This window comes from Kocuria sp. CPCC 205297 (assembly GCF_040981035.1).
Classification (GTDB): Bacteria; Actinomycetota; Actinomycetes; order Actinomycetales; family Micrococcaceae; genus Kocuria; species Kocuria marina.
Genome location: NZ_JAVKPY010000003.1, coordinates 1 through 57,671, shown reverse-complemented (window position 1 = coordinate 57,671; position 57,671 = coordinate 1). Strand labels below are relative to the sequence as shown.

Below are 57,671 nucleotides of genomic sequence, written 5' to 3'. Positions count from 1 at the left end.
GCCCGAGTACCGCAACGCTTCCGTGCTCGTGGCCGGCGCGGACTTCGGTACGGGGTCGTCGCGCGAGCACGCCGTGTGGGCGCTGCGCGACTACGGGTTCAAGGCCGTGATCTCCTCCCGTTTCGCGGACATCTTCCGCGGCAACTCGGGCAAACAGGGATTGCTTGCGGCGCAGGTGGACCAGTCGGACGTAGAGCTGCTGTGGAAGCTCATGGAGGAGCAGCCCGGCGTGGAGATCCAGGTGGACCTGGAGTCGCGCACCGTCACGTGCGGGCCCGTGACGGTGCCCTTCCAGATCGACGACTACACCCGCTGGCGGCTCATGGAGGGTCTCGACGACATCGGGTTGACCCTGCAGCATGAGGCGGACATCGATGCGTACGAGTGCACCCGCCCCGCGTTCAAGCCCACCACGCTGCCCGCCCGAACCTGAGTGGCGGCTGGACCGATCAGCGGTTCGAGCCGGTAGAATGTCGAGGTCCCGTGCGTGTTCCGCGCCCGGGAGATCCCTTCCCGCAGATCGGTAGGTCATGACTTCTTTGCGCATCACCGGCGGCGTTCCGCTGTCGGGTCAGGTGACGGTACGCGGCGCCAAGAACCTGGTTCCCAAGGCCATGGTGGCCGCGCTGCTCGGCTCCACTCCTTCCACGCTGGGCAACGTGCCGGAGATCAAGGACGTCAAGGTCGTCACGGACCTGCTGAGCCTGCACGGTGTGGAGGTCACGCGCGACGACGCGCGGGGTGAGTTGACGCTCGACCCCACCAACGTGACTCGTGCCCGCCATGCGGACATCGACGCCCACGCCGGCGACTCGCGGATCCCGATTCTGCTGTGCGGCCCGCTGTTGCACGCACTGGGAGAGGCGTTCATCCCGGACCTGGGCGGGTGCCGGATCGGTGACCGACCCATCAACTACCACCTCGAGGTGCTGCGCAATTTCGGCGCCAAGGTGGAGAAGCTCGATTCGGGGATCCGGATGAGTGCACCGCACGGGTTGCAGGGCGCCAAGATCGACTTGCCGTACCCGTCCGTGGGGGCCACGGAACAGGTGCTGCTCTCCGCCACGCGTGCCGAGGGCCATACCGAGCTGCGCGGTGCCGCGACCGAGCCCGAGATCATGGACCTGATCGCGATCCTGCAGAAGATGGGCGCGCTCATCACCGTGCAGACGGACCGTGTGATCCGCATCGAGGGCGTTCCTGAACTCACGGGGTACGTGCACAGCGCGCTGCCCGACCGCATGGAAGCGGCGTCGTGGGGTTCCGCGGCACTGGCCACCGGTGGTGACATCTTCGTGGCCGGCGCCAAGCAGGCGGACATGATGACCTTCCTCAACACCTTCCGCAAGGTGGGCGGTGGGCTGGACATCCGCGAGGACGGCATCCGCTTCTACCACCCGGGCGGGGACCTCAACCCCCTGATCGTGGAGACGGACGTGCACCCCGGATTCATGACCGACTGGCAGCAACCGCTCGTGGTCGTGTTGACCCAGGCCAAGGGCGTGTCGATCGTGCACGAGACCGTGTACGAGAACCGTTTCGGCTTCACGCGCGCGCTCAACCGCATGGGCGCCGTGATCCAGTTGCACCGCGAGTGCCTGGGCTCGGTGCCGTGCCGCTTCGGGCAGCGCAACTTCCTGCACTCCGCCGTGATCTCCGGCCCCACGCCGTTGCACGCCACCGACATCCACATCCCGGACCTGCGCGGCGGGTTCTCCCACCTGATCGCGGCGCTGTCCGCGGAGGGCGTCTCGCACGTGACCGGTGTGGAACTGATCAAGCGCGGCTACGAGCACTTCACCGACAAACTGGGTGGGCTGGGCGCGAACTTCACCGTCGACGAGCGGTGAGCCCCCGCCCGCACCGCACGGCTCACCCGATCGAGGGAACTGCAATCCGTCCAGCAAGGAGTGACAGCCCGGATGAGTAGGACCTCGCAGCGTTCAACGTTCCGCGTCCTTGCGGGGATGGTGATCCCCGTCTACCGACTGTTCGCCAGATCCCACTGGCGTGGCCGGGAGAACTTCCCGGACTCCGGCGGTTTCGTGGTGGTGGCCAACCACCTCACGGAGCTCGATCCGATCACCGTGGCCTACCCGGTCTACGCGTCCGGGATCATGCCGCGGTTCCTGGCTAAGGAGTCGTTGTTCCGGGTCCCGGTGGTGGGCACCATCATCGCGAAGATCGGGCAGGTCCCCGTGTACCGCGGAACCTCGCGCGCCAAGGACTCCCTGGTGGCCGCCCTGGCCGAACTCGACAGCGGCGGCGCCGTAATCGTGTATCCGGAGGGCACCATCACGCTGGACACCGAGATGTGGCCCATGCGCGGGCGCACGGGAGCCGCTCGTCTCGCGCTCAAGGCCGGCGTCCCGGTGGTGCCCATGGCGCACTGGGGGGACCAGGAGATCCTGTACCGGGACCCCAGCGGTCACCGCACGGTGAGCCTGTGGCCCCGTAAGCGCGTGGACGTGCTCGTGGGAGAGCCGATGCACCCGGAGGACCTCGTCCCCGGCGGTCTCCAGCGCCCTGGTCATCCGTCCTCCGACGAGCTCACGAAGGCCACCGAATCCATCATGGGTGCGATCACCGATCTGCTGGGTGAGTTGCGGCAAGAAGAAGCACCGCGCGAGCTCTTCGACCCGCGAGCCGGGAAGGTGGCCCCGTGACGCCGGATCCGAACGGTCCCCGTAAGGTCACCGTGCTGGGAGCGGGTTCGTGGGGCACCACGTTCGCCAAGGTCCTCGCGGACGCCGCCGCGGATGCCGGCGCCCAGCACACCGTGTGTCTGTGGGGCCGCGATTCCGAGTCGATGCAGCGGATCGCCCGCGAGCACCGCAACGACCGCTACGTCCCGGAGATCGAGCTACCGGAAACCCTCGAGTACTCGAGCGACCTGCGCTCGGCGCTCGCGGGAGCGGACCTCGTGGTCGCCGCGATCCCCGCCCAATCGCTGCGCGCGCAACTGGGCGCGGCGGCGTCGTACGTGGAACCGGAGGCCGTGATCCTGTCCCTGGCCAAGGGACTCGAATCCGGGACCGGGCTGCGGATGACCCAGGTGATCGCTCAGGTGCTCGCCGAACACACGCAGCGCACCGCGGAGGAGTGGGCCCGGCGCACGTGCGTGCTCTCGGGGCCCAACCTGGCCATGGAGATCGCGCGGGAGGAACCCACGGCGTCCGTGGTCGCGGCCACCGATCACGACACCGCCGCGTGGGTTGCGCGCTGCTGTGCCGCACCCTATTTCCGGCCCTACACGAACACGGACGTGATCGGCACCGAGATCGGCGGTCTCGTGAAGAACGTGATCGCCCTGTGCGTGGGGATCTGCGACGGCCGCGGCTACGGGGACAACTCCAAGGCCTCGGTCATGACGCGCGGCCTGGCCGAGACCACACGGCTGGCCCTGGCGCTGGGCGGCGACCTGACCACCTTGTCGGGGTTGTCCGGGATGGGCGACCTCGTGGCCACGTGCTCGTCCTCCCTGTCCCGCAACCACACGGCCGGTAGGCTCCTGGGGGCCGGACTGAGCCTCGAGCAGGTGCAGGACGCCATGACCCAGACCGCGGAGGGGATCAAGTCCGCCCCCGCGGTCCTCGCCCTCGCGCGCCGCCACGGCGTGGACATGCCCATCACGGAGGCCGTGGTGAGCGTACTGCGCAACGACGTTCCGGTCCACGAACTGGCGCCCAGGCTGTTGGGCCGCGATCTGAAATCCGAAGGGAACAGCGCATGAGCACCACCCACGAGAACCCCGAGTCCACCGCCGCGGGCAGTAAGCCGTGTGTCGCGGTCGTGTTCGGCGGGCGCTCGTCGGAACATTCCGTCTCCCTCATCACGGCGCGCTCGGTACTGCGGGCCATCGACCGTGACACGTGGGACGTGGTGAGTGTGGGGATCTCCACGGACGGCGCATGGTTCCTGTACTCCCAGGAGGAACTCGAGGCGCTGCTGGACGAGCAGCCCATGGCGCAGCTGCCCGTGGGGCGACGACGAGTGAGCCTGCCCCTGCAGACGGGGGACAGCCGGCTGCTGATCCACGATTCGGACGAGCACGGTGCCGCCCTGACCCGCGGCCGTCACGTGGACATCGTCTTCCCGTTGCTGCACGGTCCGTTCGGTGAGGACGGGACCCTGCAGGGGCTGCTCGAGCTCGCGGACCTGCCGTACGTGGGGTGCGGCGTGGCGGCCTCGGCGATCGGGATGGACAAGCACTTCATGAAGCTCGCGTTCCAGGCCGCCGGACTCGAGGTGGGTCCGTACACCGTGGTCCACGACCGCACGTGGCGCACCGACCCGCAGGGCGTGCACCGCGCCGTCGCCGAGCTGGGCTTCCCGGTCTTCGTCAAGCCCGCGCGCGCCGGGTCGTCCTTCGGGATCACCCGGGTGGACGACCCCTCGGGACTGGACGCGGCCATCGAGACCGCGCGCGAACACGACCGCAAGCTCGTGATCGAGGCGGGCATCGACGGCCGTGAGATCGAGTGCGCCGTCCTGGGTGGCCACGGCACCGACGATGCCCGCGCGTCCCTGCCCGGGGAGATCGAGGTGCAGGGTCACGCGTTCTACGACTTCGAGGCCAAGTACCTTGAGGACGACGGCGCTGCACTTTCGTGCCCCGCGAAGCTCCCGGAGGACGTGATCGACACGCTGCGCCGCGAGGCGGTGCGCGCGTTCCACGCCGTGGACGGTGAGGGGCTTGCACGCTGCGACTTCTTCGTGACGCCCGATCACCGCGTGATCATCAACGAGATCAACACCATGCCCGGGTTCACCCCCATCTCCATGTACCCGCGCATGTGGGACGCGAGCGGGCTGCAGTATAGTGCACTGATCGACGAGTTGATCACCCTGGCGCTCGAACGGCCCGTGGGGCTGCGCTGAATCCGCCCACGCACGCCGCGTGAGGGTTGCGTGAACGCCGGGATCGGAAGGGGCACCCCGTGTGGCACAAACGCGATGACATGATCGTCCACGAGACCCACCCGTACAACGCGGAACCACCCCGGTCGGGACTCCACGATCCGATCACGACCCCCGATTCCTTCTACGTGCGCAATCACGGCCCGGTGCCCGAGAACGACCCCGGGGACTGGGCGGTCACGGTCGACGGGCTCGTCGACGAGCCCGCGAGCTTCACGCCGGAACGGTTGCGGGAGGAGTTCACGCACCACACGCTCACGGCCACGATGCAGTGCGCGGGCAATCGCCGTGCCGGTTTCCTGCCCGTGCGTGACATCCCGGGGGAGGACCCGTGGGGACCCGGGGCCACCTCCACCGCGCCGTGGACCGGGGCTCGATTGTGCGACGTCCTGCGGTCGGTCGGTGTCGCGGACGGCGCCCGGCACGTGGAGTTCACGGCCTCGGACGTCTCCGACCTCGCGGATCCCCCGCAGGCCTACGGCGGGTCGATCCCGCTCGCCAAGGCGTTGTCGTCCGAGGTGCTGCTCGCGTGGGCGATGAACGGCGAACCCCTGCCCGTGGTGCACGGGGCGCCCGTGCGCGTCGTCGTCCCCGGGTACGTGGGGGCGCGCAGCGTCAAGTGGTTGCGCGGGATCACGGTGCGCGCGGACCCGTCCGAGAACTACTTCCAGGCCACGGCCTATCGCGTCCTGCCGCCCGGGGCGGACCCGGATCACGCCGGGCCGGGGGACGGCATCAGTCTGGGATCCGTCGCGTTGAACTGCGACATCCTGAGCCCGGAGGAGCGCGAGCACGTTCCGGGCGGTCCGGTGCGCGTCACCGGGTACGCGTACGCGGGGGACGATCGCACGGTGGCGCGCGTGGACGTCTCCGGGGACGACGGGCGCACGTGGCACCAGGCCGAGCTGGATGCGGCGGCCTCCCCGTGGGCGTGGCAGCACTGGGAGGCACTCGTCCCGGTGACCGGGGCCGGGTCCCATGTCCTGATGGCCCGCGCGTGGGACAGCACCGGCGCGTGCCAGCCGGAGTCACCGCGAGCGCTGTGGAACCCCAAGGGTTACGTGAACAACTCGTGGGCCCGGGTGGAGGTCACGGTCGAGTGAGGCCGCCTTCTAGGGGCGGCCCTGCTGCTCCAGGGTGTCCTTGACGGACAGGCACTGCCGGGTCTGCTCGATGTTCTGCATGGCGGATCCCGTGTCCACGAGCGCGGTCGAGGACGGCACGCGGCTGCTGTCGAAGAGCACCTCCACCGCGGGGGAACGGCCGTAGGTCACCGCGCGCCACTGGTCCTTCTGATCCGGCACCTCGGAGATCAGCCAGTCCACGCCGTTGACGTTCGTGCACGGGTCCGTGGTGGGTCCCGGTTCCTCCGCGCCGCAGCGCACGATCATGGCCGACGGGTCCCCGTAGGCCGTGGTGCCCTGGCTCGAGGTCTCCCGCTGATCCATCCCGCTCACCGACTCGGGCATCGCGAGCATCACGGACGCGCAGTCGGGGTTGGCGTTGTCCGGGGCGCCGTCCACGGTCACGGTCGAACCGCACCCGGTGAGCACGAGCGCACCTACCACAGCTGCGCCGACCACGCGGCGGCGGGACGACGACGTCGGTCGCGCCCTCCCGCGCCCCGTGGCGGCGTCGTGCCCTGCGCCTCGTACGACGCCGCGCAGCCGCGGCCGAGTCCCGGGGGCCTGCGCGGCGGACGTGGGCGTGGACGGGTGCTGCGGGGCCGGGGGAATCATGGCACCCAGGATAGGTGCTGCACCCGGGAGTTCGGTGACTGTGCCCGTCGGAATCGCTCGCTAGTGTAAGGGACATGACGCACGAGCCCGCCGCCCCGCCCGGGACCACCGTGTCCCAGCTCAGCGAGACCGAGCTGCTGGACGCGTTCCTCCCGGGCGCCACCACGGACGGACCGCACGTCCTGGTGGGACCCGGGGACGACTGCGCCGTGATCGCGGCCCCCGGCGAGCGGGTGATGGTCACCACGGACACGCTGACCGTGGACCAGGACTTCGCGATCGTGTGGCCGTGCGGTTACCGCACCACCGGCGCGGACGTGGGGCACAAGTGCGCCGCGCAGAACCTCGCGGACATCGCCGCCATGGGGGCCGTGCCCACGGCCATGGTCGTGTCCCTCACCATGCCGGGGGACACCCAGGTCGCATGGGTTTCCGAGTTCGCGGGGGGACTCTCGCGGGCCTTCGGTGAACTGGGCGCGGCGGAGTGCGCGCTCGTGGGCGGGGACCTCGGGTGGGGGCGGGAACTGTCCGTCACGGCCACGGTCCTGGGCAGGCTCGAGGGTGAGCCCGTACTGCGCAGTGGGGCCGGACGGGGCGGGACTCTCGTGCACGTGGGCGTGCTCGGCCGCGCGGCGGCCGGACTGGACGCCCTGCAGACCCCCGTGCCGGGGCGCTGGGACGGCGTCCCCGAGCCCGAACGGACCGCGCTGCACCGCGCCCAACTGCGACCGGCCCCGCCCGTTTCCGTGGGGGCGGAACTCGCTCGGGCAGGGGCGATCGCCATGCTCGACATCTCGGACGGTCTGTTGCGCGATGTCCGCCGGATCGCACGAGCGAGCGGCGTGAGCATCGACCTGGACCCGCAGGCCCTGGAACCCGCGGTGCACACGCTCGCCCACGCGGGGGAAGCCGTTGGGGTGGACCCGTGGCAGTGGGTGCTCACGGGGGGTGAGGACCACGGTCTGCTCGCCGTGCTCCCTGTGGATTCCCCGCTGCCGTCCGGGGTCCGTGCGATAGGCTCGTGTGCACCCTTGCCCCGCGAGGAAGGCCCCCGGGGCGGTGGCTCGTCAGCAGGGAACGAAGCACGGCAGCGGGGCCACGAGCGCGGCACCGTGACCATTGCGGGCCGGAGCCCACGGCAGTGGTTCGGTCGCGATGTCGTCGAAGGATGGGATCACTTTGAGCCATAGAGTCGGCTCGTCCACCACCGAGATACGCAACTGGCTCGACGCCGCGCACCGCCGGCTGCGCGAGCACGCGGACGTCCTAGACGATCTCAACGTCTTCCCCGTCGCGGACGCGGACACCGGTGCGAACCTCAGCGCCACGGTGGGATTCGCGGCGGAGGCCGCGCACCTGATCGAGGGCAGGGACGTGGGCGAACTGCTCGTCTACGCGGGCCAGGCCGCCCTCGAACAGGCCCGCGGGAACTCCGGCGTACTGGCCGCGGTGGCGTTGACCGCCATGGGCCAGGCGGTGGAGGGCTGCGTGCGGCTGACCGCCGCGCAGCTCAAGGCGGCGCTCATGGCAGCCCAGGTCCGGTGCTGGTCCGCACTCACCGAGCCCGTTCCGGGGACCATGATCTCCGTCCTGCAGGCCGCCGGGGAGGTACCCGTCCCGGACACCGCCGCGGAAGGGTCCAATCAGCAGCTCGTCGAGTGGCTGGACCTCATGGTGCAGGCCGCCACGCAGGCCGTTATCGACACCGTGGACCAGATTCCGGTGCTCACTGAACGCGGCACGGTGGATTCCGGCGCGCTCGGCATGCTCGTCATCCTCGCGACGCTGCGCACCGAACTCAGCGGGGAGGACTCGGCCGCGGACCCCGTGCAGGACATCGTCCGGGACCACGCGCTGCCGCTCACGAGTGGCGAGCAGGAGCCCTCGGATGGGTACGAGGTCATGGGCACCATGGACCTCTCCGCCTTGGACGCCGCCGAACTGCGCCATGAGCTCGACGACGCCGGGGACAGTGTGATCGTCAGCGCGGTCAGTGAGAACGAGAACGGGTACACGTGGCGCGTCCACGTGCACGTCGCGGACCCGGACACCGCGCTGGACCTCATGCGCCGGCGCGGCACCGCGCGCAATGTGACAGTGACGTCCCTCGCGGCGGAGCCACGGTGACCAGCCACCAGCCGGACGGGGATGCGCCTGCCGCGCCGCAGGGGTTGCCCGCCTTCGCGGACCTGCTGGACCAGCCCCTGACCCGTTACGTCCCCGGGAAGTCCCCGCGCTCCACGGTGTCCCTGCTGGCCAAGGACCTGGGGATCACCACGGTGGGCCAACTGCTGGACCACGCGCCACGGCGTTACATCCGCCGGGGGAAGATCCAGGCGCTCACGGACCTGGTGGCGGGGGAGCGGACCTCGTTCGTCGCACGCGTCGAGAGCACAAGCACCCGGCGCATGCGCAGTGATCCTCGGCGCAGTCTCACGGACGTCACGGTCTCGGACGACTCCGGTGCCTACCTGAAGATCACGTTCTTCAACGCGTACTCCGCCCAGAAGGACCTCCCCGTGGGGGCGCTCGCCCTGTTCACGGGGAAACCGGAGTTCTACCGGGGGAACCTGTCGATGGCGGGCGCGGACTACGCCCTCGTGGACACCCCCGAATCGGTGTCCCGTGCCACCTCGGACTCCGGTGAGCTCATGCCCATCCCCGTCTACCCGGAGTCCGGCAAGCTCACCACGCCGCGGATCGGAAAGGTGGTCCAGCAAGTACTGCTCACCGCGGACCTGGACGCGATCCAGGACCCGCTGCCGCCCGACGTCGTCGCCGCGCAGGGACTGCCGGAACCGGGACAGGCCTACCGGGATCTGCACGTTCCCGAGACCGTGGCGGCCTACGAACGGGCGCGCAATCGGTTCCGGTTCCAAGAAGCGTTCGTCCTGCAGGCCGAGCTCGTGCGCCGTCGCGCTGAACACGCCGCGCATCCGGTCGCCCCACGACCCCCGCGGGAGGACGGCCTGTTGGCCCGCTTCGACGCCTCCCTGCCCTTCGCCCTGACCCCTGGCCAGCGGGCGGTCGGGGAGGAGATCTCCCGGGAGATCGCGGGCACCGCACCCATGAACCGGTTGCTGCAGGGCGATGTGGGCTCCGGTAAGACCGTGGTCGCGCTGCGGGCCATGCTCCAGGTCGTGGACCACGGCGGTCAGGCGGCCATGCTCGCCCCCACCGAGGTGCTCGCCGCGCAGCACCACGAGAAGATCACGGCCGCACTGGGCCCCCTCGCCATGGCCGGGCAGCTGGGTGGGGACCCGGAGGCCACACGGGTCACCCTGCTCACCGGCAGCATGTCCGCACCCGCCCGCCGCAAGGCCCTCCTGGACATCGCCAGCGGCGCCGCGGGCATCGTGGTGGGCACCCATGCCCTGATCCAGGACGCGGTGCAGTTCGCGGACCTCGGCTTGGCCGTCGTGGACGAGCAGCACCGCTTCGGCGTGGAACAACGCGACGCCCTCCGGGACAAGGCCGGCCAGGCCCCGCACACCCTCGTGATGACGGCCACGCCCATCCCGCGCACCGTGGCCATGACGGTCTTCGGCGACCTGGACGTGAGCACACTGCGGGAGTTGCCGGGCGGGCGCCAACCCATCGGCACGTTCGTCGTGGGCCTCGCCGAGCACGGCCCGGCCTGGGAGCGCCGCGTGTGGGCGCTCGCCGCGGAGCACGTCGCGCGCGGCCGGCAGGTCTACGTCGTCGCGCCCAAGATCGGCGATGACGCCGCGGTGCCCCCTTTCGAGAGCCTGCGCGATTCCATCGAGACGCAAGAGGAGGATCTCGAGCCCGCGACCGTCACGTGGCTCACCGAGCTCGTGGCCGCACAGCCCGAGCTTCGGGGCGCCCGCGTGGCCGTGCTGCACGGGCGCCAGGACACGCCACTCAAGGCTCGCACCATGGCGGACTTCGCGGCGGGGAACACCGACGTACTGGTTTCCACCACGGTGATCGAGGTCGGGGTGGACGTCCCCAACGCCACGCTCATGATCATCGCGGACCCGGAACGGTTCGGGATTTCCCAACTACACCAGCTGCGCGGGCGGATCGGGCGTGGTGAGCACCCGGGCACGTGCTTGCTCGTGACCCGCACGCCCCCCGATCATCCCGGGCGCGCGCGTCTCGACGCCGTGGCCGCGACCACGGACGGCTTCGATCTCGCGGAAGTCGATCTGAGCCTGCGCAAGGAGGGGGACATCCTGGGCGCGTCCCAGTCCGGGGGCCGCTCCGGCCTACGGTGGATCAGTGCACTGCGGGACGAGGCCCTCGTCGCACGTGCCAGGGCCGCCGCGGAGATCGTGGTCCACGACGACCCGCAGCTCACCGAACACCCCGCCCTGCGTGCGGCGATCACACGGGTCCTGGACGAGGACCGACAAGCATTCCTGGAGCGAGGATGACACGGATCATAGCCGGACGAGCCGGCGGCCAACGCTTGAAGTCGGTGCCCGGCTCGGCCACACGACCCACGACCGACCGGGTCAAGGAATCACTGTTCGCCCGGCTCGACGCCTGGGGCATGTGTGAGGGCGCACGCGTCCTCGACCTCTTCGCGGGCTCGGGCGCCCTGGGCCTCGAGGCGGCGAGCCGCGGAGCCGCGACCGTCACGCTCGTGGAACGAGCGGCCGTGGCGGCGGCGGTGTGCCGGGAGAACGCGACGCTCGTAGCGGCGTCGTGCCCGGACACCAAGATCACCACCGTGCAGTCCGCCGTGGCCGGGTACCTGGGCCGCGCCGCGCACCACCGCTGGGACCTCGTGCTCGCCGACCCGCCCTACCCTCTGGACAACGATGAGCTCGCCCGGACGCTCTCGCGGCTCGCGGGTCGGCTGGGGCCGGGTGGGGTGATCGCGGTCGAGCGTTCCACACACACCGAGGAGCCCGCGTGGCCCCGCGGCCTGCGCCGTTTCGAGGACGGCGAGCATGGCGAGACCCGCTTGTGGTTCCTCGAAGCGGACGACGACGCGCCCGGTGCCTCGGACGCGGACTGACCTCGGCGGTACCCCGGCCCTGGCGTCGTCGACCCGGGCCCCTGCGCGGTCGACCTGGTGAGCTGCACCGGCTCAGGTACCTCGCGAGCCGGAGCTGCGCGAGGCCGAGCGCGCCGTCGTCGGCGCCCGGTGACGGCCTGTCAGACCGCGGCGGCGAGTCCCGCCATGGCCCCGCGCAGTACGTCCGTGCGCTTGCAGAACGCCAACCGCAGCCAGTCCGCGTACAGCCCCCGGTTCGCGGGACCCGCGAACGCCGAGACCGGGATGCCCACCAGACCCGCGTTCTCGGCCCAGTGCCGGCCGAGGTCCGTGGCGTTGTCCACCCCGGCGAGCGCGTAGTGATCGCTCACGTCCGCGACCGCGAAGAACGTGCCCTCGGGAACCGGCGGGGTCAGCCCGGCCTCCCGCAGCCCGGCCACGAGCACGTCCCGGCGCTCGCGGTAGTCCTCGAGCAGCGCATCGTAGAACGCGGGCGGGAAACTCAGTGCATGGGCCACGGCGTGCTGCAGCGGGGCGGCCGCGCTGTGCGAAAGGTAGCTCTTCACGGCGATGACCCCGCGCATCGGCTCGGGCGGGCCGCTCACCCAGCCCACGCGCCAGCCCGTGGCGGAGAACGTCTTCCCCGCGGAGGACACGCTCAGGGTGCGCTCCGCAGCCCCGGGCAGGGAGGCGATGGGCTCATGGGACCCGGCGAACCGGAGGTGCTCGTACACCTCGTCGGTCACGATCACGGCGTCGAACTCCATGGCGAGCTCCACGAGCAGTTCCTTGAACTCGCGGGACGCCACCGTGCCCGTGGGGTTGTGCGGGTCGTTGAGGATCACGGCGCGGGTGCGCGGGGAGAACGCGGCGCGCACGTCGTCCGGGTCGGGCGTGAAGGTCGGGGGGAGCAGGGGGACGGGAACGGGCGTGGCGCCGGTGAATTCCACGGCCGCGCCGTAGAGGTCATAGCGCGGCTCGAACATGACCACTTCGTCCCCGGGCTGCAGCACGGACAACAGCGCCGCGGTCATGCCCTCGGTCGCGCCCGCGCTCACGGCGATCTGCGAATCGGGGTCGAGGTGCAGACCGTAGTGGTCGCGCTGGTGCTTAGCCACCGCCTGGCGCAGTGCGGGGACGCCGATGATGGGCGCGTACTGGTGGTGCCCGGTGTGCAGGGCGGCCACCGCGGCGTCGACCATGGGCTGCGGCGGCGCGAAATCCGGGAACCCCTGACCGAGGTTCACCGAGCCGGTGCGCGTGGCGAGCGCCGTCATCTCTTCGAAGACCGTGGAACGGAGGGCCCCGGAGGGATCCAGCAGCCCGCCGCCTGCGGCCATGCGCTGCCACGGCTGGGCGCGGGACAGCTCCCGGGCGGGATCGGCGCGGGGTGCGGCCGCGGGCGAGTGGTCGTGAGCGTCTGCGATCATGGGCCCAGTCTAGGAACCCCTGCCGCTAGGGTGGTGCCATGCGACGCGCCATCTGCCCGGGGTCCTTCGACCCGCTGCACCTGGGACACTGCGCGGTGATCCACCGCGCTGCCCGCCTGTTCGACGAGGTGATCGTGGCCGTGTCCACGAACCCCAACAAGACCCACCGCTTCAGCGAGGACACCCGGATCAAACTGGTGCGCGAGGTGTTCGCGGACGAACCGGCCGTGGTCGTGGAACCGCTCGCGTCGGGGCTGATCGCGGACTACGCGGAGCGCCGGGAGGCGGTGGCCCTGATCAAGGGGCTGCGCAACAGCGCGGACTACGACTACGAACTGCCCATGGCCACCATGAACCGTTCCCTCACGGGCGTGGAGACGGTGTTCCTGCCGGGGGAGCCGTCCCTGTTGCACGTGTCCTCGTCCCTCGTGATGGAGGTCGCGGCACTCGGGGGAGACGTCGCGTCGTTCGTTCCCGACCCCGTCCTGCGGGCCATCGAACGGCGCTGAGGGGCCCGGCGGAATTGCCGGGTCGGGGATGGCAAGATGTCCCCGGCGTGATGGGTGCGCCAGCTGGGTGACCCGATGCGTCCTCTGTCGTATGCCCTCCCAGAATTCGGAGCCCCGCGCCCGTGTTCCTCACGCATCCTCATTGCCAACATCGTGGGGTCGCTCGTGTCCGGGCGCCTCACCCGGTGGAACATCTCCGCCCCCATCGCCCTGATCGTGCTGGGCATGGCCGCGGGGTGGTAGAGCTCGACCCCGTTGATCGAGTCCCTGACCAGCACCTCGGTGGAACGCACCGTGGAAGTGATCCTGTCCGTGTTGCTGTTCATGGACGCTTTGGACATCCGCGACGCCCCGCGTCGCAGCCGCACCCCGGTGCTGCGCGTGCTGTTCCTGGCCCTGCCACTCAGTCTCATCGCGGTGTTCTTCGCCGCCATGTACCTGCTGCCGGACGTCCGGGGGACATCCGGACGGGGCCCGTGGGATGAACCGACGAGGGTCGGCATGCTAAGGTGGTCTGTCGGCCAGTGTCGTTAGCCAGGAGTTTCGTGAATCACCGCAACAGTTCAGCCCTCACGTTCAACGTCAGGGATCTCGAACACCGACCGGGGACCATGGAAACCCTGGATGTCGAGGCACCCGCACCGAAGGACTTCGGTACGGCGCTCATCGGCTCGCCGGAGGGCGCGCCCATGGATCTGCAGCTGCGCCTGGAATCCGTCCACGACGGTATTCTGGTGTCCGGAACCGTGATCGTGAGCGTTCACGGGGAATGCAGTAGATGCCTCGACCCCATCGACTACGAACTACCGGTCGACGTGCAAGAACTTTTCGTCTTCGATCCGTCCCCCCAGGGTGACGAGAACGTCGAGGACGAGCAAGTGTATGAAGTGCGGGACGAGGAGATCGACCTCGAACCGATGCTTCGGGACGCAGTGATCACACAACTGCCGTTCCAACCGGTGTGCCGGGCTGACTGCCCGGGCCTGTGCGCCCAGTGCGGCGCACGGCTCGAGAACGACCCGGACCACCACCACGACGTCCTGGATCCCCGCTGGTCCGCCCTGCAGGGGCTGATGACCGAATCGGGGGATCCGCAGGCGTCGGAGCCGACAACCGACACGAGAGAAGAGAGATAGCCGTGGCTGTTCCCAAGCGGAAAATGTCCCGCGCGAATACCCGGATGCGCCGCTCCCAGTGGAAGGCGCAAGCCCCCAAACTGGTGAAGACCGTGGAGAACGGCAAGGTCAGCTACAGCCTGCCGCACCAGGCCAAGCTGGTCTCCGATTCCGCCGGCACCCCCTTGTTCTACGAGTACAAGGGTCGCAAGGTCGCTGACGCGTAAGGTGACCATTTTGCCGGACCCCGGCGAACTGCTTGAGCGTCTCGGTGTCGACCTCGACACCGAGACGCTTCGCATTGCGCTCACACATCGTTCGTACGCGTACGAGCATCCCGGGGAAGTCCACAACGAACGCCTCGAGTTCCTGGGGGACGCGGTCCTGCAGCTCGCGGTCACGGACGAGATCTTCCATCGCTATCCCGAGTGGGACGAGGGGAGCCTCGCGAAACTGCGGGCATCCGTGGTCTCCGCCCGCGCGCTCGCCGGGGTCGCCAAGACCCTCGGCCTCGGCCCCCACATCCGCCTGGGCAAGGGCGAGATCCGCACGCACGGGGCCGAGAAGGCCTCCATCCTCGCGGACACCACCGAGGCGCTGATCGGCGCCGTCTACGAGGCGTGTGGGCCGTTGCCCGCGCGCGATCTCGTGCTGCGACTGATCGTCCCCCTGCTCGAGGACACCCGCGTGCTGCACGAGGGCCGCGACTGGAAGACCCGCGTGGTGGAACTCGCCTCCCAGTACGAGCTGGGGACCGTGCGCTACGAGGTCGAGGGCACCGGCCCGGACCACGCGCGCCGCTTTGCCGCGGACGTCGTCGTACACGGTGATGTCCTGGGACACGGCGAGGGGACGTCCAAGAAGGCCGCCGAACGCGCGGCCGCCGCGGTCGCGTGCGAGGCAATCGTCGAACGTTTCGCCACCGAGAACTGAGCGCGCCGTGCCTGAGTTGCCCGAAGTGGAAGTGGTGCGCCGCGGCGTCGCCCGCTGGGTCGTGGGACGCACCGTGGAGAGCGTGGAGGTCGTGGACCCCCGGTCCCTGCGGCGTCACACCGACGGCCCGGAGGATTTCCGTCGCGAACTGACCGGGCTGACAGTTGTCAACGCGTGCCGGCGCGGCAAGTTCCTGTGGTTGCCCGTGCGCGCTGCGGATGGGTCAGAACCTTCCCGCGCACTGCTCGTGCACCTGGGGATGAGCGGGCAACTGCTCGTGTCCTCCCCGGAACACCCCAGGCCGCGCCACGAGCGCATCCGGCTGGAGCTGTCCCCGGCGCTCGACGAGTCCGGGCAGCCGTTGCCAGAGCAACTGCGGTTCGTGGACCAGCGGATCTTCGGTGGGATGCTACTGGATCGTCTGGTGCCCGCGTCGGACGGCCACGGCACGGTCCCGGAACACGCCGTGCACATTGCGCGCGATCCGCTGGACCCGCTCTTCGATGTCGCGGCCTTCCACGCGGCGCTGCGGCGTCGTCGGACCGGGCTCAAGCGCGCGCTGCTGGACCAGGGGCTGATTTCCGGGATCGGCAACATCTACGCGGACGAAGCGCTGTGGGCGGCGCGCCTGCACTGGGCCGCGCCCACCGAGACCATGACCGCGCCGCGCACATACACACTCGTGGCGGCGTGCCAGGAGGTCATGCGTCGCGCGCTGGACGCAGGCGGCACGAGCTTCGACTCGCTGTACGTCAACGTCAACGGCGAGTCCGGGTACTTCTCCCGGTCACTCAACGCCTATGGCCGTGCGGGCCAGCCGTGCCCTCGCTGCGAGGCCGGCGGGGACGACGGCGTCATCGTGCGTGAGCGCTTCGCCAACCGTTCCTCGTATCGCTGCTCGCGGTGCCAGCGGCGGCCGAGACGTTTCCGGCCCTGACGAGAGACCCCGCAGGCGGCTCGTCCGTCGGGGGTCGAGACCGGCATCGATGTCCCCACGCCGCCCAGGCCATCCGGATCACCCGCTGGCCCCGGGGCGACCCCGAGAGCCAATGACGAGAATTGTGCCCATGAATGCTCCCAGTGAACCGGACGAGAACCCGGGGAAGGCGCCCGGCGCCTTCGATGCACCCCGGGTCCGTCGAGCTGTGCTCACGGTCGCCCTCCTGAACTTCGGGTACTTCTTCGTCGAGTTCTTCGTCGCGCTCGGTTCAGGGTCGGTGTCGCTGCTGGCCGACAGTGTCGACTTCCTCGAGGACACCTCGATCAACCTGTTGATCTTCGTGGCGCTCGGCTGGGCCCTGGCCAAGCGCGCCGTCATGGGCAAGGTCATGGCCGTCGTGATCCTCGCTCCGGCCGCGTTCGCGGCATGGGAAGCAGCTCAGCGGTTCGCCGAGCCTGTGGCACCGGACGTGCTGCCCGTCGTCCTCGCCTCGCTCGGCGCCATTGTCATCAACGGGACGAGTGCTCTGGTCATCGCCCGCGTCCGCAACCACGGCGGCTCCCTCGGCCGCGCCGCGTTCCTCTCGGCCCGTAACGACGTGCTGGTGAACGTGGCGATCATCGTCATGGCCCTGATCACCGCATGGACGGGCTCGGGAGGGCCGGACCTGGTCCTCGGATGTCTGATCATCCTGCTGGCGTTGCACGCCGCCTACGAGGTGTGGGAGGTCAGTGAGGAGGAGCGCCTGGCCGCCAAGGCCCTCGCCGGCGAAGAGATCGATTGATCCGGGCATCGGTCCCGGCCCTGTCCGGACGTCGTACCCGGCCACTCACGCCAGGATGCACCGGAGGCAGATGACTCCAAGCTCGGTGGGAGTGGCACCGTCATCCTGTACCAATTGCCGACGGGAGGTCATCTCATGTCGTTGAGCGCCAGTGAATTTCGAAAGACCCTGTTCCCCCTGATCGAGCGCGTCAACGAGGACCGCGGGGCCGTGGAGATCGTGTCCCGCCAAAGCAATGCGGTACTCATGGCGGCGGACGAGTACGCGGCGTGGCAGGAAACCACATACCTCTTCCGGTCTCCGGCCAATGCTCGCAGGCTCCTCGACGCCTACGAGCGGGCCACCGCGGGAACCACCGAGGTCCACGAACTGGACCGTCAAGATGAACAGACCCCGGGGCCCGCGTGAGGTCGGTCTGGGACGCGTCCGCCTAGATGTACTGACCGGGGGCGTTAGTTGACTTGCGAGGCATCGCCCGGGCTCTGTATCCTCGGCCGCATGTACTCAGGCATCGCCTCGATGAAGCTGCGTTCCGCCCGCTGACGGCGGCGGGAACCCTTCTGACCTCTCGTCTGCCGTCTTGGCCATCTGCCGGGCGGCCGCTTTGTGGTGCCCGGCTCCATGACGAGCTGAGAGTACGCAATGCCAACCACAGAACCTTTACGGTCATGTGCGTGGATCGGGACACCCCAAGGGTCCGCTGCACACATCCGCGCTGAATCACTCCACCTGACACTCGGCGACAGGCCGCTGCTGAGTGGGACTGACGTCACCGTCTCCACCGGGTCGCGACTGGCGATCGTCGGCGACAACGGCCGGGGCAAGACCACCTTGCTCCATGTACTGGCGGGGATCCTGAAACCTGACTCGGGAGTGGTGACCCGGGTGGGTTCCCTCGTCCTGGTCAAGCAGGACATGGCCACCGAGGGCGATCGCACGGTCGGTGACCTCATTGCCGAGGCGACAGCCCTATCCAGGGCCGCTCTGCAGGCCCTCGACGTGGCTACCGCGGCGCTGGCCGCGGGCGATGACGCGGCCGACGCCTATTCCGCCGCACTCGAGGCGGCCACGCGGCTGGACGCCTGGGATGCCGACCGCCGTGTTGACATCGCCCTGGCGGGCCTGAACGCCTGTAGCGACCGCGATCGGGTCCTGTCGACCTTGTCGGTCGGTCAGCGGTACCGGGTACGGCTGGCGGTCGCCCTCGGATCGACCCCTGACCTGTTGCTGCTGGACGAGCCCACCAACCACCTGGACGCTGCAGGGCTGTCCTTCCTGACCGAGCGCCTGCGGGACCACCCCGGTGGCCTGGCCTTAGTCAGCCACGACCGCGCCCTGCTGCGCGACGTGGCGACCAGCTTCCTGGACCTCGACCCGACCCGCGATGGCCTTCCGCGCACCTACGCGGGCGGTTACGAGGGCTGGATCGAAGGGCGGCAACGAGAACGGGCCGCCTGGGAGCAAGACCATGCCGCCCAGGTCGCCCGGCATCAGGAACTGACCCGCGCCGCCGCCGACGCACGCTCCCGCCTGTCGCAAGGCGGTTGGCGACCCGGCAAGGGAACGGGCAAGCACCAACGGGCCACGCGCGCTGCCGGGGTGGTCCAGGCTTTCAACCGCCGCATCGTGGACCTGGAGCGTCATCAGATCGACGTGCCAGAGCCACCGCTGCGGTTGGCATGGCCCACATCGTCAGCGCGGACCGGTCAGAACATCGTCAACGCCTCCATGCTCACCGTGACTGACCGGTTGGCCACCCCGGTCTCGGTGGAGATCAGCGGTGGAGACCGGTTGGTGGTCACCGGGCCGAACGGTGCTGGGAAGTCCACACTGTTGGGGCTTCTCGGTCGGCGACTGGCCCCGAGTACAGGCCAGCTGCGGGTGAACCCGAGGGTGCGCGTCGCCCTGTTGTCTCAAGAGGTCCCTGACTGGGACGACGCCCTCCCCGCACACGTGGTCTACGAGACGTACCTGGCCACGCAGGGCCGCCGATCACAGGCACCCTCCCTCGGCTCACTCGGGCTGCTTGAGCCCGCGGCAACCCGCACACCCGTGGGGCACCTGTCGCAAGGGCAACAACGCCGCCTCCATCTGGCCATGTGCCTGGCGGTGGACCCGGACCTGTTGCTCCTGGACGAGCCCGCCAACCATCTGTCATCGAGCCTCGTCGACGACATCACCACCGAGCTCCTGCGGACCTCCTGCGCCGTAATCGTCGCCACGCACGACCGGCAGATGCTCGCCGACCTCACCGACTGGCCCCACCTCAGCCTTGCCCCAAAGGACCTGCCATGAACCCGCTTCGCCCCTTGTCCGTCCCCGGCTACCGACCGCTGTATGCAGCGATGGTGCTCACCGTCTTCGCCCAGGGCGCCTGGGCCCTCTACCTAGCCATGCAGACCCTCGACCTGGGCGCCACGGCGGCCACCTTGTCGGGTGTCGTGGCGTGGAGCGGCATCGGCCTGCTCGCAGGATCCTTGCCCGCCGGGGTACTTGCGGACCGCGTCGCCAAGAAGTCCGTCATCGTCGGCGTCCTCACTGTCAACCTCGCCGCCTCGACGACGACCTCCACCGCCGCCATCTTCGACGCGGCCACTTTCTGGATGCTGGCAGTGTCCGCGTTCGTCATCGGCGTCTCGACCGCCTTCTTCTTCCCGGCCTACACCGCGCTCGTGCCCGTCCTCGTGGGAAGCGACGACCTGATGGCCGTCAACGGGCTCGAAGGGGCCACCCGGCCGCTGGTCGGACAGACCCTCGCCCCCGGCGTCGTCGGTGCCGTCATCGGCGCGAGCGTGCCCGCCGCGGGCGGGTACCTCATCGCCGGCGCGCTCGGACTCGCCCTGATCGCCGCCCTGCGGCTTCCTGCCCCTTGCTCAGCCGAGACCGACGCCGAAGCTCCGGCCACCTCTGCGCTGCGGGACCTGCTCGACGGGTTCGGCTACGTCGCCCGCACGCGCTGGGTTCGCTCCAGCGTGCTGTTGGCGGCCGCCATGGGCCTGGTCGTGACCGGCCCGCTGGAAGTTCTCCTGCCCGCGCTCATGCGCTCGACCCATGACAACGGTCCGGCTGTGTACGGAGTCGTCCTCGGAGCTCTGGGCGTCGGCGGCCTGGTGGGTTCCCTCGTCGCCGGCTCATGGCCCACCCCCTCACACTTCCTGCCCGTAATGGTCGGCGCATGGGCACTCGGCTGCCTTCCACTGGCCATCCCCGCACTCACCAACAATCCGTGGATCATCGGCGCCGGACTGGCGGTCTACGGTGCGTCGATCGGAGTCGGGATGGTCATCTGGGGCACGGTCCTGCAGGAACACGTACCGCTGGAGATGCTCGGCCGAGTCGCCAGCCTCGACTTCTTCATCTCCATCGCCTTCATGCCACTGTCCATCGCACTCACCGGACTCCTCAGCCGACACATCGCCGCTGCCAGCTTGTTCATCGCCGCCGGACTCGTGCCGCTCGCCACGACGATCCTCCTTGCAGTCCTGGGGCAACTCCGAACGCCGCGGACGACGCCCGTCGCAGCAGGAGAGGAGTGATGCACGCCAACGCCACCCTGACACCTCGCCACCGGCTCAAGGTGGCCCAGCTCGTCGTCGACGACGGTTGGCCCATCAGCGAAGTCGCCGCCCGCTTCCAGGTCTCCTGGCCGACCGTGAAGAGGTGGGTCGACCGCTATCGCGCCGGCGAGTCGATGCAGGATCGCTCGTCCCGGCCGAAGACCTCACCGAACAAGACGGACAAGGCGACGACGAAGCGGTGCGTCAGCCTGCGGATACGGCTGCGTGAGGGCCCCGTGCAGCTCGCCGCCCGACTCGGCATCGCGCCCTCGACCGTCCACCGCATCTTGACCGGTGCCCGACTGAACCGGCTCTCCCACGTGGACCGTGCGACTGGCGAACCGATCCGCCGGTACGAACACCCCCACCCCGGCTCCCTGGTCCACGTAGACGTGAAAAAGCTCGGGAACATCCCCGACGGCGGCGGCTGGCGCTACATCAGCCGCCGCCAGGGCGACCACAACCGAACGACGACTCGCGTACACCGAGGTCCACGACGATGAGACCGCCGTCACCGCGGTCGGGATCCTGCATCGGGCTGTGGCGTGGTTTGCCGATCGCGGCGTCGCCGTGGAGCGGGTGCTGTCCGACAACGGTGGCGCCTATCGCTCGCACCTGTGGCGGGACACCTGCGAGGCCCTCTCGATCACGCCGAAGCGGACGCGTCCGTACCGGCCGCAGACCAACGGCAAGGTAGAGCGCTTCCACCGGACCATGGCCGACGGGTGGGCCTACGCCCGCTGCTACACCAGCGAGCAAGAACGACGCGACGCCCTGCCGGATTGGCTGCACCAGTACAACCAGCACCGCCCGCACACGGCCTGCGACAACCAGAGCCGCCGTTCTCACGATTGATCAACGTCCCCGAGCAGTACACCTAGAGGACTACACCCACTGGCAGACCGTGGACCGGAAGATCGTCACGCGGATCAACAGCCTCATTGATGCGTGCTTCCGCGAGCCCTTTCCCGGGATCGGCAAACCGGAGCAGTTGAAATACAGTGCCCCAGGCGCGTGGTCGAGGAGAATCACTGCCGAACACCGGCTGGTCTACATGGTCGTGGGTGACGATCTCATCATCCTGCAAGCGCGCTACCACTACTGAGCAACCGCACGCGGAGGCCGGGTAGCGGGGCCTGCACCCTGGTTCGCATCGTGCCCGCGGCTCCACGCCGCGGGCACGACAGGGCCTACTGTGCGCGCACGATCTGCAGGTCGTTGCTCGTTCCGCTCTCTTCTTCGGGGGCGATCGAGGCGTCCTCGGCGCGGATGCGCTGGTCGTCGGCGACCTCCACCACGCGTGACACCGCGACCGATCCCGTGTTGCGCTGCGGTCGCGGCTTGTCGGAGTAGTACGCGGTGAGCCGCGCGAAGCCCTCGTCCAGGCTCACGGACGGCGTCCAGTCCAGCAGTTCGCGGGTCTCGCGCTGGTCGAACCAGTGGGCCGTGGACAGCTGCTCGGCCAGGAACTCGGTCATGGGCGGCTCGCCGTCCCCGCCGCGGAACTTCGCGGGCAGGTACGGCCAGACCTTCTCGATGACGCGGCCGGCGAAGCGTGCCACGCCACCGGGGATCGAGCGCGTGGGCGCGGGGGCGCCCGCGGCGCGGCACATCCGTGCGATGAGTTCGCCCACGGGGCGGGGCTCACCGTTGGTGATCACCAGCGCGCGTCCGCGCACGGTGTCAATGCGCTCGAGCGCCCGCACGATGCCCTCGGACGCATTGTCGATGTAGGTGGTGTCGATCATGGCCGCACCGTTGTCCAGGTACGGCATCCGCCCGGCCGCCGCGCGATCCGCGACGCGCTCCACGAGCTGGGTGTCCCCGGGGCCCCACACGATGTGCGGACGTACCGCGGCCACCTTGAGGTCGCGCTGGCCGTCCATGCTCAGGCCGAGCAGTTCAGCGGCGGCCTTGGATCGCGCGTAGTTCCCGCGCGCCGTCTGGGGGTTCGCGGGTTCCGCGCCCGCGCCCTCGATCGACACGCCCGCGTGGGCCACGGACGGCGAGGACACGAAGACCACGTTCTGCACCCCGGCGTTCTGCGCCTGGCACAGCAGCACACGCGTCCCGGTCACGTTGACCCGCACGAAGTCCTCCCAGTCCCCGGTGAAGGAGACCTTGGCCGCGAGGTGGATCACGTCGTCCACGCCGTCGAGCGCGCGCGCCACGTCGTCGGGATCGGTCACCGAACCGAGCACCTCGTCGACGCCTTCGCGCTCGGCCACGGATGCGTGACCCCGCTGGAAGACGCGCACGCGCCAGCCGCGCGAGAGCAGGACGCGGGCGACGTCCCCGCCGAGCATCCCTGACGCGCCGGTCACCAGCACGGTGCGGCCGTCCCCGGTCAGCTCACCCTGGGTCGCGGTGGCGCCGCCACGCTCGGGATCCGCGATCTGCGCGACGCCGGGAGCGGTGTCCTGCCGGTCTCCATCCGATGCGTTTGCATCGGAATTGCTTGCGTTCCCGTCGTTCCGGGGAGCCGACGACGCCGCCCCGGCCGCGGTGGCCCCGGGAGCGGGCGCAGCGGCGTCGTGATCGTCGGCGCGGTGGCGGCCGGCGCCGGAGCGGTCGGGAGCGGGGGTCTGGTCGTGGCTCACAGGGCACTCATCTTTCCGGTGGCCAGGGCCTGCTCGGCCCAGTCACTCAATTCGGCGCGGTCGATCTTGGAGTTGTGGCGGATGTCCGTGGGCTGCTCGGGGATCACGAGCACGGCGCTCACAGCCAGCCCGGTCGCGAAATCGATCGTAGCGCGCACGCGCTCGGCCAGATCCGCGGGGGCCACGTGGGGCTTGGCGGCCGGGGGCACCGTTTCGATCACGGCCACGGGGGACTGGGAACCGCGGGGGCCCACACCCACGACGGCCACGCGGCCCACACCGGGAACCGTCTGGGCGGCGTGCTCCGCCGCGACGGAAGACACCGGCCCGTCGGACATCGTGATCACGTGGGCCAGGCGGCCCTCATACCACAGCCGCTCACGGGCGTCGAAGTGCCCCACGTCCCCGGTGCGGTGCCAGCCGGGGGTCAGGTCGGAGGCGCGCTCCGTGATCCACAACCGGTCGTAGTGGTCCTTGGCGTGCGGCGCGCGCGCCACGATCTCGCCGGTGACACCAGGGGTGGTCACGATGTCGGGGGAGACGGAGCCGTCCGCGCGCAGCGGCAATACGCCGAGCTGCGCTCCCTCGACCGGGGTGCCCACACACACGCCTCGGCCCGCACCCTCGACGCCGCTCTGGGCGTCCTCCCGTGCCGCGCGGATCACGTCCAAGCTGACGTCGGTCAGGGGCAGCGCCTCGGTCATCCCGTAGGGGGTGTGCAGCTCGGCCGCGGGCATCAGCTCCTGCAACCGGGCGAGCAGCTCCTCGGGGATCGGCGCTCCGGCGGAGAGCATGAGGTCCACCCGGGCCAGCGCATCACGCTCGGCGGGGGACAGCTCGTCCGCGGTGGCCAGGACGTTGGCGATGGCCGCGGGGGACGCGAATACCGCGGTGGCGCCGATCGCCATCGTAGCTTCGGTGAGCGCCTGTGCGGTGAGCGTCTTGGGGCTCGTGACGTCCATGTCCGGTGTGACGGAGGCGGCACCAAGGGCGGGGCCGAGCAGCGCGAACGGCGCGAACCCGGCCACGAGTCCGGTTCCGGCTCGCAGCCCGTAGGTGTCCCGGATGGTGTCGCGCATCCCGGCCATCTGGCGGTGGGTGTAGACCACGCCCTTGGCGGGCCCCGTGGAGCCGGACGTGAACAGCACGGCGGCCGCGGCGTCCGGGTCCACGGCGGGGATGTCCTCCGGGCGCACGGTGGTCACCGAGTCCATGAGCTCGGCCACGGTGTGTTCCACGCCCAGCAGCTTCTTGGACACGGGGTCCAGCCGGTCCGCGGAGATCCGGCGTCCGGGCCAGCCCAGGGCGCGCGCACCCATGAGGGCCTTGCGGATGCCGATGAACCAGTCGGGGGACGAACCGCGCAGCGCCCGGGTCAGTCCCTTACGGCCCAGCCCCTGGTCCGCGACCACGATCACCGCGCCCATGCGCAGGCACGAGTAGATCAGGGTGGTGAGCATGGAGCCCGGGGGGACCATGAGGTTCACACGGTCCCCGGGGCGCACGCCCGTGCGCAGCAGGGCCACCGCGAGCTGGTCCACGGACGTGCTCAGCTGGGCCCAGGTCACGGTGCGTTCCACGTTGAGCGCCGGTGCGGAACCGTCCACGGTTCCCATGACGGGTCCCATGTCCACGACGGCGGGGGAGGCGTCGCGGCGTCGTGCGTCGAGTTCGGCGAAGAACGGCACGAAGTCCCCGCGACCGCGCGCGCGGCGCTCACGGTGGGCCTGCACCACGGGCTCGTCCTGACCAAAACGCTCACCGAGCCACGTGAGGATCGCTGGGGCGATGTCCCGGGCCTCGGGCAGCAGGTGCTTGGCGCCTTCGAAGCGGTGGACGTCCGCGTGGGGTGCCCGCCGCATGAGGTCCTCGAGGTAACGCTGCTGGAACACGGGATCGTTGGTGCCCCACAGCAGCAGCGTGGGGACCTCGCGCGCGCTCATCCGCCCGGCGATGCGCTCGTACGCCGCGTTGGAGGGGTGGCCCGGTTCGGCGGGGATGTCGGCGACGAAGTGCGCGATGCCCTCGCGGCGCTCGCGGGAGGTGTACGGAGCCTTGTAGGCCTTCTTGAGGTCCTTGGTCGGGGCGGGATCGCACAGGGCCAGGGTGGTGTCCAGGAACGCGGTGGTCCCGGACGTGAGGGGTTCGTGCACGGCGCGGTTGAGCGCGAGCCGCAGGGCCGAGGGGATGGGCTCGGCGTTGTCGTGGTGAACGGCGGTGTTGGTCATGATGGTCGCCGCGTGGAGCTGCGGGTGTTCCTGCGCCCAGCCCTGGGAGATGAGCCCGCCCCAGTCGTGGGCCAAGGTGACCACCGGCAGTCCGGCATCGTCGATGCCCAGCGCGTGCGTGAGGTCCCCGAGGTCCCGGACGCGGTCCTCGAGCCGGCGGAACAATCCCGTGCGCTCGGAGAAGCCCATGTCCAGCTGGTCCACGGCCACCACGCGCCACGGCTGCTCGGCCGTCTGGCCGGCGCGCACCACGTCCCGCCACAGGTAGGACCACGTGGGGTTGCCGTGCACGGCCAGGATGATCCCGCGGGGGCTGCGGCCCGCTTCGGTGATCGCGTCCCCGTTGTCCAGCACGTGCCAGCGGCGCTTCCTGCCGGGCACGGGTTCCACGACCGCCGTGGTCGGGACGCTCACCGTGGTGGACCACGCAGGGTCCACACCCGGCAGCGGGGTGTCGGTGAAGGGCAGACGCACCGTGGTGGTGCGTTCCGGGGAGGGTGTGGAGAGCACGTTGCTCCTCCGTTCTGTGAGGCGGTGACCGGGGGCTACGGGTGGGCTACCAGGCGATCTCCATGAGGGTCGTGTTCAGGCCCGAGCCCACGCCCAGGCACAGCACGCGCTGGCCGGGTTCGAGCCGCTCGGCCTCGAGCGCGAGTGTCATGGGCAGGGCCGCGGCGGCCACGTTGCCCCAGTACGGGAAGGTGAGGGGGACACGGTCCGCGTCCAGGCCCATGTCCTGGATGAGCTTGTTGGTGTGCGAGTTGGAGACCTGGTGGGTCACGTAGGAGTCCATGTCCCGCCACTGCCAGCCGTCCTTCTCGGCCTCGAGCCACGCCTCGACCACGAGGCCCACCCCGTGGTTGAGCAGCCCGGTGGCGTCCGTGAACATGCCGTCGTCCCCGCCGATGCACAGGTGGTTGAACTCCGTGCCCGCGCGCGTGACGGATCCCACGATGCGGTGCCCGTTCGGGTGGCGGTCCGCGGGGCCCACCACGGCCGCGGCGGCACCGCACCCCAGCGTGAGCGTGGCGAACTCCTGCACCACCTGTTCGCGGGTGATGTCGTCCCCGCGCAACCGTTCCACCGCTGCGTGGTGCCACGGGGAGGGGTCCTCACCGGCGACCACCAGGGCGTACTCGATCGCCCCGGCGTCGATCATGGACGCCGCCACGGTGAGGGCATTGACGAAGCCCAGGCACGCGTTGGTCATGTCGAAGTTCAGCGCGGAACTCGGCAGGCCCAACCGGTCGTGGATGCCCACGGCCACGGCGGGTTCGAAGTTGTCGCGGGTCACGGACGCGTTGATGAACAACCCGATCTGCTCCGGGGCCACCCCCGATTGCCGCAGGGCCTCCTGGCCGGCCTCCGTGGCGCCGTCCGTGAAGTGGCGTCCCGGTGCCCAACCGCGGCGTTCCTTGATCCCGGCCAGTCGCTCGAGCAGCCCCTTGGGCATGCGCAGCCGCCGGAAGGTCTCTGCCAACTCCTCATCGAACCGAGTAGACGGAATGACCACGTCCGCCTCCGTCTTGGTCACGGATAGGACTGCGGCATTTCGGTTTCTGATGGTGGAGTTACCGGTCAATGTGGCGCTTTCGATCAGACGCCACCCGTACCGTCAAGGAATCGATCGTGAGAGGAGAGCCTCGGCGCTCGGGTGAACTAGCGGGTTGGACCGGCTCAGTCTAACGGTCCCGACTGACAGCTCCCTTCGGATGTACGTGGCGTTTCTCTGCGGGCGCAGGCCGTTCCGGCCCCGGTGCGCCGCGGGTGTGAGCCCCTGCATGCGCCCCGCACCGCCGCGGGGCCCGCCCCGGGTAGACTCGGGGGCTGCCCCCGCGCTCGTGATCGCCCAGGTCGGCGCGCCCGTCACCCGCCGGTGCGCGCGCCGAGGGGCGGCGTAAGCGACAACGACATTGGAGACCCCCGCGTGCATCTGAAGACCCTCACCGTGCGTGGTTTCAAGTCCTTTGCGTCCGCCACCACGTTCCACATGGAGCCCGGGGTCACCGCTGTCGTGGGGCCGAACGGGTCGGGTAAGTCCAACGTGGTGGACGCCCTCGCGTGGGTCATGGGGGAGCAGGGCGCCAAGTCCCTGCGCGGCGGGAAGATGGAGGACGTCATCTTCGCAGGCACCTCCGGTCGCTCCGCCCTGGGCCGCGCACACGTGTCCCTGACCATCGACAACGCCGACGGCGCCCTGCCGATCGAATACTCCGAGGTCACCATCTCGCGCACGCTGTTCCGCTCCGGGGGCTCCGAATACGCCATCAACGGCCGTCCGTGCCGGTTGCTGGACATCCAGGAGCTGCTCTCCGACTCCGGGCTGGGTCGGGAGATGCACGTGATCGTGGGGCAGGGGCAGCTGGACCGGATCCTGCAGGCCACCCCCGAGGACCGCCGTGGGTTTATCGAGGAGGCCTCAGGGATCCTCAAGCACCGCCGCCGCAAGGAGAAGACCCTGCGCAAGCTCGAATCGGTGCAGGCGAACCTGGACCGGCTCGAGGACCTCACCGGTGAGATCCAGCGTCAGCTCACGCCCCTGGGCCGGCAGGCGCGCACGGCTCGTCAGGCGCAGCGGATCCAGTACGACGTCCGCGATGCGCGCGCCCGTCTGCTCGCGGACGATCTCGTGGCGGCGCGCGCCGGGATGGACACGGACCAGGACGCGAGCCGGGCGGCGCGTGAACGCAAGGCCGAGCTCGAGACCGCCGCCGCGGATCTCGCCCAGCGGCTGCACGAGACCGAGACCCGCGCTGCGCGCACCACTCCGGAACTGAACGCCGCCCGCACGAGCTGGTACGAGCTGAGCACGGTGCGCGACCGCTGCCGCGCGCTGGCTGCCCTGGCCGAGGAACGCCGTCGGCTGCTGGGCAGTACCGAGGAACCCGCCGCCACGAACCGGGACGCGCAGACTCTCGAGGAACAGGCTGCCCGGACACTCGCCGAGGCCGAACAGCTGGCCGAACGGGTCGCGGGGGCGCGCGAGGACCTCGACCGTGCGCATGCGGCGCGCGAGGCCGCCGAATCGACCGCGCGGGACGCGGAAAAGGAATCGGCCGCGCTCGTGCGCCGTGCCGCGGACCGACGCGCGGGGCAGGTCCGGCTCGCCGCGGCGGTCACGGCCGCGCGGTCGGCGCTCACGGCCGCAGAAGCGGACGTGGAGCGTGTTCGCGGGGAGCTCTCCGACGTCGTGACCCGCGCCGAGAGTGCCCGCCTGGACACCGCGTCCCTGCGCGAGACGGCCGAGGCCACCGCGGTCGAGGCGCAGCGCCTCGGGGAACGGGCCCGCGAAGCCCAGGAAACGGCCGACGCCGCTCGCGCCCGCTCGCGGGAGGCGGACGACCACCGGCAGCAGACGGCGAGCGCGCTGCACGCCCACACCGTGCGCCTCGAGACCCTGCGCGAGTCCGTGCGGCAACCGGACGGCTCGTCCTCGGTGGCGGACGTCGTCCCCGTGCTGGGGGAGGTGCCGCGGGCCGTGCGCGTGAGCCCGGGGTGGGAACGTGCCGTGGCCGCCGCGCTGGGCCCGTGGTCCGACGCGCTCGCCGTGGCGTCCCACACCTCGGCCGCCCGGGTCTTCTCGCGGTTGCGCGATGCCGGGTCGGGTCGCGTGCACCTCGTGATCGCGCGGGAGGACGGCGCGGCCACCGAAGTCACCGGTCCAGCGCTGCCCGAGGGGTGCGTGCGCGCCACGGAGGTCCTCTCCTCGGCCCCGGAGGAATCCGACACCACGGGCCACGCGGCCGTCGTGGCCGCGGTGCGGGCCGCACTCGCCACCACAGTGCTCGCCCCGGACGCGACCGCCGCGCTCGCGGTCCTCGACGCCGCGGCGCAGGACGGGCGGGCCGACGCCGCGTGGCGCGTGGTCACCCGTGACGGTGACGTGTACGGCGTCCATCGGGTCCAGGGCGGAGCCACGGAAGCGGCCGGCAACCTCGAGATCCTCGCGTTGATCGACCGCGAGGTGGAAAAGACCGCGACCTTGCGGGACGGCGCAGAGACCGCGGCGGAACGGGCCCGGGAGGCCGAGGAACAGCGCGCGGGCGCGGAACGGGAAGCCCGCGAGACCGGCCGGGCCGCGCAGCGGGCCCAGCAGGAGGCCGCGGCGGCCGGGGCGGCGTCGAGCAGGGCGGAGGCCACGGCGTCGTCGGCGGATTCCGAACTGGAACGGCGCCGCGGTGTCCTGGCGACCGCACAGCAGCGTTTGACCCAGCGGGATGCGGAGCTGCGCGAGGCCGTGGAACGCGCCGAGGCCGCAGAGACCGGGGACGAGGAGGACCTCGACCGCGAGCAGCTCGCGGCCGCGTCCGCCAAGGACCGTGCCGAGGAGCAGGCCCGGACCGCCCGCGAGGTCGAGACCGAGGCGCGGCTCGCGCTGCGCGGGCTCGAGGAACAACATCGCCACGCCGAGTCCCGGGCGCAGGCCCAGGCGCGGGCGGCGCGTACCGAACGTGTCGCGCAGGCCGAGGCCGCGCGGCGTGCGGAGCGTCGCCGCGTGCAAGCGGTCGTGGCGCGGGCCGTGGGGGAGGCCGCGCGCTATCTCCGGGAACGCGCCGACGACGCCGCGGCGCGGGCGGCCGCCCAGCGCGACGCCATCGAGACCAGCAGGGCCGGGCTGGACGAGGCCGCGCAGCGATTGCGCTCCGAACGTGACGAGCTCGCCCGGCGGATCGGCGAACTCACCGAACAGCTGCATCGTGCGGAACTGGACCTCGCGCAGCGCCGGGCCCGGCTCGAGGGGCTCGAGACCACGGCCCTCGAGGAGTTGGGGATGACCCCCGACTTCCTCGTGGACTACTACGGCCCCCACCTGCCCGTCCTGGACGCGGACGCAGCGCTCGAGGCGGCCCAGCGCGCCGAGGAGGACGGCGCGCCCGTGCAGCTGGCTCTGCCCCGGATGACCGATGCCGGGACCCCGTTCCGACGCGAGGAGCAGGAGACCCGGTTGCAGCGCGCGCAGAAGCAGCTCAAGGCGCTCGGCAAGGTCAACCCGCTCGCGCTCGAGGAGTTCGCCGCGCTCGAGGAACGCCACAAGTTCTTGGTCACCCAACTCGAGGACGTCAAGAATTCCCGCACGGATCTGCGCAACATCATTCGGCAGGTGGACCAGCACGTCGAAGAGGTCTTCGCGCAGGCCTACCGGGACACCGCAGAACAGTTCGTCTCGGTGTTCGCAACCCTGTTCCCGGGCGGGGAGGGGCGGTTGCGCCTGACCGACCCGGACGACATGCTCAACTCGGGGGTCGAGGTCGAGGCCCGGCCCGCCGGGAAGAAGATCAAGAGACTCTCCCTGCTCTCCGGCGGCGAGCGCTCCCTGACGGCACTCGCGTTGCTCGTGGCCATCTTCAAGGCCCGGCCGTCCCCGTTCTACGTCATGGACGAGGTTGAGGCCGCGCTGGACGACCGGAACCTGGGTCGGTTGCTCACCATCTTCGAGCAGCTCAAGGAGAGCTCGCAGCTGATCATCGTGACGCACCAGAAACGCACCATGGAGATCGCGGACGCGCTCTACGGGGTCTCGATGCGCGGCGACGGCGTGAGCCTCGTCGTGGGCCAGCAGCTCTCGCAGTTGCGCTGAGGTCTTCCGCCGACGACGCCGCTCGCCCGCCGAGGGTGGGACGGCTCAGCTTGTCGCCGCGCGGGCGCGGCGCAACAGCGCGGCCCCGCGGGTGCGCACCTCGTCCTCGATGAATTGCTGGGGTGGGCCGGAGTCCCACCCGAAGTCGTCCCGGACCTCGCCACGGATCCGGGAGCCTCCGTTCCGGGCGTCTGTCTGGAAGGTGGCTGCCAGGGGCAGGGCCCGCCAGCCTTCGCGAGAGGCAGTGCGTCCCAGCCCTTCGCGGAACCGGCGCCACGGATCCGGTAGGTCGTGTCGGAACCGGTCAGCACGTGCACGGAGGTGTCATCCGCGGTCACCCGTGCGGCGGGGTCGGTGAACGCCTCGCGCATCCGAGCCGCAGCCTCCCGGGGCGGATACGGGCTGTGCCACGTCTCGGCCACGGTGACCCTGGGACGGTCCGGTTCCGAGCTCGACGCTCTGGGGACCCAGCAGAACCGCCAGTACACTGCGAACCCGCCCAGGAGGAACACCATGGCGAGCACGAGCACCGGCGTGGTGATGATCCCGCGGTCCCGTAGCTCCGTGAGGATCGCGTTCGCGACGAACATCGACACGAAAACGACCGTGAAGAGTACCGCCGTGGAACGGGGACGACGTCGCTCGGTTGCGGCCACGGGAGCTCACTTCCGTCGGGGGGCGGGGCCCTGGGTGCGTGACTCCGGGGGCAGGGTGTCCCTGACCGGAAGCCACGCGACGGCGGCGAGGAGCATGAGCGCTCCCGAGATCCCAAAGGCCCAGCCGAAACCGGCGGCGTCCGCGAGCGCGCCCGCGAGCACGGGGCCGGCGATCTGGCCCGCGTCCGCGCACATCTGATACCGGGACAGTACCCTGCCGCCCGCTCGATCCGGGCCGATGACATCCGCCACGGCGGCTTGCTGCCCCGGGTTGAGGGTTCCGGAGCCCACCCCGGAGAGCAGGGACAGTACGGCGAACGCCACCACGGACGTGCTCAGCCCCACCCCAATGGTCGCGAGGCCGCACACGAGCAGGCCCGTGAGCACGAGCGGTTTGCGCCCCACGCGGTCGGTGAGCCGCCCCGTGACGGTCAAGGCCGTAGCGTTGCCCACGGCGAACAGTGCCAGCGCGAGCCCGGCGACGGCCGGACCCTCACCGACCACCTGGACGGCCAGGAGAGGGACCAGGGCCACGCGTACGCCCATGGCCGTCCAGCCCGTGGAGAAGCTGGACGCGAGCGCGGCACGGTACGCTCCGGCGTCGAGCGCTTCGCGGACGCGCATGGGCGGCTGGGCCCCGCCGGTGCGCCTGGCGCCGATCGTCTCGTCCTTCAGCCGCAGGTACACCACGAGGACGGCGACCAGCAGAGCGCCGGCGTAGATCAGGAACGGGGCGTGCATCCCGAGACCCGCGAGCAGTCCGCCGAGCACGGGCCCCAGGATGCCGCCCAGCAGGAACGCGGTCGCGTAGTACCCGGAGACCCGCCCGCGCATGGTGGGCGGGGCCAACCTCACGATCAGGCCCATCGCGGACACCGTGAACATCGTGGACCCGATGCCCCCGAGACCGCGGAAGATCAGCAATTGCCCATAGGTCTGCGCGAACGCGGTCGCGGCCGAGGACAGTGCCACCACGATCAACCCGATCAGGTACGTGGGCCGCTCACCCAACTTGTTGACCACCGCACCGCTCGCGGGGGCGAAGACGAGCCGGCACAGGGCGAACGCGCTGATCACGGCGGAGGCCGCGGCCACGCCCACGCCGAAACTGGCCGCGAACTGCGGCAGCACGGGCGCCACGATCCCGTAGCCCAGGGCGATCACGAAGGCCGCAGCGATCAGGACCTTGATGGGCTCGGGGACCCTGCCGCGCGGCGCGGGTTTTCCGGCGGCGTCGTCCGATGCAGTGGACGCTGCTGCGGCGGCGTCCGACGCGGTCGCAGCAGCGCGCGCGTCGTCGGGGGAGGCGGGGACGGGATGCTCGGCGGGGTCGCGGGGATCGGGGCGGGACACGCCCTGCAGTTTATGGGACATTAGGAGGGTGATCACGACTGACCTGATGTGGATACTCATTGTCGCCGCCGCGGTGGTGGTGCTGCTCGTGGTGTTCGGCATCCTGCTGCTGCGCCGACCCAAGGCACCGCGGGGGGGTTACACGGACACCCGGGACCTGGACGACGTCCCGGAGACCGAGGGCGACACCCTCGTCGAGGACAGACCGGTCAGCACCCTCGAACGCCCGGAGTCCGCCCGCGGGCGCCTGGCCCGGTTGCGCGGACGGCTGGCCAAGTCCAACACCATGCTCGGCAAGGGTCTGCTGGTCTTGCTGTCCCGCGAACGCATCGATCAGGACACGTGGGACGAGATCGAGGACACGCTGCTCATGGCGGACCTCGGCACGGACGCGTCCCTCGAGCTCGTGGAGAACCTCAAGAAGCGCGTGCGGGTCGAAGGCACCAAGGACCCCGCGCAGTTGAAGTCCCTGTTGCGTGAAGAAATGCTCGCGCTCGTGGACCCCACCCTGGACCGTTCCCTGCGTATCGAGTCCGCCCCGGGCAAGCCCGCGGTGGTCCTGGTGGTGGGTGTCAACGGCGTGGGCAAGACCACCACGGTCGGCAAGCTCGCGCGCGTGCTCGTGGCGGAGGACAAGGACGTCCTGCTCGGTGCGGCGGACACGTTCCGCGCGGCCGCCGCTGACCAGCTCGAGACCTGGGGAGCCCGCGTGGGCGTGCCCACGGTGCGCTCCGAGCAGGAGGGCGCGGACCCCGCCTCGGTCGCGTTCGATGCCGTCAAGGCCGGCATCGACCAAGAGGCGGATGTGGTCCTCGTGGACACCGCTGGCCGGCTGCAGAACAAGGCCGGTCTGATGGACCAGCTCGGCAAGGTCAAGCGCGTGATCGAGAAGGCCGCCGAGGTGGACGAGGTGCTGCTCGTGATCGACGCGACCACCGGGCAGAACGGCATGACCCAGGCAAAGGTCTTCGCGCAGGCCGTGGACATCACGGGCATCGTGCTCACCAAGCTTGACGGCACCGCCAAGGGAGGGATCGTGGTCGCCATCCAGCGCGGCCTGGGCGTGCCCGTCAAGCTGATCGGTCTCGGCGAGGGCCCGGACGACCTCGCACCCTTCAACGCCGAGCAGTTCGTGGACGCGATCATCGACTGAGCCTGCTCCCTCTCGCGACGACGACGGCGCCCGCCCCCTTCGTGGGAGCGGGCGCCGTCGTCGGAGCACCGGCACGTGCACTGGCCCCGCCACTGCACTGGAACCGGCATCGACACCGGTACCTGAGGAGTTAACACGATCGTCACACGCGGACGTGACGTGAAACACCGGCGTCACGAACCCGCGCTGTCGCGGTAACACCCGCCCCGTTGACTGTGTGCAACAGGCGCAAAGGCTGTGCCGACACGAGACAGGGACGAGGTGATCCGGGTGGAGTTGACCGCCGGACACGTGTGGACCGTGGTGGCCGCGGGGTTGGTGTTCTTCATGACCCCCGGACTTGCACTGTTCTACGGAGGCATGACCCGCGCCAAGGGTGTGCTGAACATGATGATGATGAGCTTCGCCGCGCTCGGCGTGGTGGGCGTCGTGTGGGTGCTGTGGGGCGGTTCCATGCTCGCCGGGGACCCGGTGCTGGGCGGCCTCACCGCGGATCCGTTCGCGCACTTCGGTCTGCACGGCCTGATGGGCACCGAGGACCTGCTGTCCTCGGACTTCTCCGTGACGTTCGCAATCATCACCGTGGCCCTGATCTCCGGCGCGATCGCGGACCGCACCCGGTTCGGCACATGGGTGGTCTTCACGCTCGTGTGGGTCACCCTGGTTTACTTCCCCCTCGCGTACATGGTGTGGGGTGACGGGCTGTTCTCCGAGGACGGCGCCCTGGGCCGGATCTTCGGCGAGCCGATCGACTTCGCCGGCGGGCTCGCCGTGCACATCAACGCGGGCATCGCGGCTCTGGTGCTCATCCTGCTCATCGGCGCCCGCCGCGGCTTCGGCCGCGACTCGGGCCAGCGCCCGCACAACCTGCCGCTCGTGATGCTCGGCTCGGCCATCCTGTGGTTCGGCTGGTTCGGCTTCAACGCCGGCGCCGCAACCACCGTGGAGCAGGCCGCCCTGATCTGGACCAACACGCTCGTGGCCCCGGCTGCGGCCATGCTGGCCTGGCTGCTCACCGAGCGCATCCGGGACGGGCACGCGACGTCGCTGGGTGCGGCGTCGGGCGTCGTCGCCGGGCTCGTGGCCATCACCCCGGCGTGCGCCAACGTGACCCCGCTCGGCGCAATCCTTCTCTCCGCCGTGGCCGGTGCGTGCTCCGCGATCGCCGTGGGCCTGAAGTACCGGATCCACCTGGACGACTCGCTGGACGTGTGCGGCGTGCACCTGGTCTCCGGCATTGTCGGCACCGTGGCGCTGGGCTTCCTGGCGGTCCCCTCTGAGGGCCGGGCCGGGGTGTTCTACGGTGGTGGCTGGGGCCTGCTGGGTACCCAGCTCGCCGCGACCCTCTTCGTGACGCTCTACACCGGCGTCCTCACGCTGGTCATCGGGCTCGTCCTGAAGGCCACGATGGAGCTGCGGATCACCCGCCGGGACGAGGTCATCGGAGTGGACCTCACCCAGCACGCGGAGTCCGCGTACTCGCTGAAGGACGAGGCCACCGGCTACTTCGCCGGGCAGGCCCCCGCGCGGCCCCTGCCCGGGACCGCCGAAGCCCCCGTGCCCGTCGCCAGCAAAGGAGACAACCAGTGAAGCTGATCACCGCAGTGGTGCGACCCGAGAAGTTCAGTGACGTCAAAGACGCCCTGGAGAGCTACGGCGTGCAGGGCATGACCGTGCTGACCGTCCACGGCTACGGCCGCCAGCGCGGGCACCGCGAGGTCTACCGCGGCGCCGAGTACACGGTGGATCTCCTCGAGAAGGTGCGCATCGAGACGGTCGTGGAGGACGGCGAGGTCCAGGACCTCGTGGGCGTCATCGTCACCTCCGCACGCACGGGCGAACCTGGGGACGGCAAGGTGTGGGTCACTGCCGTGGAGAACACCGTGCGCGTGAGCACCGGCGAACTGGGTGACGTCGCGCTCTGAGGTCGCGCGCGACGTCCTCGGCACAGGCCCCGTCCGGGCGACCGGGCGGGGCTTCGCTTGCTAACCTGGGACACTGAATTCATCCGTTGTCAGACGAAAGCAGCGACCACCCCGTGTTCAATTCACTGTCCGACCGGCTCACAGCGACCTTCAAGAACCTGCGCGGCAAGGGCCGGCTCTCGGAGGCCGATGTCGATGCCACCGTCCGGGAGATCCGCCGGGCCTTGCTGGAGGCGGACGTGGCCGTGCCCGTGGTCCGGGAGTTCACGGCGATCGTCAAGGAGCGCGCGCTCGGCGCGGAGGTCTCGGAGGCGCTGAACCCCGGCCAGCAGGTCGTGAAGATCGTCAACGAGGAGCTGCAGAACGTCCTCGGCGGCGAGACCCGGCGGATCAACCTCGCGAAGACCGGGCCCACGGTGATCATGCTCGCGGGCCTGCAGGGTGCGGGCAAAACCACCCTGGCCGGCAAGCTTGGCAAGTGGCTCACGGACCAGGGCCACAAGCCCGTGCTCGTGGCCTCCGACCTGCAGCGGCCCAATGCCGTCACCCAGCTGCAGGTCGTGGGTCAGCGCGCCGGGGTACCCGTGTTCGCCCCCGAGCCCGGCGCCACCTCGGAGTTCGACGACCCCACGGGGGATCCCGTGAAGGTGGCCCGCGACGGCGTCGACTTCGCCCGCTCCAAGCTCTACGACGTCGTGATCGTCGACACCGCCGGACGCCTGGGCATCGACCAGGCGCTGATGAACCAGGCGCGCGACATCCGCGACGCCGTGGACCCGGACGAGGTCCTGTTCGTCATCGACGCAATGATCGGCCAGGACGCCGTGAACACCGCCAAGGCGTTCGACGAGGGCGTGGATTTCACCGGCGTGGTGCTCTCCAAGCTTGACGGCGACGCCCGCGGCGGCGCGGCCCTGTCCGTCCGCGCAGTGACCGGCAAGCCCATCATGTTCGCGTCCACGGGCGAGGGCGTGCGGGACTTCGAGCAGTTCCACCCGGACCGGATGGCCTCGCGCATCCTGGACATGGGTGACGTCCTCACGCTCATCGAGCAGGCCGAGCGACAGTGGGACAAGACCGAGGCCGAGCGGATGGCCAAGAAGTTCACCGATCAGGAGGACTTCACCTTCGAGGACTTCCTCGCGCAGATGCAGCAGCTGCGCAAGATGGGGTCCATGAAGAAGATGCTCGCCATGATGCCCGGCGCCGCCGGGATGCGCGAGCAGCTCGAGAACTTCGACGAGCGGGAGATCGACCGCGTGGAGGCCATCGTGCGCTCCATGACCCCGCACGAACGCGTGGCCCCCAAGATCATCAACGGCTCGCGCCGCGCGCGCATCGCGAAGGGTTCCGGCGTCTCGGTCTCCGAGGTCAACCAGCTCATGGAGCGCTTCGCCCAGGCGCAGAAGATGATGAAGCGCCTGGCGCAGGGCAAGGGCGTGCCCGGGATGCCCGGCGGCATCCCCGGGATGGGCGGCGCCGGCGGGGGTGCTGCCAAGAAGGGCAAGTCCAAGAAGAAGAGCTCGCGCTCCGGCAACCCCGCCAAGCGCGCGCAGGAGAACGCGGCCCTCGCCTCCGGTCAGAAGCCGGCGGCGCCGGGCAGCGCGTTCGGTGCCCAGGGCAAGGACCTGGGCGCCGAGTCGCTGAACCTGCCCAAGGGCTTCGAGAAATTCCTCGGAAAGTAGGCGGTCATGGGTTCATACCTCCCCGACGACGAACTGCGCAGCTTCATCGCGTCGCTGCCCACCCGGCGGCTCGCGTCCGCCGCGATCATCCGGGACGAGAGCGGTCGCGTGCTCACGGTCGAACCCAATTACAAGGACGACTGGACCCTGCCCGGCGGCACCGTGGAGGCGGGGGAGGATCCCCGCACCGGGTGCTTCCGCGAAGTGGTGGAGGAGGTCGGCCTGCACCTCGAGGGCGGGCGGCTGCTCGCGGTGAGCCACGGCGTGGGCATGGGCATGTGGGGGGACTCCGTGTCCTTCCTCTACGACGGCGGGCAAATCCCCTCCGACACCCCCATCACGGTGCAGGAGGAGGAACTGCTCTCGTACCGGTGGGTGGCCCCCGAGGAGCTCGAGACCGTGCTGAGCTCCGGCCTGGCGCAGCACATCCGCGCGGCTCTGGAGGCCTTGCACTCCGGGACTGTGGTCGAACGCGTCATGGACGGCGGTCGGCGCGCATGAGTGCCGCGCCGCGCACCGCGCTGATCGTGCACGCGGACGCCCCGCAGTTGCCGTTCATCGCCACCGCTCTGGGGACCAGGTTCACGGCGCTCGCGCGCAACGGCTGGTCAGTCGTGCTGGTCCCGGACGAGTTGGACCCCGGGGCCCTCGCTGCGGCCGCGGACCCTGACGCGATGGCCGTCCTGATCTCCTCGGACGGGGAGAGCCGCAGCCTGCGGATCTACCCACCCGTGAACTCGTTGAACGCTCGTGAGTCGTGGAGTGCCCAGTTCGCGCGGATCGCGGACGATTCCACGCTGCGCTGGGACCCCGCGGAGTCCGCGACCGACCTCGCCCTCGAAGCGCTCGGGGGGCAGGCGAGCCCGGTGCCCACGGCCCAGCCCGCGCGTGACGCGCAGGACACGAACGGCGCTCTGGATTTCAGCGGTGCCCCCGATACAGCCAGCGCCGCGGGCGCGGACGACGCCGCGTCGTCGCCCGCCGCGGGCACCGCCGAGGCTCGCATGCTGACCACGGTGGAGTTCATCGCGTCCCTGACCGAGCTGGACGCCGCCGCCACGGCCCGGCTCGAGAACTACGCGCGCACGCCCAGCTCGGGGCTGCTACTGGAATCCGTCCTGCAGCTGCTCGGCCTACCCACCGTGGCCGCGAAGCTCGTGGAGTCCCAGCGCGAGCTGCGCGAGGTCGACGGTGTCTCGGACTTCGAGCCCCGGCCCTTGGGTCTGTCCATGCTGGCCGCCGCGAGCGTGGAGCCCAGCGGCGGGGACGTGCTGTCCCGGATCCAGCGGGCCTACGTGCGCAGGCCGGGACTGCTGCTCGCGATCGGGGGAGCGGAGATCGCCCTCGGCGCAGGGCTCGCGGGTCTCGCAGCCCGCGGGGGACGCCGTGCCGCCGTGCTCGGTTCGGCGTCGGCGGCGCTGTTCACGGACGCCGCCCTCCAAGCCGCCCTGTGGGCCTCGGTGCGCGCACGCAAGAACCGCTGACGCGTTCGCCCCGACCGCCCTCGGTTTGACACGTATGGCACAATAGTCGGGTACTCGACCCGTGCGGACCCTCTCACCGCGCGTGCTGTCGCGTCCACAGGAAATCCACTCACGGCCCGCCCCACGGGCAGGTGTGTGCGATGTCCGATTCCATTCGAAACAGGAGTAACCACACAAGTGGCAGTCAAGATTCGTCTCAAGCGTATGGGCAAGATGCGTGACCCTCGTTACCGCGTGGTCGTCGTGGATTCCCGCAAGAAGCGCGACGGTCGCGTGATCGAAGAGGTCGGTGTGTACCAGCCCACCGAGCACCCCTCGTACATCAACCTGGTGTCGGATCGCGTGCAGTACTGGCTCGGTGTGGGTGCGCAGCCCTCCGAGGCCGTGCTGTCCCTCATGAAGATCACCGGTGACTGGCAGAAGTTCAAGGGTGAGCCGGGCGCCGAGGGCACCCTCAAGCAGCCCGAGGCCAAGGCCGAGTTCGTGGCCCCGGACAACGGTTCCGTGATCATCCCCGAGGCCATCACCGCCAAGGCCGACAAGGCCGAGGAAGCTCCCGCCGAGGAGACCGCGGCCACGGAGGACGACGCCGAGAAGGCAGAGTGAGCATGCTCGCCGAAGCGCTCGAGCACCTGGTCCGTGGCATCGTGGACAGCCCCGACGACGTGTCGGTGCGCTCCCGCGACGGCCGGCGCGGTCAGACGCTCGAGGTGCGAGTGCACCCGGACGATCTGGGTCGCGTGATCGGGCGATCGGGACGCACGGCCAAGGCCCTGCGCACCGTGGTCTCGGCACTGGCTTCCGGCGAGAACGTTCGCGTGGACGTGGTCGACACCGACCGGCGTCGCTGACGCGAACACACGAGACACACGTATCACGGCCCCCGTTCCTCGCACCGAGGAGCGGGGGCCGTGGTCGTTGCCCGCGCGGAAGCGTGCGGGCCCCACACAGCACGAGTCGCCACGAGGAGATGCCATGAGCGTTCGGGTAGCCCGGATCGGTAAACCGCACGGGGTGCGGGGAGAAGTCACGGTGGAGTTGTTCACGGACGACCCGCGGGCGCGGTTCGCCCCGGGCTCCGTGCTCGAGGTGCAGCCCGCCCGTGAGCGGGGCAGGGGCGAGGGCAATGCACCGGCCGGGGCCGGCTCCCCGCAGCTCGAGCACGTGACCGTGAGCGGTTCCCGGTGGAACAAGAACGTGCTGGTGGCGCGTTTCGAGGAGATCGAGGACCGCACCGCGGCGGAGGCCGCTCGGGGTCTCGAACTGTTCGCGGAGGCCGCGGACCTCGAGCTCGACGACGACGAGTGGCACCAGGACGACCTGCTGGGTCTCACGGCGGTGGACATCACACGGGACGACGCCCGGATCGGGACGGTCAAGGCGCTGATCCAGGGTGTCGCCCAGGACCTGTTGGAGATCACCCCGGACGGCGGCGGGCGGCCCGTGCTCATCCCGTTCGTGGAAGAAATCGTCCCCGAGGTGGACCTGGACGCGGGCGTCGTGCTGGTGAGCCCACCCCCGGGCCTGCTCGAGCTCGCGGAAGCGGAGTGAACCGTGCGCATCGACGTGCTGAGCATCTTCCCCGAGTACCTGCAGCCCCTCAACCTGTCCCTGATCGGTAAGGCCGTCACGGACGGGGTCCTCCACCTCGCGGTCACCGATCCCCGCGACTTCACCACCGACCGGCACCGCACCGTGGACGACACCCCCTACGGCGGGGGTGCGGGCATGGTCATGAAGCCCGAGCCATGGACGCTCGCCCTCGAGTCGGTGGTGCGCGCAGGGGGCGACGCCGCGGCGTCGTCGTCCGCTCGGACCGCACCGGAGGCCCCGGAGACCGCGGTACCGGCTGTCGTGACGAACCCTGCGCAGACCACAGAGCCGGGTGCCGCAACCTCGTCCTTCACCGTCGGGAAACACTCCGCGGCACCCGTGCTCGTGGTCCCGTCCCCGGCGGGGGAGGTGTTCACGCAGCGGATCGCGTACGAACTGGCAGCGGAGGAACACCTGATCTTCGCGTGCGGGCGCTACGAGGGGATCGACGAGCGCTTCATCGACAACGCTCGGACCGAGGTGCGGGTGCGCCCCCTGAGTCTGGGCGACTACGTGCTCAACGGGGGAGAGGTCGCCGTGCTCGCCATGGTCGAGGCCGTGACGCGGTTGATCCCCGGCGTGATCGGCAATCCGGAATCACTGGCCGAGGAGTCCCACACGGGCGGGCTGCTCGAGTACCCCGTGTACACTAAACCCGCAGTATGGCGGGAGCGGGCCGTGCCCGAGATCCTGCTGTCCGGTCACCACGGGCGGATCGAACGGTGGCGGCGGGACCAGCAACTCTCGCGCACCGCGCAGCGCCGCCCGGACATGATCCTGGCCCTGGACCCCGCACAGCTGGACAGGGCGGACCTCGCGGTGCTCGCCAAGACCGGCTTCCACGTCACGGGTGGATCGTGGCGCCGTGACGGCGGGCACGCGGCCCCGGAAGGCACGCCGGATATGGCATAATAGAGCGCTGTGTGTGCGTCGGGCACGCCCCTGCCGCAGGGGGGAGAGCGACCAACGACGCACCACCCGGCACGGCCATCCCAAGTTCCGTCCCGGATCCTGGAGCGATGCCACCCCGCGCGGGGTGACACGCGGACCACACGTGGGAGACCTGCGGCGATCACGAGGAGTTATGTCATGAACATTCTTGACCAGCTTGATGCCAAGTCGCTGCGCAACGACGTCCCGGACTTCCGTGCCGGTGACACCCTCAACGTGCACGTGAACATCGTGGAAGGCAACCGCTCCCGTGTTCAGGTGTTCAAGGGCTTCGTCGTGGGCCGTCAGGGCTCCGGCGTGCGCGAGACCTTCACCGTGCGCAAGGTCAGCTTCGGTGTGGGCGTGGAGCGTACCTTCCCGGTGCACTCCCCGATCATCGAGAAGATCGAGCTCGTGAGCCGCGGCGACGTGCGCCGTGCCAAGTTGTACTACATGCGCGATCGTCACGGTAAGGCTGCTCGCATCCGCGAGAAGCGCGACACGAGCGCATCGAGCAAGTAAGACTCACCGGGTGCCACAGCACACGGAACACGCGGAGGGCCCGGCATCTGCCGGGTCCTCCGCCGTGAGACGGCCCGTTTCCACGCGCCGGTGGTGGTTGTGGGTCGTGGCCATCGCCCTGCTCACGGCCTTCGTCCTGGCCTCGGTCGTGCGCGGTTTCGTGGCGGACGTCTACTGGGTCGGTTCCGATTCCATGGAGCCCACGCTCCAGGGCGGGGACCGGGTGCTGGTGGACAAACTCGTCTCGGGGAACGACGTCGCGCGGGGCGAGCTGGTGGTCTTCGACGGCCGCGGTTCCCTGGACCCGCTGCACTCGACGGACCCGTGGCACCAGCAGGTCGCCCACACCCTGGGCCGCTGGCTGGGCGTCACCGGTTCAGACACCGCGTACGTCAAGCGGGTCATCGGGGTCGCAGGGGACACAGTGTCCTGCTGCACCGCGGACGGACTGGTCACCGTCAACGGCCGGCCACAACACGAGGACTACGTCTTCCCCGGGGACGAGCCGTCCCGGATCCCGTTCACGGTGCACGTGCCCGAAGGGCGGGTGTGGCTCATGGGTGACCACCGCACCGTGTCCGTGGACTCCCGATCGCTGCTGGGCTCGCCGGGCGGCGGCCTGATCCGCACCGAACGCATCGTGGGCACCGCCGAGCGTGTCGTGTGGCCCCCGGAGCGTGCCCGTACACTGCGGGAGTGACGGTCTCGGTGCTCCGCCCCGCCCCGCGCACCCCCGCGCGGGCGGCATCCCGGGCGCGAGCGACGTCGCCGAGCAAACTCCCGCGCGCGAACACGCAACCGTGTCCGTGGGACCCGAGAAGAGGAATGCGTAGTGGCTGAGCAGCATGGATCAGGTGTCGAGGGCGTTCGCGGACCGGGTGAGCCCGCACCCCAGCGCGACCCCGGCGGCGCGGCGGCACCCCGGGACGCGCGGGCGAGCGAATCCGGCGCACGGCGCCGCGGCCGCCGGGACGCCAAGGAGCCCACGACCGGGTGGGGCGCGGTCAAGGAGATCCTGATCGTGGTGGCCCTCGCGCTCCTCATCGCGTTCCTGGTCAAGACCTTCCTGATCCGCGGCTTCTTCATCCCCTCCGGGTCCATGGAACAGACCCTGGAACTCAACGACCGGATCTTCGTCAACGTGCTGGACGGCCGCACGGGCAACATCGACCGCGGCGACATCGTGGTCTTCGAGGACACCCAGGGTTGGCTGCCCGAGGCGCCCCGGACCGCGGCCAACCCCGTGCGCGGCGCGCTCGAGTTCGTGGGCCTGTTCCCCGACAGCAGCCAGCAGGCCCTGGTCAAGCGCGTGATCGGCGTGGGCGGGGACCACGTGACGTGCTGCGACGCGTCCGGGCGGGTCACGGTCAACGGCGAGGCGCTCGATGAGCCCTACTTGTACCCCGGGGCAGCGCCGTCCGACATCCCGTTCGACGTCACCGTGCCCGACGGCAAGCTGTTCGTGCTGGGTGACCACCGCAACGCCTCCGCCGATTCCCGCTACCACATCGCCACCGGCACCGGGTTCGTGAGCGAGGACGACGTCGTGGGCACCGCGTTCGTGATCGCGTGGCCGCTCGATCGCTTCCAGTTCCTGCACAACCCCGCCGAGGTGTTCCAGGACGTCCCCGCGGCCGGCGGGCAGTGAGCTCCGCGACGCCGCGCACCGTGCCCACGCTCGAACTGGAAACGGAACTCGCGCGCGCCGGGCACCGCTTCGTGGCCGGAATGGACGAGGTGGGCCGGGGAGCTCTCGCGGGTCCCGCGAGCGTGGGCCTCGCGGTCCTGGACCTCGAACGGATGGCCGGGGGAGCGCCGTCTGACCCGCCGCCGTGGCACGGCGTGCGTGACTCCAAGGCCCTGAGTCCAGCGCGGCGTGCGGCCCTCGCGGGCACGATCGCGGCATGGGCCGTGGGCACCGCGGTGGGGCACGCGCAACCGCGCGAGATCGACCAGTTCGGTGTCACCGCCGCGCTGCGCTTGGCCGGGCTCCGGGCACTGGCCACCGTGGCTGCCCACGGCACGCGCGTCGATGCCTTGATCCTGGACGGTTCCCACAACTGGCTGGACGCACCCCCGGTGCTGGGGCAGGACGCCAACGACGCCGCGTTGCCGCCGGTCGTGCGCACATTCGTCCGGGCCGATGCGCACTGTGTCAGCGTGGCGGCCGCGTCGATCCTGGCGAAAGTGGAGCGCGACGAACTCATGGTCTCGCTCGGCCGCGAGTTCCCCGCGTACGCGTGGGAGTCCAACAAGGGCTACGGCAGTGCTGTGCATCGCGCGGCGCTGCTCGAACACGGCACCACGCCGCAGCACCGGCTCAGCTGGAACCTGGGCGCGCGGTAGTCCGCTGCTCACCCACCTTCCTTCGCAGGTGAGGTGGGGGCCTGGTACTCGAGGGCCCATAGCGCGTCCTGGGCGGATCCGCCCTGCACAGGCGCGCCCCGGCCATGGCCAGGAGTGTCGTCGCGCATCACAGTGGGTCCATGACGACTTCCACATCTGCCCATGTGCCACGCAATTCCGGTCGTCCGGGCACCGCTCCGCCCGACACCGCCCCGCCCGACGCCCAGGTCGCGGCCCATGTGAGCGTGGGGAGGGCGGGGGAGGAACTGATCGCGGACCTGTTGCAGCGTTCGGGCTGGCGGATCCTGGACCGGAACTGGCGCCCCGCCGTTGGGCCCGGGGCACCCCGCGGTGAGCTGGACGTCGTCGCCGAGCGACAGGGAACCGTGACCGTGTTCGAGGTCAAGACGCGCTCGGGCGGGGACTTCGGACATCCCGCGGAGGCCGTGGGGTGGGAGAAGCTGCGGCGACTGCACGTCCTCGCGCGCGCCTGGGCCAGGGAACACAGGGCTGTCGCGATCCCCGGCGTGGACGTCGTGGCGGTCCACTGGCCCCGCGGCGGTACCCCGCGCGTGGAACACATGGGCTCCCTCGGCTGGTTGTGAGGCATCCGCGCGATCCGTGCCACGGGGCCCGTTCGCCGCCGACCTCCACCGGGGAGTCACACTCCGGGTCGTCACCGAGAGCATTATGAATTTCCCCTTCCCCGTGCCACGGTATTTTGTGGGATGAGTACAAAGGCTCGGCGATCGGGGGACGCATGAAGAGTCCGGCGTGGCTTCCTCACGTGTTGTCGGCCACGGCATTGGCCGCGGCCGCCTCGCTGATGCTCGTCTCGTGCGCGGACGAGGAGCCGCCCGCCGGATCTGACGCCTCCGCGTGTGCCACCTCAGCCGCGGGTGACCGGGGTCTGCATGCCGGGATCTTCCGGGCGAACCTCCCCAACGGGGCGTCCGTGCGCATCACGCTCCCCGCGCGGGAGATCCCCGATCCTGAACTCGACGAGCTGCGCAAGGATGCCCGCGTCAAACGCGCGACGTACGCCACCGTGGAGATCGACAACGAACGGGGAGATTCCCCCGTGTCGGTGAGCCGCATGATCCTCAAGGCCTCCGACGGCGGGTCCTACCAACTGGAGAACGTCTCACGGGCCCTGGACCGGTGGCGGCCCCGGACGTCCGGGGACCAGTACCGCGCCCATGACGGGTCGCCACTGACCGAGCACGAGGCCCGGCACCTCAAGAATCGCATCGAGGAGGCGGACCGGACCGCCGCGGGGGACATCGCCGTGGGCGAGCGCGGTACGAACATCCTCGTGGGGGACATCTCCCGTGTTCCGGAGAGCTTCGAGAGCCTCGAGCTGATCCCCTCCATCGGTAACCGGGAAGTCACCCCCGTGCGTGCCCAGCCCGAGGACACCGATGACACCCCGAGCGGCAACGGGCCCGCGGGCGGCGGACAATCGGGCAGCGGGAATGGATCGGACGGCGCCAGGGAGAGTGCGGGCCCCGATGCCCCCGCGGAATCGGCTGCTCCCGGTGTTCCCGCTCCGGACGTCCCCGAACCCTCGGCACCGCCCACCGCGGACACCCCTCAGGCGCCCGGGGATCCGGGTGCGCCCGCGGTTCCGGACCCCGGAGCGCCCGTTCTCCCGGATCCGGGAGGGATCCCGCCGGTGAATCCCGATCCGGGCGGTCCCGTGCCTCCGAGCCCGGCGCCCACGATCCCGATCCCGCCGGTACCCGCGCCCGACACCTCCGTCTCGCCCCACCCGGCGGTGACCGATCCCATCGTCTCGGTGCCCACGGTGCCCACGGTGCCAGCACCGGTGATCCCGGACCCCGTGGACCCGGATCCGGGGATTCCGGGCCCGGGATCCCTGGAGCCCGCAGCCCCGGCGGAGTCGCAGGACCTACAGCTCGGTCCCATGAACCTGGAACTGCGGGCCGGAGCCCCGATCACGGAGCTTCCCGACAGCGCCGTCTCCGTGGTGCCGGGGTGGGTTCCCACCGACGTGCTGCCCGTCGAGGACACGGACCCGGCAATTGCCGTCCCCGCGCCCCTGGAGGACCCCGCGCCCGCTGCTCTCTAGTGGTCCGTTCGTTGGGATTCGCCCCGGTACACGGTTCTGTTCAGGGGCGCCTCGCGAAGTAGTCTGCTGCGCCCGGCCGGGTCACGGGTCCGCCGTGCCGGCGCTGTTAGGGGCCTCCGCGGGTGATCGTGTTCCACCGGGTCTCTCGGGTCGTGCCTCGCCCGTCTGGCCAGTTCATGTCCGCATTCGGGCCGCGGCATCTGGGCTGCACACTGCTGGGCTGTGCTAGGGCCCGGCGGCCCGGGTGGGAACACTGGACCCATGATTCGAGATTCGGTGACGTGCAGCGCCAGCCCATGGTCCGGACGTGGCTCGTGAACGGGTTCGCGCGCAGCCGCAGTGTGGCGCTGGTCGGGTTGGCGGGGCACGTGGTGGAGGTTGAGGCGGACATCGGCCAGTCACTGCCGGCGTTCACGATCATCGGCCTGCCCGATCAAGCGGTGAACGAGTCCAAGGAGCGGATCCGTTCGGCCGCGCGCCATGCCGGGGCCGCCCTCGCACCGCGCAAGATCACGGTGAACCTCTCCCCGGCCACGCTCCCCAAGCGGGGGTCGCACTTCGACGTCGCGGTCGTGATGGCGGTGCTCAGCGCCCAGGGAGTGGTGCGGGTGCCGCCGGACACGGTGTTCTACGCCGAGCTCGGTCTGGACGGTTCCCTGCGTCCGGTGCGCGGTGTCCTGCCCGCCGTGTTGGCAGCGGTGCGGGCGGGGTATCCCCGAGTGGTCGTCGCCGAAGCCAATCGGGTGGAGGCCGAGCTGGTGGCCGGCGCGGACGTGAGTTCCGCCGCCCACCTGTCGCAGCTGCTCGTCGCCCACGGAGCGGATCCTACGTTGCTGGCCCGTGCGACGTCGTCACGGGCCGAGAGCGCGCCGGACGGCGGGAACCCGCAGGAGCCGGACGGAACAGCCGTGCCAGACCTGCGGGACGTGGTGGGGCAGGTCGAAGGGCGTCAAGCGCTCGAGATCGCCGCCGCCGGTGGACATCATCTCCTGATGGTGGGTCCACCGGGGGCGGGCAAGACGATGCTCGCGGAACGGTTGCCGGGGATCCTGCCGGACCTCGCGGACGATGACTCCCTGGAGGTCACGTCCGTGCATTCGCTGCGAGGCGACGACGTGTGTTCGTCCCTCATACGGCGGCCCCCGTTCCAGGCCCCACACCACAGCATCACCATGCCCGCGCTGTGTGGCGGGGGCAGCGGGATGCCACGGCCCGGGGCCATTTCCCTGGCGCATCGGGGCGTATTGTTCCTGGACGAGGCCCCTGAGTTCGACCGCCGGGTGCTGGACGCCCTGCGGCAACCGCTCGAATCGGGAACGGTCACGATCGCCCGGGCACAATCCGTGGCCCACTATCCCGCGCATTTCCAATTGGTCCTGGCGGCGAATCCGTGTGCGTGTGGCAACGCGGGCGGCACGGACCAGGCATGCACATGCACGGCGGTGCAGCGCCGCAGGTATTTCGGCAAACTGTCCGGGCCCCTGCTCGACCGTGTGGATCTGCAATTGCGGGTCCCCGCCGTGACCTACCACGAGCTCAGCGGGGGCCACGGCCGGACCCCCGAGGACAGCGCAGCCGTCGCGGAGCGGGTTGCGACCGCCCGGGCCGCCCAGGAGGAGCGGCTGCGCCGCTGGGGGTGCCGACTGAACAGCGCGGTTCCGGGTTCACTGTTGCATCGCACCCTGTCACCGGGCACTCGATCCGTGCTACCGCTCAAGGCCGCCATGGACAACAAGACCCTGACGGCCCGTGGATTCGTGAAGGTGTTGCGTGTTGCCTGGACCCTGGCGGATCTGGCCGGGGCCACGGTTCCCAGCCCCGAGCACGTGCAGCTGGCCCTCTACTTCAAGACGACGGTGACGACATGACGGAACACCACCCCGCCGGGTCTGAAAGCTACGGCAGCTCGACAGAGCACCACCCCGCCGGGTCGGACCGCCGCGGCAACATGACGGATCCAGGGGCAACCGCGGGGGACACCGCCGCGGTCGGCACCCCTGGCGATCCATACCACGCCGTCCGGGCGTGCCGCGTGCGCTTATCGCGCATCCTCGAACCCGGCGACACCGCGGGCTTGATCCTGCTGACAGCCCTAGGCCCTGAACTGTTGTGGCGCAGCATCGTGGAATTGCAGGCCCCCAGTCCCGCTCTGTGTTCCGTTTATCGCAAGGCCACCGAGGAGCTGGCCCCGGACTCGTCGGTCCCGAATCTCCTCAAACGGTTCGCGGCCTGGCGCTCGCGGCTGCCCGTCCCGGAGCCCCGCGTGGATGCCCGGCACGCCGAACAGATCGGTGCGTGGACACTCATCCCGGAGGATCCGGAGTGGCCCGCGCAGCTCGACGACCTGGGCCTGCAGCGCCCGGTGGTCCTGTGGGGCCGGGGTCATCGTGATGCGCTGTCCCGGCTGGATCGCAGCGTGGCCGTGGTGGGCGCGCGCAACGCGAGCGGTTACGGGGCCGCGGTGACCCGTCAGATGGCCCATGAACTGGCCGCTGCCCATTGGTGTGTGGTCTCGGGCGGCGCGTACGGGATCGACGCCGTGGCGCACACGGCCGCCCTTGAGGCAGGCACCGAGGACGGGGCCACGATCGCCGTTCTGGCGTGCGGTGTGGATCGGTTCTACCCGGCGGGCAACGCGGACCTGCTGCATCACATCACGCAGCGTTCAGTGGTGCTGAGTGAGGTCCCCCTGGGCTGTGCTCCCGCGCGCTACCGGTTCCTGCAGCGCAACCGCATCATCGCGGCCCTCACGCGAGCCACGGTGGTCACGGAGGCGGCGTGGCGTTCCGGATCGCTCAACACCGCACGCCACGCAGCGGGGCTCTCGCGGGAGGTCGCCGCGGTCCCGGGGGACGTGCTCGTGGGAGGATCGGCGGGCTGCCATCGCCTCATCCGCGACGATCACGCGGTGCTCGTGAGCAATGCCGCCGAGCTCCTGGAACTCGTGGAGCCCCTGGGCAATGCGGTGGCCCAGGATGCACACCGGGCGGCGAGTACCCGTGACGAGCGCCCCGAGGACGGCCTGGATCCCACGTTGTTGCGCTTGTTCGACGCGCTGCCCCTGCGCACCGACGCGGACCCGTCCCACCTGTGCGCGGTGTCCGGGTTGAGCCCGGGGGAGGTGCTCACGGGTCTCGTAAGGCTCCGTGACGCCGGACTGGCCGCGGACTCGCTGCTCGGATGGCGGCGGGTAAGCTCGCCGCATGGGCGCAGTAAAAGACCGGACGGTCGAACGGGAACCTGAGCACGCGGCGTCGTCGGGCGCGCAGGGGACACCGGCAGCAGGGGCGAAGGATACCCCGCCCGGGCCGCTCGAGGCCTACCTCCCGCAGTTCCGGGCGTACCTGAGCCTTGAGCGGTCCCGCAGCGACCACACCGTGCGCTCCTACGTCAACGACGTCTCGGACCTGTCGCACTGGATGCGGGACCACGGGATCGACGCCATGGACCTGCTGGACCGGGACACCCTGCGCGGCTGGCTCGCCCAGCGCCACCACCGAGGACTCGCCCGCAGTTCCCTGTCCCGGGGGATCGCGGCCGTGCACACGTTCTTCCGCTGGGCCGTGGACACCCAGGGGCTGCGTCACGACCCGGCCGCGGGATTGCGCGGGCCGCGCCCCGCCAAGCACCTCCCGGACGTCGTGGGCGCCACGGCACTCAACGACATGCTCGACGACCTCGGGGACGTCGCCCTCGGTGAGCACGACGACGCTCACGCGGCAGCGCTCGCGGCGCGCGACTGGGCACTGCTCGAACTGCTCTACGCCACGGGCGCTCGGATCAGCGAGCTCGTGTCCCTCGACGGGTTCCACGTGGACGCCGTGAACCACGTCCTCACGGTCACGGGCAAGGGCAACAAACAACGCCGGGTCCCGTACGGGGAGAGCGCGGGGGAGGCGCTGGCCCTGTGGGGACATCGGCGCGCGGAGCTCGCGGCACCCGACGCGGGTGACGCCGTCTTCGTCGGGGCCCGCGGTGCCCGGATCGACGCCCGGGTGGCCCGCAGGGTCGTGGCCCGTGCGTTGGAGACCATTCCGAACACCACCGCCCGTGGGCCGCACAGCCTGCGGCACAGCGCTGCGACCCACTTGCTGGATGGGGGAGCGGACCTGCGCACCGTGCAGGAAGTGCTGGGGCACGCGAGCGTGGCCACCACCCAGATCTACACCCATGTGTCCGTGGAGCGGCTCAAACGTGCCTACTCCCAAGCGCATCCGCGAGCTTGACATTTCAGCGCGAGCAGTGATTCGGGTTGACCGGTGAGTAGCCCTGCTGGACAATGAAACGGAATGAGCCACCCCCGCGGCCTCGAATCCGCGAGGGTGTGTACATCAGGTCGCCGAACACCGACCAGACAACTTCATACGGGCGCCGAAACACATAGGCCGGGGCCTCCGAGCAGGACGTTGGGGAAGACGTACCTACACAACGGAGGAACAGGCTATGTCTTCACCTACCACGCGGGGTGTGCTGTACGTGCACTCCGCGCCGCAGGCGCTGTGCCCCCACATCCAGTGGGCTCTGGAATCCGTCTCGCGACAGCGCACGGATCTACAGTGGACACCGCAGAACGCCGAGCCCGGTTGCGTGCGCACCGAACTCGAGTGGTCCGGCCGCGCAGGCACGGGGGCGCTGCTCGCCTCCGCGCTCCGGACCCTGGGTCGGGTGAGGTTCGAGGTGACCGAGAACGCGAGCCGCGGTAATGACGGCTCCCGGTGGTCCTTCACGCCGGATCTGGGGATTTTCCACGCGACCACGGACGTCGCCGGGAACATCTGCGTGAGCGAGGACCGGATCCGGTTCGCGTTCGAGGCCTCCGGTGGGGACCCCTCCGCCGTGGTCGCGGAGCTCTCCCTGGCGCTGGGGGAGGCTTGGGACGAGGAGCTGGAACCGTTCCGTCACGCCGCCGAGGGCGCACCCGTGCGGTGGCTGCATCGCGTCGGATGACCCCCGCCAGATAGCCGCCCGCCGGATGACGCGGCTCGCCCCGGAAAGGCGTTACCGATGCGGCGTGACGTGGTGGGTGATCTACCCGGGGAGCCCCGTTGGGTGCCACCCGTACCTACAAGTTTCCGACCTCAGAACTCTCGCTCCGAATCCGTTGCGGAGCACGAACGAACCCCGGTGTCCCACCTCCACAGGGTGGGCCACCGGGGTTCGTCGCTGGGGTGGGCGCCCGCTACAGGGAGCGGAACGCCGCCACCGAGTTATGCCCGCCGAAACCGAACGAGTTTGAGATCGCGACCATGTCCTCACCGGGGAGATTCCGGGCGGTGGTCACCACGTCCAGATCGATCCGGGGGTCCTGGTTCTCCAGGTTGATGGTGCACGGGGCCTTGCGCTCGGATAGGGCCAGGACGGTGAGCACACCCTCCACGGCTCCGGAACCACCGAGCAGGTGACCCATCATGGACTTGGTCGCGGACACGGCCATGTCGTCCACGGCGGACCCGAATGCGCAGCGCAGTGCGCCGGCCTCGGGGATGTCGCCCACGGGGGTAGAGGTCGCGTGTGCGTTGACGTGCTTGATGTCCGAGGGGGCGATGTCCCCGGACTCCATGGCCTCACGCAGCGCGCGGGCGGGTCCGCCCTCATCCCCGGTGGCGGGAGCGGTGATGTGGTGGGCGTCGGCACTGAGACCCGCACCCGCCAGTTCGGCGTAGATCCGCGCACCGCGGGCCTTCGCGTGCTCCTCGGACTCGAGCACCACGGCACCGGCACCCTCACCCATGACGAACCCGTCGCGGTCCACGTCGAACGGGCGGGAGGCGCGCTGCGGATCGTCGTTGCGCCGGGACAGGGCCTGCATGGAGTTGAACGCGGCAATGGTCATGGGGTGGATCGCACTCTCGGCGCCGCCCACGATCACCACGTCCGCCTTGCCCGAGCGGATCAGATTCAGACCCTGGAAGAACGCCTCGGTGCCGGATGCACACGCGGAGACCGGGGTGATCGCGCACGCGCGGGCCTTGAACTCCATGCTCACCGAGGACGCATTGCCGTTGGGCATGAGCATGGGCACGGTCATGGGCTTGACGCGGCGGGGCCCCTTGGCGAGCAGGGTGTCCCACGCATCCAGGAGGGTCCACACACCGCCGATACCGGTACCGAACGCCACGCCCACGCGGGTGGGGTCCAACTCGTCGCTCGAGTCGGCGTCGGCGCCGGAGAAACCGGCGTCCGTCCACGCCTCACGAGCCGCTGCCACGGACAGCTGACCGGAGGGGTCCAGACGCTTGGCCTGCACCCGGGACACGGCATCCTCAGACGGCTTGGGGGAGGTGGCGCCGATGCGCACAGGGAGATCGTACTTCTCCACCCACTCCTGTTCCAGAGCGTGGACACCGGAGACACCCTTGAGGGCGTTCTGCCAGGTCTCCTGGACGTTCTCACCGATGGGAGTGATGGCACCCAGGCCGGTGACGACTACTTTGCGGGACATGTTGTGCACTTCCTCGTGTCCGGGGTCGCAGATGTTCCAGGGCTTGCTCGGTCGGCCGCCTGGTGTGACGTGAGGTGACGTGCCCCGCTCACGCTGGAGGGCACGCCACCTGACACCCGGGGATCAGTCCTGGGCGTTGTCGATGAAGTTGACGGCGTCCTCGACGGTCTTCAGGTTCTTGACCTCTTCGTCCGGGATGGTGACGTCGAACTTCTCCTCGGCGTTGACCACGATGGTCATCATGGAGATGGAGTCGATGTCCAGATCCTCGGTGAAGGACTTGTCGAGCTGCACGGCGTCGGTCTCGAGGCCGGTCTCTTCGTTCACGATTTCTGCCAGGCCGGCCAGGATTTCGTCTTTGCTCGCCATATCGGCTTCCTTTCCTTATAGTCGCGGTGCGCGACCTTACTGGGTGAGCACGGGGTTCGGGAGAACTACCGTGCGGACCGCCCGAGTGCTCGAACGGCCCGTGGACAAGAGGTGTGCGGTCTAACCCTACGGCACGCCACGGGTGGGATCAGGGCAGCAGCACCACTTGGGCGCCGTACACGAGACCCGCCCCGAAACCGATCTGCAGGGAGGGCTTCCCGGACAGTTCCGGGTGCTCCGCGAGCAAGCGGTGGGTGGCCAGCGGGATGGACGCGGCGGAGGTGTTACCAGCCTCTGCGATGTCCCGGGCGATGATCACGGAGTCGGGCAGCTTGAGCACCTTGGCCATCTGATCGATGATGCGCATGTTCGCCTGATGGGGCACGAATGCCGCGAGGTCCTCGGGCTCGAGCCCGGAGGCCTCGAGGGCTTTCTTGGCCACGCGGGCTCCCTCCCACGAGGCCCACCGGAAGACCGTGGGTCCGTCCTGGCGCAGGGTGGGCCACATGGTGGCGTCCGGGCGCATCTCACCGGTCTCTGGGTCCGCGAGGTCCTTGGCGAAGGTCCGCTCGCCACCCTTCTCGACCGTGCGGATGTCGGTGAGCGGGTGGGTCATACGGATCGCGTCCCATTTGGATCCGTCCGAACCCCACACGGACGGGCCGATTCCCGGGACGTCGGACGGGCCGATGACCACGGCGCCGGCGCCGTCGCCGAGCAGGAAGGAGATGGAACGCTCGGTGTTGTCGATGACGTCGGAGAGCTTTTCCACGCCGATCACCAGCACGTTGGTGGAATCCCCGGAGCGCACGAGCGCGTCCGCCTGGGCGATGCCGTAGCAGTAGCCCGCGCACGCCGCGGAGATGTCGTAGGCCGCCGCAGGTGTGGCCCCCAGGCGGTCCGCGAGCTGGGCGGCGAGGGACGGGGTGAGGTACGGGAAGGATACGGTGGACACGATGATGGTGTCCAGCTGCTCACCCGTGAGACCGGCGCTCTCGAGTGCCTCGCGGGCCGAGTGCTCGGCCATCTCCAGGACGGTGACGTCCGCCGGGGCACGGTGGCGGGTGTGGATGCCCGTGCGCTTGACGATCCACTCGTCGGAGGATTCGATCCACTGACAGACGTCGTCATTGGTCACGATCTCGGACGGGCGGTAGGCGCCGATACCCAGGATGCGTGTGTGGGCGTTGGGGGTGTTCTGTTTGATGGTCGCCACGGGAGGCCGACTCCTTACCTGGTGCAGTTCACGAGTTGTCCGGGTGCGTGCGCACACTTGTCAGCTCAGAATACTCCGCACCGTCTCCAGGTCCTCCGGTGTGTTGACCGCGGTTGCGGGCACGCCCTTGAGCCCGCGCTTGGCCAGACCCACGAGGGTCCCGGCCGGCGGCAGTTCCACGATGTGCTCGACCTGCAGTTCGGCCAGGGTCTCCATGCACGCGTCCCACCGCACCGGGCGGCAGACCTGCTCCACGAGCGAGTCCACGGCCGCTGCACCGCCGTCGACCCGGGCACCGTCGAAGTTGCTCAGCAGGGGGTGCTCCGGATCGTTCGGGGACAGCTGCGGCACGAGCTCACGCAGCGGCTCCAGCGCGGGCGCCATGTGCTCGGTGTGGAACGCGCCGGCGACCTTGAGCTTGATGACCTTTGCCCGCGCCGGAGGGTTCTCCGCGAGGGCGTCGAGCTGCTCGATCGTCCCGGCGGCGACCACCTGGCCACCGCCGTTCGCGTTCGCGGCGGTGGCGCCGACGGTGGCGATGGCCTGAGCGACGTCGTCTGGCTTACCGCCCAGCACCGCGGCCATCCCCGTGGGGGAGACGGCGGCTGCGCGGGCCATTTCCGTGGCGCGCACGCGCACGAACCGCATGGCGTCCGCCTCGCTCAGCACGCCGGACAGCGCGGCGGCGGTGATCTCACCGACGGAGTGCCCCGCGAAGACGACGTCGGACCGGTCCTCCAAGCTCGGCGCGAACAGTCGCCCGGCCACGAGACCCGCGGCCACGATGAGGGGCTGGGCCACCGCGGTGTCCTTGATTGTCTCCTCGTCCGCCTGGGTGCCGTAGTGCGTGAGATCCAGCCCGGCGGCGTCGGACAGCTCGCTCAGGTGGTCGGACACTCCGGGAACGGACAACCACTCAGAGAGGAAACCTGGCTTCTGGGACCCCTGACCGGGGCAGACAACTGCAATCACCCGTTCATTCCACCAAGAGTGGACCGCGCCACGGACTGGTCGGTGTCACCAACCTGGGGGACGAGCTTTGTGGGAGGTCTACAAGACCATGTCATGGCTGACTGTTCAGCCGGCCCGCGAGCACGGCGCAGTGCAGCACGAACGCGTCCCGCGGCAGCAGGGGGTCCCACCCGGTGATGTCGCTGACGCGGCGCAACCGGTAGCGCACGGTGTTGGCGTGGACGAACAGCTCGCGCGCGGTGGCCTCGAGCGAGTGCCCCACGCACAGGTAGGTGGTGAGGGTGTCCACGAGTCCGGTGGAGGACGCCGAGAGCGGTTCCCACACGGCCTCCACCATGGAGCGCAGCGCGAGCGGGTCCCCGCTGATGGCGCGTTCGGGCCACAGGTCCTCGGAGTAGACGGGATGCGGTGCCTGGGGCCAGGCCGCGGCGGCGCGCAATCCGGCCTGGGCGCGATCCGCCGATTCCTTGACCTCGAACACGGAGGACACCGCGGGCCCGTGGACCACCGGCCCCTCACCGAACACCGCCGCGAGCTTGGTCAGGGAACGCATGCGGTCTCGGAGCCCGCCGAGCACGAGTACGAGCCGGTCGGTCTGGATGGCCACGAGGCATTCCGTGGCATGGCGGCCGGCCGCGCGCCGGATGCGTTCCACACCGGCGGGTCCGGTGGTGGCGGGCGCGGGGCCCACCATGACCGTGACGTCCCCCTGGTCGGTCCAGCCGAGCGCGGAGACCCTGGAGCGCATGGAGTCGGAGTGGTCGCCGCGCAGGATCCCGTCCACCACGAGCGATTCCAGCCTCGCATCCCACGAGCCTCGGTTCTCGGCGGCCTTGGCATAGACGTCCGCGGCGGCGAAGGCGACCTCGCGCGAGAAGCGCAGCACGGCCTCGCGCAGCGCCACCTCGTCGTTGTGCTGGGCGAGCTCGGGGACCTTCTCCTCGACCACGTCCACGACGATGCGCAGCACCTGCAGTGCGTTCTGCAGCGTGATGGAGCGGGTCAGTTCCGTGGGGGCCTGCTTGAAGATCTCCGTCAGCACCCACACGGGTTCCTGCGGGTTCTCGTACCACCGCACGAAGGACGCGATACCGCGCTGGGCGAGCAGCCCGAGTTCCGAGCGTTCGTCCGCGCGCAGCTGGGAGAACCACGGCAGGGACGTGCTTAACCGCTGCACTGCCACGGTCGAGACCTGCCCTAGATTGGCCGTGAGGTTGTCCAGCGTCTTGGGGTGCGGTGTGCCCTGTTGCCGACTGCGGAGCGGCCAGGTCACCCGGCGCGTGGAGCGTGCTTTGCGGGCGGCGGAGCCGGAGGTGTCGGAGGGCATGAGTCGAGGGTAGTCCATGCCGTTCGCCCGTCCGGGGGGATGTCCCCGGACGACGACGCCGCACGCCGGGGCGGGTGCCCCGCGTCGAGTTGCAGGCGGGGTGCGCGCGTCCGCGAATACGGGTCAGGGCGAGCCCGCCGCGGGTTCGGTCTTCGAGGTTTAACGCGTTTGCATGGTACGACGGCGCCCCCGTACCGTCGCGTTCGTGTGTGGGGTGGGTGGTGTGGGGGCGCCGTGGTGGTGGGTTGGTGGGTTAGGCGTCGCCTCCGGTGTTACCGCTGGTGCCGGCGGCGGGGTTGGTGAG

The 57,671-nt window shown here is 70.2% G+C and carries 54 protein-coding genes and 1 pseudogene (1 of these 55 running past the window's edge); 44 read left to right on the top strand and 11 right to left on the bottom strand.

All coding sequences use genetic code 11. The features are described from left to right. The 6 genes from leuD to RF650_RS03240 form a co-directional block, all read left to right on the top strand. Positions 1-433: the 3' portion of a 3-isopropylmalate dehydratase small subunit gene (leuD, locus tag RF650_RS03265; RefSeq protein WP_368814073.1), read on the top strand. It extends 167 nt beyond the left edge of the window; only the last 433 of its 600 coding nucleotides appear in the window; the start codon falls outside the window, past its left edge; its stop codon occupies positions 431-433. 97 nt (positions 434-530) lie between these two features. Beyond that, complete coding sequence (gene murA / locus RF650_RS03260; RefSeq protein WP_064845678.1) at positions 531-1,850, top strand: UDP-N-acetylglucosamine 1-carboxyvinyltransferase; 1,320 nt, start codon at positions 531-533, stop codon at positions 1,848-1,850. A gap of 72 nt (positions 1,851-1,922) precedes the next feature. Then, a complete protein-coding gene (locus RF650_RS03255) occupies positions 1,923-2,666 on the top strand; it encodes a 1-acyl-sn-glycerol-3-phosphate acyltransferase (RefSeq protein ID WP_098054707.1) in 744 nt (247 codons plus the stop codon). Further along, a complete protein-coding gene (locus RF650_RS03250; RefSeq protein ID WP_368814072.1) occupies positions 2,663-3,733 on the top strand; it encodes an NAD(P)H-dependent glycerol-3-phosphate dehydrogenase in 1,071 nt (356 codons plus the stop codon). Before RF650_RS03255 ends, RF650_RS03250 begins: the two co-directional genes overlap by 4 nt. Then, on the top strand, positions 3,730-4,881 hold the full coding sequence (locus RF650_RS03245; RefSeq protein WP_035964592.1) for a D-alanine--D-alanine ligase family protein: 1,152 nt from the start codon (positions 3,730-3,732) through the stop codon (positions 4,879-4,881). Before RF650_RS03250 ends, RF650_RS03245 begins: the two co-directional genes overlap by 4 nt. A gap of 59 nt (positions 4,882-4,940) precedes the next feature. Then, the gene (locus RF650_RS03240; RefSeq protein WP_368814071.1) at positions 4,941-6,023 is read left to right on the top strand and encodes a sulfite oxidase; all 1,083 of its coding nucleotides are present in this window, start codon (positions 4,941-4,943) and stop codon (positions 6,021-6,023) included. Between the two features lie 9 nt (positions 6,024-6,032). On the opposite strand, the gene RF650_RS03235 is transcribed toward RF650_RS03240, so the two are convergent. Next, positions 6,033-6,659 carry a DUF3515 family protein gene (locus tag RF650_RS03235; protein WP_368814070.1) on the bottom strand — a complete coding sequence of 209 codons (627 nt, stop codon included), beginning with the start codon at positions 6,657-6,659 and terminating at the stop codon, positions 6,033-6,035. A gap of 74 nt (positions 6,660-6,733) precedes the next feature. On the opposite strand from RF650_RS03235, the gene thiL reads away from it, so the two are divergent. The 4 genes from thiL to rsmD all read left to right on the top strand — a co-directional run bounded on the left by thiL (position 6,734) and on the right by rsmD (position 11,649). Continuing rightward, positions 6,734-7,849, top strand: coding sequence for a thiamine-phosphate kinase (gene thiL, locus RF650_RS03230; RefSeq protein ID WP_368814069.1), 1,116 nt, complete (start codon positions 6,734-6,736; stop codon positions 7,847-7,849). Further along, positions 7,839-8,786, top strand: coding sequence for a DAK2 domain-containing protein (locus RF650_RS03225; protein WP_368814068.1), 948 nt, complete (start codon positions 7,839-7,841; stop codon positions 8,784-8,786). Before thiL ends, RF650_RS03225 begins: the two co-directional genes overlap by 11 nt. 65 nt (positions 8,787-8,851) lie before the next feature. Beyond that, positions 8,852-11,059, top strand: a complete 2,208-nt coding sequence (locus tag RF650_RS03220) for an ATP-dependent DNA helicase RecG (protein WP_313362090.1) — start codon at positions 8,852-8,854, stop codon at positions 11,057-11,059. Beyond that, positions 11,056-11,649 carry a 16S rRNA (guanine(966)-N(2))-methyltransferase RsmD gene (rsmD, locus tag RF650_RS03215; RefSeq protein ID WP_312918559.1) on the top strand — a complete coding sequence of 198 codons (594 nt, stop codon included), beginning with the start codon at positions 11,056-11,058 and terminating at the stop codon, positions 11,647-11,649. The genes RF650_RS03220 and rsmD overlap by 4 nt, the downstream gene beginning before the upstream one ends. A 140-nt stretch (positions 11,650-11,789) precedes the next feature. On the opposite strand, the gene RF650_RS03210 is transcribed toward rsmD, so the two are convergent. Next, entirely contained in the window at positions 11,790-13,058 is a 1,269-nt protein-coding gene (locus RF650_RS03210) for an aminotransferase class I/II-fold pyridoxal phosphate-dependent enzyme (RefSeq protein WP_368814067.1), read from the bottom strand. A gap of 38 nt (positions 13,059-13,096) precedes the next feature. Here RF650_RS03210 and coaD point away from each other — a divergent pair, with 38 nt between their 5' ends. The 13 genes and pseudogenes from coaD to RF650_RS03145 all read left to right on the top strand — a co-directional run bounded on the left by coaD (position 13,097) and on the right by RF650_RS03145 (position 22,001). After that, positions 13,097-13,567 (top strand): pantetheine-phosphate adenylyltransferase, encoded by a 471-nt coding sequence (coaD, locus tag RF650_RS03205; RefSeq protein ID WP_098056114.1) that lies wholly within the window; start codon positions 13,097-13,099, stop codon positions 13,565-13,567. A 75-nt stretch (positions 13,568-13,642) separates the two neighbouring features. Beyond that, entirely contained in the window at positions 13,643-13,810 is a 168-nt protein-coding gene (locus RF650_RS03200; protein ID WP_165489780.1) for a hypothetical protein, read from the top strand. A 12-nt stretch (positions 13,811-13,822) separates the two neighbouring features. Next, positions 13,823-14,101: a hypothetical protein gene (locus RF650_RS03195; protein WP_368814066.1), complete on the top strand. Its 279-nt coding sequence runs from the start codon at positions 13,823-13,825 to the stop codon at positions 14,099-14,101. Between the two features lie 11 nt (positions 14,102-14,112). After that, the gene (locus tag RF650_RS03190; RefSeq protein ID WP_064845669.1) at positions 14,113-14,703 is read left to right on the top strand and encodes a DUF177 domain-containing protein; all 591 of its coding nucleotides are present in this window, start codon (positions 14,113-14,115) and stop codon (positions 14,701-14,703) included. A 2-nt stretch (positions 14,704-14,705) separates the two neighbouring features. After that, positions 14,706-14,909 carry a 50S ribosomal protein L32 gene (rpmF, locus tag RF650_RS03185; protein ID WP_012398114.1) on the top strand — a complete coding sequence of 68 codons (204 nt, stop codon included), beginning with the start codon at positions 14,706-14,708 and terminating at the stop codon, positions 14,907-14,909. A 1-nt stretch (position 14,910) separates the two neighbouring features. After that, complete coding sequence (gene rnc / locus RF650_RS03180) at positions 14,911-15,615, top strand: ribonuclease III (protein ID WP_064845668.1); 705 nt, start codon at positions 14,911-14,913, stop codon at positions 15,613-15,615. A gap of 7 nt (positions 15,616-15,622) precedes the next feature. Then, positions 15,623-16,552 (top strand): bifunctional DNA-formamidopyrimidine glycosylase/DNA-(apurinic or apyrimidinic site) lyase, encoded by a 930-nt coding sequence (gene mutM / locus RF650_RS03175; protein ID WP_368814065.1) that lies wholly within the window; start codon positions 15,623-15,625, stop codon positions 16,550-16,552. A gap of 130 nt (positions 16,553-16,682) precedes the next feature. Further along, the gene (locus tag RF650_RS03170; protein ID WP_082943200.1) at positions 16,683-17,339 is read left to right on the top strand and encodes a cation transporter; all 657 of its coding nucleotides are present in this window, start codon (positions 16,683-16,685) and stop codon (positions 17,337-17,339) included. A 135-nt stretch (positions 17,340-17,474) separates the two neighbouring features. After that, on the top strand, positions 17,475-17,747 hold the full coding sequence (locus RF650_RS03165) for a type II toxin-antitoxin system Phd/YefM family antitoxin (RefSeq protein ID WP_368814064.1): 273 nt from the start codon (positions 17,475-17,477) through the stop codon (positions 17,745-17,747). A gap of 234 nt (positions 17,748-17,981) precedes the next feature. Next, on the top strand, positions 17,982-19,634 hold the full coding sequence (locus RF650_RS03160) for an ATP-binding cassette domain-containing protein (RefSeq protein ID WP_368814063.1): 1,653 nt from the start codon (positions 17,982-17,984) through the stop codon (positions 19,632-19,634). Beyond that, positions 19,631-20,875 carry an MFS transporter gene (locus tag RF650_RS03155; RefSeq protein ID WP_368814062.1) on the top strand — a complete coding sequence of 415 codons (1,245 nt, stop codon included), beginning with the start codon at positions 19,631-19,633 and terminating at the stop codon, positions 20,873-20,875. The genes RF650_RS03160 and RF650_RS03155 overlap by 4 nt, the downstream gene beginning before the upstream one ends. Beyond that, a pseudogene (locus RF650_RS03150) lies at positions 20,872-21,777 on the top strand (IS481 family transposase). Before RF650_RS03155 ends, RF650_RS03150 begins: the two are co-directional and overlap by 4 nt. Further along, positions 21,747-22,001, top strand: a complete 255-nt coding sequence (locus RF650_RS03145) for a Txe/YoeB family addiction module toxin (protein ID WP_131332715.1) — start codon at positions 21,747-21,749, stop codon at positions 21,999-22,001. The pseudogene RF650_RS03150 and the gene RF650_RS03145 overlap by 31 nt, the downstream one beginning before the upstream one ends. 85 nt (positions 22,002-22,086) lie before the next feature. On the opposite strand, the gene RF650_RS03140 is transcribed toward RF650_RS03145, so the two are convergent. The 3 genes from RF650_RS03140 to RF650_RS03130 are packed head-to-tail and all read right to left on the bottom strand — an operon-like array spanning position 22,087 to position 27,306. Next, complete coding sequence (locus tag RF650_RS03140) at positions 22,087-23,496, bottom strand: NAD-dependent epimerase/dehydratase family protein (RefSeq protein WP_368814061.1); 1,410 nt, start codon at positions 23,494-23,496, stop codon at positions 22,087-22,089. Continuing rightward, the gene (locus RF650_RS03135; protein WP_131332716.1) at positions 23,493-26,234 is read right to left on the bottom strand and encodes an alpha/beta fold hydrolase; all 2,742 of its coding nucleotides are present in this window, start codon (positions 26,232-26,234) and stop codon (positions 23,493-23,495) included. The genes RF650_RS03140 and RF650_RS03135 overlap by 4 nt, the downstream gene beginning before the upstream one ends. A gap of 46 nt (positions 26,235-26,280) precedes the next feature. Next, entirely contained in the window at positions 26,281-27,306 is a 1,026-nt protein-coding gene (locus RF650_RS03130) for a 3-oxoacyl-ACP synthase III (protein ID WP_098056099.1), read from the bottom strand. Positions 27,307-27,651: 345 nt separating this feature from the next. Here RF650_RS03130 and smc point away from each other — a divergent pair, with 345 nt between their 5' ends. Beyond that, the gene (gene smc / locus RF650_RS03125; RefSeq protein ID WP_368814060.1) at positions 27,652-31,302 is read left to right on the top strand and encodes a chromosome segregation protein SMC; all 3,651 of its coding nucleotides are present in this window, start codon (positions 27,652-27,654) and stop codon (positions 31,300-31,302) included. 662 nt (positions 31,303-31,964) lie between these two features. On the opposite strand, the gene RF650_RS03120 is transcribed toward smc, so the two are convergent. After that, a complete protein-coding gene (locus RF650_RS03120) occupies positions 31,965-33,332 on the bottom strand; it encodes an MFS transporter (RefSeq protein ID WP_368814059.1) in 1,368 nt (455 codons plus the stop codon). Between the two features lie 25 nt (positions 33,333-33,357). On the opposite strand from RF650_RS03120, the gene ftsY reads away from it, so the two are divergent. The 20 genes from ftsY (at position 33,358) to RF650_RS03020 (ending at position 51,988) form a co-directional block, all read left to right on the top strand. Beyond that, positions 33,358-34,464: a signal recognition particle-docking protein FtsY gene (gene ftsY, locus RF650_RS03115; RefSeq protein WP_368814058.1), complete on the top strand. Its 1,107-nt coding sequence runs from the start codon at positions 33,358-33,360 to the stop codon at positions 34,462-34,464. A 270-nt stretch (positions 34,465-34,734) separates the two neighbouring features. Next, complete coding sequence (locus RF650_RS03110; protein ID WP_368814057.1) at positions 34,735-36,054, top strand: ammonium transporter; 1,320 nt, start codon at positions 34,735-34,737, stop codon at positions 36,052-36,054. Next, positions 36,051-36,389, top strand: coding sequence for a P-II family nitrogen regulator (locus RF650_RS03105; protein ID WP_368814056.1), 339 nt, complete (start codon positions 36,051-36,053; stop codon positions 36,387-36,389). Before RF650_RS03110 ends, RF650_RS03105 begins: the two co-directional genes overlap by 4 nt. Positions 36,390-36,502: 113 nt before the next feature. Further along, positions 36,503-38,074: a signal recognition particle protein gene (gene ffh, locus RF650_RS03100; protein WP_098056056.1), complete on the top strand. Its 1,572-nt coding sequence runs from the start codon at positions 36,503-36,505 to the stop codon at positions 38,072-38,074. 6 nt (positions 38,075-38,080) lie between these two features. Then, on the top strand, positions 38,081-38,575 hold the full coding sequence (locus tag RF650_RS03095; RefSeq protein ID WP_131332723.1) for an NUDIX hydrolase: 495 nt from the start codon (positions 38,081-38,083) through the stop codon (positions 38,573-38,575). Next, on the top strand, positions 38,572-39,558 hold the full coding sequence (locus tag RF650_RS03090; RefSeq protein ID WP_368814055.1) for a hypothetical protein: 987 nt from the start codon (positions 38,572-38,574) through the stop codon (positions 39,556-39,558). The genes RF650_RS03095 and RF650_RS03090 overlap by 4 nt, the downstream gene beginning before the upstream one ends. A gap of 177 nt (positions 39,559-39,735) precedes the next feature. Continuing rightward, complete coding sequence (rpsP, locus tag RF650_RS03085) at positions 39,736-40,164, top strand: 30S ribosomal protein S16 (protein WP_064846130.1); 429 nt, start codon at positions 39,736-39,738, stop codon at positions 40,162-40,164. Between the two features lie 2 nt (positions 40,165-40,166). Next, positions 40,167-40,409, top strand: coding sequence for an RNA-binding protein (locus tag RF650_RS03080; protein WP_035964545.1), 243 nt, complete (start codon positions 40,167-40,169; stop codon positions 40,407-40,409). A gap of 124 nt (positions 40,410-40,533) precedes the next feature. Further along, positions 40,534-41,109 carry a ribosome maturation factor RimM gene (gene rimM / locus RF650_RS03075; RefSeq protein ID WP_368814054.1) on the top strand — a complete coding sequence of 192 codons (576 nt, stop codon included), beginning with the start codon at positions 40,534-40,536 and terminating at the stop codon, positions 41,107-41,109. A 3-nt stretch (positions 41,110-41,112) separates the two neighbouring features. After that, positions 41,113-42,063 carry a tRNA (guanosine(37)-N1)-methyltransferase TrmD gene (gene trmD, locus RF650_RS03070; RefSeq protein WP_368814053.1) on the top strand — a complete coding sequence of 317 codons (951 nt, stop codon included), beginning with the start codon at positions 41,113-41,115 and terminating at the stop codon, positions 42,061-42,063. Between the two features lie 177 nt (positions 42,064-42,240). Then, the gene (rplS, locus tag RF650_RS03065) at positions 42,241-42,603 is read left to right on the top strand and encodes a 50S ribosomal protein L19 (RefSeq protein WP_098056045.1); all 363 of its coding nucleotides are present in this window, start codon (positions 42,241-42,243) and stop codon (positions 42,601-42,603) included. Positions 42,604-42,613: 10 nt separating this feature from the next. Next, a complete protein-coding gene (gene lepB / locus RF650_RS03060; RefSeq protein WP_312796666.1) occupies positions 42,614-43,303 on the top strand; it encodes a signal peptidase I in 690 nt (229 codons plus the stop codon). A gap of 132 nt (positions 43,304-43,435) precedes the next feature. Then, a complete protein-coding gene (gene lepB / locus RF650_RS03055; protein WP_098056040.1) occupies positions 43,436-44,251 on the top strand; it encodes a signal peptidase I in 816 nt (271 codons plus the stop codon). Next, positions 44,248-44,949 (top strand): ribonuclease HII, encoded by a 702-nt coding sequence (locus RF650_RS03050; protein WP_368814052.1) that lies wholly within the window; start codon positions 44,248-44,250, stop codon positions 44,947-44,949. Before lepB (RF650_RS03055) ends, RF650_RS03050 begins: the two co-directional genes overlap by 4 nt. A 140-nt stretch (positions 44,950-45,089) precedes the next feature. Then, positions 45,090-45,554: a YraN family protein gene (locus tag RF650_RS03045; protein ID WP_098056035.1), complete on the top strand. Its 465-nt coding sequence runs from the start codon at positions 45,090-45,092 to the stop codon at positions 45,552-45,554. 155 nt (positions 45,555-45,709) lie between these two features. Next, entirely contained in the window at positions 45,710-47,041 is a 1,332-nt protein-coding gene (locus tag RF650_RS03040) for a hypothetical protein (RefSeq protein ID WP_368814051.1), read from the top strand. Between the two features lie 296 nt (positions 47,042-47,337). Next, the gene (locus RF650_RS03035) at positions 47,338-48,909 is read left to right on the top strand and encodes a YifB family Mg chelatase-like AAA ATPase (protein ID WP_368814155.1); all 1,572 of its coding nucleotides are present in this window, start codon (positions 47,338-47,340) and stop codon (positions 48,907-48,909) included. Continuing rightward, positions 48,906-50,285 carry a DNA-processing protein DprA gene (dprA, locus tag RF650_RS03030; protein ID WP_368814050.1) on the top strand — a complete coding sequence of 460 codons (1,380 nt, stop codon included), beginning with the start codon at positions 48,906-48,908 and terminating at the stop codon, positions 50,283-50,285. Before RF650_RS03035 ends, dprA begins: the two co-directional genes overlap by 4 nt. Then, positions 50,245-51,267 (top strand): tyrosine-type recombinase/integrase, encoded by a 1,023-nt coding sequence (locus RF650_RS03025; RefSeq protein ID WP_312919349.1) that lies wholly within the window; start codon positions 50,245-50,247, stop codon positions 51,265-51,267. Before dprA ends, RF650_RS03025 begins: the two co-directional genes overlap by 41 nt. A 217-nt stretch (positions 51,268-51,484) precedes the next feature. Then, positions 51,485-51,988, top strand: coding sequence for a DUF3145 domain-containing protein (locus tag RF650_RS03020; RefSeq protein ID WP_085106278.1), 504 nt, complete (start codon positions 51,485-51,487; stop codon positions 51,986-51,988). A gap of 232 nt (positions 51,989-52,220) precedes the next feature. Here the strand turns inward: RF650_RS03020 and RF650_RS03015 are convergent, their stop codons facing one another. From RF650_RS03015 to RF650_RS02995, 5 genes are all read right to left on the bottom strand, one after another. Then, entirely contained in the window at positions 52,221-53,483 is a 1,263-nt protein-coding gene (locus RF650_RS03015) for a beta-ketoacyl synthase (RefSeq protein WP_368814049.1), read from the bottom strand. A 123-nt stretch (positions 53,484-53,606) separates the two neighbouring features. Further along, positions 53,607-53,852 (bottom strand): acyl carrier protein, encoded by a 246-nt coding sequence (locus RF650_RS03010; RefSeq protein ID WP_035964527.1) that lies wholly within the window; start codon positions 53,850-53,852, stop codon positions 53,607-53,609. A gap of 148 nt (positions 53,853-54,000) precedes the next feature. Next, on the bottom strand, positions 54,001-55,068 hold the full coding sequence (locus RF650_RS03005; protein WP_368814048.1) for a beta-ketoacyl-ACP synthase III: 1,068 nt from the start codon (positions 55,066-55,068) through the stop codon (positions 54,001-54,003). A 60-nt stretch (positions 55,069-55,128) separates the two neighbouring features. Further along, positions 55,129-56,040, bottom strand: a complete 912-nt coding sequence (locus RF650_RS03000; RefSeq protein WP_368814047.1) for an ACP S-malonyltransferase — start codon at positions 56,038-56,040, stop codon at positions 55,129-55,131. A 91-nt stretch (positions 56,041-56,131) separates the two neighbouring features. Next, on the bottom strand, positions 56,132-57,367 hold the full coding sequence (locus tag RF650_RS02995; protein WP_064846116.1) for a CdaR family transcriptional regulator: 1,236 nt from the start codon (positions 57,365-57,367) through the stop codon (positions 56,132-56,134). Positions 57,368-57,671: the final 304 nt, after the last annotated feature.

What these genes read in the sequence shown, in the direction of transcription:
- murA (WP_064845678.1), top strand. Translation starts at nt 531, where the DNA reads ATGACTTCTTTGCGCATCACCGGCGGCGTTCCGCTGTCGGGTCAGGTG.
- RF650_RS03255 (WP_098054707.1), top strand. Translation starts at nt 1,923, where the DNA reads ATGAGTAGGACCTCGCAGCGTTCAACGTTCCGCGTCCTTGCGGGGATG.
- RF650_RS03245 (WP_035964592.1), top strand. Translation starts at nt 3,730, where the DNA reads ATGAGCACCACCCACGAGAACCCCGAGTCCACCGCCGCGGGCAGTAAG.
- RF650_RS03235 (WP_368814070.1), bottom strand. Translation starts at nt 6,659, where the DNA reads ATGATTCCCCCGGCCCCGCAGCACCCGTCCACGCCCACGTCCGCCGCG.
- thiL (WP_368814069.1), top strand. Translation starts at nt 6,734, where the DNA reads ATGACGCACGAGCCCGCCGCCCCGCCCGGGACCACCGTGTCCCAGCTC.
- rsmD (WP_312918559.1), top strand. Translation starts at nt 11,056, where the DNA reads ATGACACGGATCATAGCCGGACGAGCCGGCGGCCAACGCTTGAAGTCG.
- RF650_RS03210 (WP_368814067.1), bottom strand. Translation starts at nt 13,058, where the DNA reads ATGATCGCAGACGCTCACGACCACTCGCCCGCGGCCGCACCCCGCGCC.
- coaD (WP_098056114.1), top strand. Translation starts at nt 13,097, where the DNA reads ATGCGACGCGCCATCTGCCCGGGGTCCTTCGACCCGCTGCACCTGGGA.
- RF650_RS03200 (WP_165489780.1), top strand. Translation starts at nt 13,643, where the DNA reads ATGCGTCCTCTGTCGTATGCCCTCCCAGAATTCGGAGCCCCGCGCCCG.
- RF650_RS03170 (WP_082943200.1), top strand. Translation starts at nt 16,683, where the DNA reads ATGAATGCTCCCAGTGAACCGGACGAGAACCCGGGGAAGGCGCCCGGC.
- RF650_RS03165 (WP_368814064.1), top strand. Translation starts at nt 17,475, where the DNA reads ATGTCGTTGAGCGCCAGTGAATTTCGAAAGACCCTGTTCCCCCTGATC.
- RF650_RS03160 (WP_368814063.1), top strand. Translation starts at nt 17,982, where the DNA reads ATGCCAACCACAGAACCTTTACGGTCATGTGCGTGGATCGGGACACCC.
- RF650_RS03155 (WP_368814062.1), top strand. Translation starts at nt 19,631, where the DNA reads ATGAACCCGCTTCGCCCCTTGTCCGTCCCCGGCTACCGACCGCTGTAT.
- RF650_RS03120 (WP_368814059.1), bottom strand. Translation starts at nt 33,332, where the DNA reads ATGTCCCATAAACTGCAGGGCGTGTCCCGCCCCGATCCCCGCGACCCC.
- ftsY (WP_368814058.1), top strand. Translation starts at nt 33,358, where the DNA reads ATGTGGATACTCATTGTCGCCGCCGCGGTGGTGGTGCTGCTCGTGGTG.
- RF650_RS03095 (WP_131332723.1), top strand. Translation starts at nt 38,081, where the DNA reads ATGGGTTCATACCTCCCCGACGACGAACTGCGCAGCTTCATCGCGTCG.
- RF650_RS03090 (WP_368814055.1), top strand. Translation starts at nt 38,572, where the DNA reads ATGAGTGCCGCGCCGCGCACCGCGCTGATCGTGCACGCGGACGCCCCG.
- RF650_RS03080 (WP_035964545.1), top strand. Translation starts at nt 40,167, where the DNA reads ATGCTCGCCGAAGCGCTCGAGCACCTGGTCCGTGGCATCGTGGACAGC.
- rimM (WP_368814054.1), top strand. Translation starts at nt 40,534, where the DNA reads ATGAGCGTTCGGGTAGCCCGGATCGGTAAACCGCACGGGGTGCGGGGA.
- rplS (WP_098056045.1), top strand. Translation starts at nt 42,241, where the DNA reads ATGAACATTCTTGACCAGCTTGATGCCAAGTCGCTGCGCAACGACGTC.
- RF650_RS03045 (WP_098056035.1), top strand. Translation starts at nt 45,090, where the DNA reads ATGACGACTTCCACATCTGCCCATGTGCCACGCAATTCCGGTCGTCCG.
- RF650_RS03040 (WP_368814051.1), top strand. Translation starts at nt 45,710, where the DNA reads ATGAAGAGTCCGGCGTGGCTTCCTCACGTGTTGTCGGCCACGGCATTG.
- RF650_RS03035 (WP_368814155.1), top strand. Translation starts at nt 47,338, where the DNA reads ATGGTCCGGACGTGGCTCGTGAACGGGTTCGCGCGCAGCCGCAGTGTG.
- dprA (WP_368814050.1), top strand. Translation starts at nt 48,906, where the DNA reads ATGACGGAACACCACCCCGCCGGGTCTGAAAGCTACGGCAGCTCGACA.
- RF650_RS03025 (WP_312919349.1), top strand. Translation starts at nt 50,245, where the DNA reads ATGGGCGCAGTAAAAGACCGGACGGTCGAACGGGAACCTGAGCACGCG.
- RF650_RS03020 (WP_085106278.1), top strand. Translation starts at nt 51,485, where the DNA reads ATGTCTTCACCTACCACGCGGGGTGTGCTGTACGTGCACTCCGCGCCG.
- RF650_RS03015 (WP_368814049.1), bottom strand. Translation starts at nt 53,483, where the DNA reads ATGTCCCGCAAAGTAGTCGTCACCGGCCTGGGTGCCATCACTCCCATC.
- RF650_RS03010 (WP_035964527.1), bottom strand. Translation starts at nt 53,852, where the DNA reads ATGGCGAGCAAAGACGAAATCCTGGCCGGCCTGGCAGAAATCGTGAAC.
- RF650_RS02995 (WP_064846116.1), bottom strand. Translation starts at nt 57,367, where the DNA reads ATGCCCTCCGACACCTCCGGCTCCGCCGCCCGCAAAGCACGCTCCACG.